Origin of the sequence: Nocardioides humi, from assembly GCF_006494775.1 — a bacterium.
Taxonomy (GTDB): Bacteria; Actinomycetota; Actinomycetes; order Propionibacteriales; family Nocardioidaceae; genus Nocardioides; species Nocardioides humi.
The window spans coordinates 2,638,825-2,696,060 of sequence record NZ_CP041146.1 but is presented as its reverse complement, the minus strand read 5'-3'; the positions used below and the strand labels follow the sequence as shown (position 1 = coordinate 2,696,060).

53 protein-coding genes and 1 pseudogene (2 of these 54 only partly in view) are annotated in these 57,236 nt (G+C 71.1%); 36 read left to right on the top strand and 18 right to left on the bottom strand.

Features of this window, described 5'->3' with window-relative positions:
- On the bottom strand, positions 1-645 hold the 5' portion of the coding sequence (locus tag FIV44_RS13130) for a M24 family metallopeptidase (protein ID WP_219996434.1). The gene continues 570 nt to the left of window position 1, outside the view; 645 of the gene's 1,215 nt are visible here — the first part of the coding sequence; it begins with the start codon at positions 643-645; its stop codon lies off the left edge, out of view.
- A gap of 131 nt (positions 646-776) precedes the next feature.
- Here FIV44_RS13130 and FIV44_RS13125 point away from each other — a divergent pair, with 131 nt between their 5' ends.
- From FIV44_RS13125 to FIV44_RS13065, 13 genes are all read left to right on the top strand, one after another.
- On the top strand, positions 777-1,700 hold the full coding sequence (locus FIV44_RS13125; RefSeq protein WP_141004829.1) for an FAD binding domain-containing protein: 924 nt from the start codon (positions 777-779) through the stop codon (positions 1,698-1,700).
- Positions 1,697-2,242 carry a (2Fe-2S)-binding protein gene (locus tag FIV44_RS13120; RefSeq protein WP_141004828.1) on the top strand — a complete coding sequence of 182 codons (546 nt, stop codon included), beginning with the start codon at positions 1,697-1,699 and terminating at the stop codon, positions 2,240-2,242. Before FIV44_RS13125 ends, FIV44_RS13120 begins: the two co-directional genes overlap by 4 nt.
- Positions 2,239-4,686 (top strand): xanthine dehydrogenase family protein molybdopterin-binding subunit, encoded by a 2,448-nt coding sequence (locus FIV44_RS13115; RefSeq protein WP_141004827.1) that lies wholly within the window; start codon positions 2,239-2,241, stop codon positions 4,684-4,686. Before FIV44_RS13120 ends, FIV44_RS13115 begins: the two co-directional genes overlap by 4 nt.
- A gap of 340 nt (positions 4,687-5,026) precedes the next feature.
- The gene (locus FIV44_RS13110; protein ID WP_141004826.1) at positions 5,027-6,190 is read left to right on the top strand and encodes a sugar ABC transporter substrate-binding protein; all 1,164 of its coding nucleotides are present in this window, start codon (positions 5,027-5,029) and stop codon (positions 6,188-6,190) included.
- Positions 6,191-6,198: 8 nt separating this feature from the next.
- Positions 6,199-7,227 (top strand): ABC transporter permease, encoded by a 1,029-nt coding sequence (locus tag FIV44_RS13105; protein ID WP_141004825.1) that lies wholly within the window; start codon positions 6,199-6,201, stop codon positions 7,225-7,227.
- Positions 7,228-7,308: 81 nt separating this feature from the next.
- The gene (locus FIV44_RS13100) at positions 7,309-8,760 is read left to right on the top strand and encodes a sugar ABC transporter ATP-binding protein (protein WP_141004824.1); all 1,452 of its coding nucleotides are present in this window, start codon (positions 7,309-7,311) and stop codon (positions 8,758-8,760) included.
- A gap of 1,082 nt (positions 8,761-9,842) precedes the next feature.
- A complete protein-coding gene (locus FIV44_RS13095; protein ID WP_141004823.1) occupies positions 9,843-10,649 on the top strand; it encodes a helix-turn-helix domain-containing protein in 807 nt (268 codons plus the stop codon).
- Between the two features lie 17 nt (positions 10,650-10,666).
- A complete protein-coding gene (locus FIV44_RS13090; RefSeq protein ID WP_281285846.1) occupies positions 10,667-11,701 on the top strand; it encodes an NADPH:quinone reductase in 1,035 nt (344 codons plus the stop codon).
- A 112-nt stretch (positions 11,702-11,813) separates the two neighbouring features.
- Entirely contained in the window at positions 11,814-12,725 is a 912-nt protein-coding gene (locus FIV44_RS13085; RefSeq protein WP_141004822.1) for a sugar phosphate isomerase/epimerase family protein, read from the top strand.
- A gap of 33 nt (positions 12,726-12,758) precedes the next feature.
- Complete coding sequence (locus FIV44_RS13080) at positions 12,759-13,634, top strand: LLM class F420-dependent oxidoreductase (protein WP_219996433.1); 876 nt, start codon at positions 12,759-12,761, stop codon at positions 13,632-13,634.
- Positions 13,635-13,878: 244 nt separating this feature from the next.
- Positions 13,879-14,280 (top strand): nuclear transport factor 2 family protein, encoded by a 402-nt coding sequence (locus FIV44_RS13075; protein ID WP_141004821.1) that lies wholly within the window; start codon positions 13,879-13,881, stop codon positions 14,278-14,280.
- Positions 14,281-14,286: 6 nt separating this feature from the next.
- Positions 14,287-15,120: a mycofactocin-coupled SDR family oxidoreductase gene (locus tag FIV44_RS13070; protein ID WP_141004820.1), complete on the top strand. Its 834-nt coding sequence runs from the start codon at positions 14,287-14,289 to the stop codon at positions 15,118-15,120.
- Between the two features lie 223 nt (positions 15,121-15,343).
- The gene (locus FIV44_RS13065) at positions 15,344-15,556 is read left to right on the top strand and encodes a hypothetical protein (RefSeq protein ID WP_141004819.1); all 213 of its coding nucleotides are present in this window, start codon (positions 15,344-15,346) and stop codon (positions 15,554-15,556) included.
- Between the two features lie 79 nt (positions 15,557-15,635).
- Here the strand turns inward: FIV44_RS13065 and FIV44_RS13060 are convergent, their stop codons facing one another.
- Positions 15,636-16,484, bottom strand: a complete 849-nt coding sequence (locus FIV44_RS13060) for a mycofactocin-coupled SDR family oxidoreductase (protein ID WP_141004818.1) — start codon at positions 16,482-16,484, stop codon at positions 15,636-15,638.
- Between the two features lie 108 nt (positions 16,485-16,592).
- On the bottom strand, positions 16,593-17,135 hold the full coding sequence (locus tag FIV44_RS13055) for a VOC family protein (protein ID WP_219996432.1): 543 nt from the start codon (positions 17,133-17,135) through the stop codon (positions 16,593-16,595).
- Positions 17,136-17,221: 86 nt separating this feature from the next.
- Between FIV44_RS13055 and FIV44_RS13050 the strand changes: the two genes are divergently transcribed.
- Entirely contained in the window at positions 17,222-18,376 is a 1,155-nt protein-coding gene (locus FIV44_RS13050; RefSeq protein WP_141004817.1) for an XdhC family protein, read from the top strand.
- 18 nt (positions 18,377-18,394) lie between these two features.
- Here the strand turns inward: FIV44_RS13050 and FIV44_RS13045 are convergent, their stop codons facing one another.
- Both FIV44_RS13045 and FIV44_RS13040 read right to left on the bottom strand, forming a co-directional pair.
- Positions 18,395-19,027 (bottom strand): 3-oxoacid CoA-transferase subunit B, encoded by a 633-nt coding sequence (locus tag FIV44_RS13045; protein ID WP_141004816.1) that lies wholly within the window; start codon positions 19,025-19,027, stop codon positions 18,395-18,397.
- On the bottom strand, positions 19,024-19,731 hold the full coding sequence (locus tag FIV44_RS13040) for a CoA transferase subunit A (RefSeq protein WP_141004815.1): 708 nt from the start codon (positions 19,729-19,731) through the stop codon (positions 19,024-19,026). The genes FIV44_RS13045 and FIV44_RS13040 overlap by 4 nt, the downstream gene beginning before the upstream one ends.
- A gap of 163 nt (positions 19,732-19,894) precedes the next feature.
- Here FIV44_RS13040 and FIV44_RS13035 point away from each other — a divergent pair, with 163 nt between their 5' ends.
- The 7 genes from FIV44_RS13035 to FIV44_RS30460 all read left to right on the top strand — a co-directional run bounded on the left by FIV44_RS13035 (position 19,895) and on the right by FIV44_RS30460 (position 27,713).
- Positions 19,895-21,010: a substrate-binding domain-containing protein gene (locus FIV44_RS13035; RefSeq protein ID WP_181411153.1), complete on the top strand. Its 1,116-nt coding sequence runs from the start codon at positions 19,895-19,897 to the stop codon at positions 21,008-21,010.
- Between the two features lie 39 nt (positions 21,011-21,049).
- Positions 21,050-23,527, top strand: coding sequence for an ATP-binding cassette domain-containing protein (locus FIV44_RS13030; protein WP_141004813.1), 2,478 nt, complete (start codon positions 21,050-21,052; stop codon positions 23,525-23,527).
- 13 nt (positions 23,528-23,540) lie between these two features.
- A complete protein-coding gene (locus FIV44_RS13025) occupies positions 23,541-24,596 on the top strand; it encodes an ABC transporter permease (RefSeq protein ID WP_181411152.1) in 1,056 nt (351 codons plus the stop codon).
- Positions 24,593-25,567 (top strand): AAA family ATPase, encoded by a 975-nt coding sequence (locus FIV44_RS13020; RefSeq protein WP_141004811.1) that lies wholly within the window; start codon positions 24,593-24,595, stop codon positions 25,565-25,567. Before FIV44_RS13025 ends, FIV44_RS13020 begins: the two co-directional genes overlap by 4 nt.
- Positions 25,568-25,795: 228 nt before the next feature.
- Positions 25,796-26,572, top strand: coding sequence for a vWA domain-containing protein (locus tag FIV44_RS13015; protein WP_219996431.1), 777 nt, complete (start codon positions 25,796-25,798; stop codon positions 26,570-26,572).
- 44 nt (positions 26,573-26,616) lie between these two features.
- Entirely contained in the window at positions 26,617-27,498 is an 882-nt protein-coding gene (locus FIV44_RS13010) for an FAD-dependent oxidoreductase (protein ID WP_181411151.1), read from the top strand.
- Positions 27,426-27,713 carry an FAD-dependent oxidoreductase gene (locus FIV44_RS30460; protein ID WP_181411150.1) on the top strand — a complete coding sequence of 96 codons (288 nt, stop codon included), beginning with the start codon at positions 27,426-27,428 and terminating at the stop codon, positions 27,711-27,713. Before FIV44_RS13010 ends, FIV44_RS30460 begins: the two co-directional genes overlap by 73 nt.
- 24 nt (positions 27,714-27,737) lie before the next feature.
- On the opposite strand, the gene FIV44_RS13005 is transcribed toward FIV44_RS30460, so the two are convergent.
- The 3 genes from FIV44_RS13005 to FIV44_RS12995 form a co-directional block, all read right to left on the bottom strand.
- The gene (locus tag FIV44_RS13005; protein WP_141004809.1) at positions 27,738-28,319 is read right to left on the bottom strand and encodes a hypothetical protein; all 582 of its coding nucleotides are present in this window, start codon (positions 28,317-28,319) and stop codon (positions 27,738-27,740) included.
- Positions 28,320-28,441: 122 nt separating this feature from the next.
- Positions 28,442-31,963, bottom strand: coding sequence for an indolepyruvate ferredoxin oxidoreductase family protein (locus tag FIV44_RS13000; RefSeq protein WP_141004808.1), 3,522 nt, complete (start codon positions 31,961-31,963; stop codon positions 28,442-28,444).
- The gene (locus tag FIV44_RS12995) at positions 31,960-33,060 is read right to left on the bottom strand and encodes a Glu/Leu/Phe/Val dehydrogenase dimerization domain-containing protein (RefSeq protein WP_141004807.1); all 1,101 of its coding nucleotides are present in this window, start codon (positions 33,058-33,060) and stop codon (positions 31,960-31,962) included. The genes FIV44_RS13000 and FIV44_RS12995 overlap by 4 nt, the downstream gene beginning before the upstream one ends.
- 132 nt (positions 33,061-33,192) lie before the next feature.
- Here FIV44_RS12995 and FIV44_RS12990 point away from each other — a divergent pair, with 132 nt between their 5' ends.
- The gene (locus FIV44_RS12990) at positions 33,193-33,642 is read left to right on the top strand and encodes an Lrp/AsnC family transcriptional regulator (protein WP_141004806.1); all 450 of its coding nucleotides are present in this window, start codon (positions 33,193-33,195) and stop codon (positions 33,640-33,642) included.
- Positions 33,643-33,822: 180 nt separating this feature from the next.
- Here the strand turns inward: FIV44_RS12990 and FIV44_RS12985 are convergent, their stop codons facing one another.
- The 6 genes from FIV44_RS12985 to FIV44_RS12960 are packed head-to-tail and all read right to left on the bottom strand — an operon-like array spanning position 33,823 to position 38,148.
- Positions 33,823-34,197 carry a TOBE domain-containing protein gene (locus FIV44_RS12985; protein ID WP_141004805.1) on the bottom strand — a complete coding sequence of 125 codons (375 nt, stop codon included), beginning with the start codon at positions 34,195-34,197 and terminating at the stop codon, positions 33,823-33,825.
- Positions 34,198-34,201: 4 nt separating this feature from the next.
- A complete protein-coding gene (locus tag FIV44_RS12980) occupies positions 34,202-35,065 on the bottom strand; it encodes an arylamine N-acetyltransferase family protein (protein ID WP_141004804.1) in 864 nt (287 codons plus the stop codon).
- 18 nt (positions 35,066-35,083) lie between these two features.
- Positions 35,084-35,539 carry a type II toxin-antitoxin system VapC family toxin gene (locus FIV44_RS12975; RefSeq protein ID WP_141004803.1) on the bottom strand — a complete coding sequence of 152 codons (456 nt, stop codon included), beginning with the start codon at positions 35,537-35,539 and terminating at the stop codon, positions 35,084-35,086.
- Positions 35,539-35,811, bottom strand: coding sequence for a type II toxin-antitoxin system Phd/YefM family antitoxin (locus FIV44_RS12970; protein WP_181411149.1), 273 nt, complete (start codon positions 35,809-35,811; stop codon positions 35,539-35,541). The genes FIV44_RS12975 and FIV44_RS12970 overlap by 1 nt, the downstream gene beginning before the upstream one ends.
- Before the next feature lie 46 nt (positions 35,812-35,857).
- The gene (locus FIV44_RS12965; protein WP_141004801.1) at positions 35,858-36,607 is read right to left on the bottom strand and encodes an SDR family NAD(P)-dependent oxidoreductase; all 750 of its coding nucleotides are present in this window, start codon (positions 36,605-36,607) and stop codon (positions 35,858-35,860) included.
- Positions 36,604-38,148, bottom strand: coding sequence for a FadD3 family acyl-CoA ligase (locus FIV44_RS12960; RefSeq protein WP_141004800.1), 1,545 nt, complete (start codon positions 38,146-38,148; stop codon positions 36,604-36,606). The genes FIV44_RS12965 and FIV44_RS12960 overlap by 4 nt, the downstream gene beginning before the upstream one ends.
- Between FIV44_RS12960 and FIV44_RS33565 the strand changes: the two are divergent.
- Positions 38,060-38,386, top strand: a pseudogene (locus FIV44_RS33565) (TetR/AcrR family transcriptional regulator); the annotation flags it as partial. The gene FIV44_RS12960 and the pseudogene FIV44_RS33565 overlap by 89 nt on opposite strands.
- Before the next feature lie 146 nt (positions 38,387-38,532).
- On the top strand, positions 38,533-38,859 hold the full coding sequence (locus FIV44_RS31345) for a TetR-type transcription factor C-terminal domain-containing protein (RefSeq protein WP_219996430.1): 327 nt from the start codon (positions 38,533-38,535) through the stop codon (positions 38,857-38,859).
- Here the strand turns inward: FIV44_RS31345 and FIV44_RS12950 are convergent.
- Together FIV44_RS12950 and FIV44_RS12945 are read right to left on the bottom strand one after the other, a co-directional pair.
- On the bottom strand, positions 38,849-41,461 hold the full coding sequence (locus tag FIV44_RS12950) for a bifunctional FO biosynthesis protein CofGH (RefSeq protein WP_141004799.1): 2,613 nt from the start codon (positions 41,459-41,461) through the stop codon (positions 38,849-38,851). The two genes, FIV44_RS31345 and FIV44_RS12950, sit on opposite strands and share 11 nt — an antisense overlap.
- A complete protein-coding gene (locus tag FIV44_RS12945; RefSeq protein ID WP_141004798.1) occupies positions 41,448-41,921 on the bottom strand; it encodes a nuclear transport factor 2 family protein in 474 nt (157 codons plus the stop codon). Before FIV44_RS12945 ends, FIV44_RS12950 begins: the two co-directional genes overlap by 14 nt.
- A 353-nt stretch (positions 41,922-42,274) precedes the next feature.
- On the opposite strand from FIV44_RS12945, the gene FIV44_RS12940 reads away from it, so the two are divergent.
- Positions 42,275-43,510, top strand: a complete 1,236-nt coding sequence (locus FIV44_RS12940) for an IS110 family RNA-guided transposase (RefSeq protein WP_219996110.1) — start codon at positions 42,275-42,277, stop codon at positions 43,508-43,510.
- 24 nt (positions 43,511-43,534) lie between these two features.
- On the opposite strand, the gene FIV44_RS12935 is transcribed toward FIV44_RS12940, so the two are convergent.
- Together FIV44_RS12935 and FIV44_RS12930 are read right to left on the bottom strand one after the other, a co-directional pair.
- Complete coding sequence (locus tag FIV44_RS12935) at positions 43,535-44,578, bottom strand: TIGR03617 family F420-dependent LLM class oxidoreductase (protein WP_141004797.1); 1,044 nt, start codon at positions 44,576-44,578, stop codon at positions 43,535-43,537.
- Entirely contained in the window at positions 44,575-45,759 is a 1,185-nt protein-coding gene (locus FIV44_RS12930) for an acyl-CoA dehydrogenase family protein (protein ID WP_181411148.1), read from the bottom strand. Before FIV44_RS12930 ends, FIV44_RS12935 begins: the two co-directional genes overlap by 4 nt.
- A gap of 129 nt (positions 45,760-45,888) precedes the next feature.
- Here FIV44_RS12930 and FIV44_RS12925 point away from each other — a divergent pair, with 129 nt between their 5' ends.
- From FIV44_RS12925 to FIV44_RS12875, 11 genes are all read left to right on the top strand, one after another.
- Entirely contained in the window at positions 45,889-47,271 is a 1,383-nt protein-coding gene (locus tag FIV44_RS12925; protein ID WP_141004795.1) for a hydroxymethylglutaryl-CoA synthase family protein, read from the top strand.
- Positions 47,271-48,458 (top strand): acetyl-CoA acetyltransferase, encoded by a 1,188-nt coding sequence (locus FIV44_RS12920; RefSeq protein WP_141004794.1) that lies wholly within the window; start codon positions 47,271-47,273, stop codon positions 48,456-48,458. Before FIV44_RS12925 ends, FIV44_RS12920 begins: the two co-directional genes overlap by 1 nt.
- A 100-nt stretch (positions 48,459-48,558) precedes the next feature.
- On the top strand, positions 48,559-49,164 hold the full coding sequence (locus tag FIV44_RS12915; protein WP_141004793.1) for a TetR/AcrR family transcriptional regulator: 606 nt from the start codon (positions 48,559-48,561) through the stop codon (positions 49,162-49,164).
- A gap of 83 nt (positions 49,165-49,247) precedes the next feature.
- The gene (locus FIV44_RS12910; protein ID WP_141004792.1) at positions 49,248-50,342 is read left to right on the top strand and encodes an acyl-CoA dehydrogenase family protein; all 1,095 of its coding nucleotides are present in this window, start codon (positions 49,248-49,250) and stop codon (positions 50,340-50,342) included.
- Complete coding sequence (locus FIV44_RS12905; protein ID WP_141004791.1) at positions 50,342-51,253, top strand: hydroxymethylglutaryl-CoA lyase; 912 nt, start codon at positions 50,342-50,344, stop codon at positions 51,251-51,253. The genes FIV44_RS12910 and FIV44_RS12905 overlap by 1 nt, the downstream gene beginning before the upstream one ends.
- Positions 51,254-51,297: 44 nt before the next feature.
- A complete protein-coding gene (locus FIV44_RS12900) occupies positions 51,298-52,176 on the top strand; it encodes a MaoC family dehydratase (protein ID WP_141004790.1) in 879 nt (292 codons plus the stop codon).
- 131 nt (positions 52,177-52,307) lie between these two features.
- Positions 52,308-53,480, top strand: coding sequence for an ABC transporter substrate-binding protein (locus FIV44_RS12895; protein WP_141004789.1), 1,173 nt, complete (start codon positions 52,308-52,310; stop codon positions 53,478-53,480).
- A gap of 28 nt (positions 53,481-53,508) precedes the next feature.
- A complete protein-coding gene (locus tag FIV44_RS12890) occupies positions 53,509-54,309 on the top strand; it encodes an LLM class flavin-dependent oxidoreductase (RefSeq protein WP_141004788.1) in 801 nt (266 codons plus the stop codon).
- A 52-nt stretch (positions 54,310-54,361) separates the two neighbouring features.
- On the top strand, positions 54,362-55,255 hold the full coding sequence (locus tag FIV44_RS12885) for an LLM class flavin-dependent oxidoreductase (protein WP_181411147.1): 894 nt from the start codon (positions 54,362-54,364) through the stop codon (positions 55,253-55,255).
- Complete coding sequence (locus tag FIV44_RS12880) at positions 55,252-56,457, top strand: acyl-CoA dehydrogenase family protein (protein WP_141004786.1); 1,206 nt, start codon at positions 55,252-55,254, stop codon at positions 56,455-56,457. The genes FIV44_RS12885 and FIV44_RS12880 overlap by 4 nt, the downstream gene beginning before the upstream one ends.
- A protein-coding gene (locus tag FIV44_RS12875; RefSeq protein ID WP_141004785.1) for an acyl-CoA dehydrogenase family protein crosses the window boundary here: on the top strand, positions 56,454-57,236 show its 5' portion. Its footprint extends 249 nt past the window's final position; only the first 783 of its 1,032 coding nucleotides appear in the window; it begins with the start codon at positions 56,454-56,456; the stop codon falls past the right edge of the window. The genes FIV44_RS12880 and FIV44_RS12875 overlap by 4 nt, the downstream gene beginning before the upstream one ends.

Here is a 57,236-nt window from a genome sequence, read left to right as displayed (position 1 = left end):
CCGGAGTGCCTCCACGAGCTCACGCTTGGTGGTGCCCTCGCCGTGCTTGCTGAAGACGGCGCGCATCGCGTCGACCACCTTCGCGGACGCCTGCTCCACGAGGCGGAGCTCAGTCTCCGACTTGCGGGCGCGTAGGCGCTCCAGCACGTACAGGCAGTCCTCGATCCGGTATCTGCCGGCCAAGGCCAGTCGGGTGAACGCGTCGGCCGGCATGAAGGAGGACTCGATCCCGATCGCCGCGCCGGTGGGGAGCACTCGCTCGAGGTGACCGAGCGCCTCCTCGATCGGATCGACCGAGCCCCAGCTCGTCAGCGACACCTCCGGCACCCACACCGGGTCGTTGTCGAGTTGCCAGGCTTCGTTGGAGTTCGCGATGTACCGGGTGAGGTCCAGCCGGCCGCGAACGTAGATGACGACGGGCAGGTACCGGCTGACACCGATCGCGTCCATGTAGTCGAAGAAGAAGAAGCGATGGCCGCCGAGGAGGTACTGCGCATTGTGCTTCGACGTCACGAGCACGGCATCGAGGCCGGCCGTGTCCATCAGCTCGTCGAGACGTCGATGGTCGAAGGGGGGCTCCATGGCACGCTCCTCTGTCATTGGCGACGGTCGCCTGTCGACAGAAAGGTAAGTCTGGGGCCACACTGTGTCAACGTCGGACGGCGTCGCCGTCTCGAGCGAGGAGGAACCGTGCGCCTGATCCCGCGTGCTGCCCGCTGTGGGTGTCCCAGAGTCGAACACTCGGTGCCGGCCCGGGTCGTCCTAGGTTCGCCGTCATGAAGCCCGCACCGTTCGCCTACCACCGGGCCACGTCCGCGGAGCACGCTGCAGCGTTGCTTGACGGGCTCGGCCCCGAAGCCCGCGTGCTCGCCGGGGGTCAGAGCCTCGTTCCGTCCATGAACCTGCGCCTGATGACTCCGCCGCACGTGATCGACATCGGGGGCGTGGGCACCCTCGCCTTCATCCGACGCGAGGGGGCGCGGCTCGTCATCGGCGCGATGACCCGCCAGTCGACGGTAGAGGAGTCGCCGCTCGTCTCGGAGGCCGTTCCGCTCCTTGCCGAGGCGGTGCGCCACGTCGCCCATCCGCCGATCCGGCACCGCGGCACTGTCGTGGGCAGCATCGCGCACGCCTCGGCGGTCGCAGAGCTCCCGGCGGTTGCCCTGGCTCTCGATGCCGACATCGTCGTCCAGGGTGTGGCGGGGTGCCGAACGGTGGCCGCCTCCGAGTTCTTCATCGGACCGTTCGCAACCTCCCGCGGCGCCGACGAGCTGGTCGTCGAGGTGCGCTTCCCGGTGGCGGGGCCCGGGCACGGGTGGGCGTGGCGTGAGCTGAGCCCCCGCAACGGCAACTTCCCCTTTGCCGGTGCGGGGGTGGCGCTCGCCTTCGCCGATGGGGTGATCGAGCGCGCCGCCGTCGCGTTGTGCGGGATCAGCGACCGCCCGGTCCGGGCCACGGCCGCCGAACAGGCGCTCGTGGGCGAACGCTGGACGCCGGACCTCCTGACCGATGCTGCCGCCCTCGTGGTCGAGGGCATCGCTCCGCGGCCGGACAACGACGTGGCCGCGCACATCGTGCCGGTCCGGGCCAATTCGGTCGCCTCGTGGTCCTACCGGACGAAGGTCGCCCGCACCCAAGCCCGCCTGGCCATGGCAGCAGCCGTGGACCGGGCGTTCCGAACCGAAGGAGACCCCCGATGACCGAACTCGTGGACCCCCTGACGCCTGTCGGTGCGGGGATGAGCACGCCAGACACGCAGTATCCCGTCACCCTCACGGTCAACGGTCAGCGGCGGCACGTGGCGGTCGAGGGCCGGCGGATGCTGGTCGACGTCCTGCGCCAGGATCTGCGGCTCACCGGCACGCACGCCGCCTGCGATCAAGGCGTCTGCGGCGCGTGCACAGTGCGGGTCGACGGCCAGACGCTCCGCTCGTGCATCACCCTGGCCGTCCAGGTCGACGGAGCCGAGATCCGCACCATCGAAGGGATGGCCACCTCGCCGGAGGAGCTCGGGCCGGTCCAGCAGGCGTTCTGGGAGAAGCAGGGCCTGCAGTGCGGGTTCTGCACCCCCGGCATGATGCTCAGGGTCGAGGAGATCCTCGACGAGAATCCGGCTCCGACCCGCGAAGAGGTGCGGGAGGGCATCTCCAGCAACCTCTGTCGTTGCACGGGCTACCAGTTCATCGTCGATGCCGCCATGCGTGCAGCGGAGATCCGCGCCGAGCGTGGGAGCGAGGCATGAGCGCCGCGAGAGTGTCGCCCGACGACCTCAAGGGCACTGCGGTCCCGCCCGACCAGCGCAAGGTGATCGGAACCTCGATCAAGCGGGTCGAGGATCCCAAGCTGCTGCGCGGGCGCGGCCGCTACATCGACGACGTCGTTCTCGACGGCATGCTCCATGCGGTCGTGCTGCGCAGTCCGTACCCGCACGCGCGGATCGTGGCGATCGATGCCGAGCGTGCCCGGCAGGCGCCCGGCGTCGTCGCCGTCATGACGGGGATCGAGGCAGCGTCGTACATCGCACCCATCCCGGAAGCCGGTCCGCACCCGGACAAACACGTGTGGCGGGTGCTCGCCGCCGACAAGGTCCGTTACGTGGGCGAGGGAGTCGCCGTCGTCGTCGCGGAGAATCGCTATCTGGCCGAGGATGCGCGCGATCTGATCGACGTCACCTACGAGGTGCTCGAACCGATCGTCGATCCGCTCGTCGCGGCCGAGGACACGGGCAACCTGGTGCACGATCTCCTCGAGACGAATGTCGCTCTCGAGCACACCTTCGAGTTCGGGGACCCGGATGCGGTCTTCGCCGATGCGGACCTCGTGGTGAAGGATCGGCTCCGGTGGCGTCGATCGGCCGGCACGCCGCTCGACACCTCGGGTGCCGTCGCCGAGTACGACGAGGGCACGGGCGAGCTGACGATCCACTCCAACAGCCTCAGCGGCACGACGGGCCACTTCGCGCTCGCCGCGACGCTGGGCATCCCCGGCAACAAGTTCGACATGAAGCCGTACTACGCCGGGGGCAGCTTCGGCGCGAAGCAGTTGTGCTGGCGCGCCGCATTGACCGCCGCGATGATGGCGAAGTACACCGGTCGCCCGGTGAAGTACGTCGAGGACCGTCTCGACCACACCTTCAACGGCGACCAGATCGGCTCCGACCGATACTACGAGGTCGAGCTCGCCGTGATGCGCACGGGTGAGCTCAAGGGGCTCAAGATCGACGTGGTCGATGACTACGGTGCCTATATCCAGTTCGGCGTGGCCTCCCACGGCAATGCGATGGCTCAGCCGACCGGTCCGTACCGGATGCGGGCGCTCAAATACCACGTGCGAGCCGTGCTGACCAACAAGACCCAGCAGGGCGCGTACCGTGGATTCGGCACCGACGCCGGCAACTGGGTGCTGGAACGGATGGTCGACAAGGCGGCGGCCGAGCTGGGCATGGATCCGACGGAGATGCGCCGGATGAACTTCATCCGGCCCGATCAGTTCCCGTATCGCGCACCCGGCGGCAACATGTACGACTCCGGCGACTACGAGCCGGTACTGGACCACGCGATGCGCCTGCTCGACTACGGCGGCTGGCGTGAGAAGCAGGCGCAGATGCGCGCGGCCGGACGGCACGTCGGGATCGGCGTGGCCACCTGCAACGAGCGCAGCGTCTACGGGCCCACCGAGTTCTGGTTCTGGAGCGACAAGGTCCTCGACGGCCCCACCTCCTCGCCGGAAGGCGTACGACTCAGCATCGATGCGCAGGCGAGCTTCACGGTCACGCTGTTCTCCAAGCCCTTCGAAGGCAACAGCCCCGACACGGTGGCTTCGATGCTTGTGGCCGAGGAGTTCGACATCGACCCCCATGACGTCGCCGTCCAGCACCACGGCAGCAAGGGTGGCCTGCCCTCGGCAGGCCCAGGCGGAAGTCGTCTCACCGTGATGCTCGCCGGAGCCGTGCAGGGCGCGTCGAGGGTGTTGAAGGACAAGATGCGCCTCATCGCCGCCCACCGGCTCGCGGTCAACAAGGACGAGCTCGAATGGGTCGATGGCGGGTTTCAGCTGATCGACCTGCCCGAGACCAGACTCAGCCTTGCCCAGCTGGCAGAGATCGCGCACTTCTACAAGATCGACCTCCCCGAGGGCATGGAGTCTGCTCTGGACGCCAGCTTCGTCTACGACCACCCGTTCCTCACCAAACCGGCCGCCGACCGCAGCGATCTGGGCATCTTCTATCCCTGCGTCGGGCACGCCTGCCACCTCGCCGTGGTCGAGGCGGATCCCGAGACGGGGCAGGTGACGATCCTCGACTACGCCGCGGTCCACGACTCCGGAGTTCTGGTCAACCCCCGCTCGTACGACGGTCAGATCGTCGGCGGGACCGCACAGGGCATCGCCACCACGTTGTCGGAGGAGTTCGCCTTCGACGACAGTGGCCAGCCGCTGACCACGACCTTCTGGGACTACCTGATGCCGACGGCGATGGACGTCCCGGAGATCAGGATCGGTCACGAGGAGACGCCGTCGCCGATCACGGCGAACGGCGTCAAGGGAGGCGGAGAGGCGGGCCGTCTGATGGCGCCGTCCGCGCTCTCCTCCGCGATCGACGACGCGCTGCGGGAGTTCGGCGTGCGAGTCCTGGACCTGCCGGCCACACCCGAGCGGCTCGTCACCATGATCGACCGGGGGGCGTGAGGCGCGTACGGGACAGGTCGGCCACCCCGGCCGCCGAGGGCCGGTGAGGTGGGTGTCGAGCCCTTCGGGCTCGCGGTCCCTGATGACGCCGGCGATGCTGTGCTGGCCGACCGAGAGGCCTGTCAGCTCCGCCGGCGCACGACGCCTGATCGTGCGCCCGCCGATGGGCGTGTCCTGTGTCACATTGCGACAGCCGATGCGGACGGGTGGCTCCTAGCCTGCTGCTGCGCGGGGCGGCAGCGACGTCGTCGCAGCCCCGCCTCTCTCGGGTCCAACTCCGCCGCTGACGGGCCGGCGCCCATGCCTTGGCGCCGCTGTCGACTCATCAAAGGACGACAACATGTTCAAACGTTCCAATCTGATCTCCGCGGTGGGGCTGGTGATCGGGATGGCTCTCGCCGCGTCGGCCTGCACGGCCACCCCCGCAGGCCAGACCTCCGACCAGGGGGAGCGCCTGACCGGGTCCGTCTCCTCCGACAAGGCCCCGGGCTCGCGGGCCGATGCGGACGCCGCCGCTCCCGCGGACTCGATCGAAGTGCCCAAGAAGAAGATCGGTCTGCTGATCTACGTCGGTGCCTCCTACATCCAGAAGCAGCTCGCCGACGAGTTCGTCCGTGCCGCCACCGCGCTCGGCTGGGATGTGATCGTTCAGGACGCCCAGGGCCAGCCCGGCCTACTCGCCTCGATCAGCCAGTCCTTCGTGCAGCAGAAGGTCGACGCGTTCGTCTCGATCGCGGCCCCGCCGAGCAGCATCCTCCCGGCGCTGCAGTCGTTCAAGAAGTCGGGCACGCCTGTGGTCGGTCTCAGCGGCTACGTGCCGGACGACGACAACCTGATCGCGGCCATCTTCCGTCCCAGCGAGGCGGTGCAGAGCGTGATGGCGGCCGACTGGGTGGGTGTGCACGTACCCCCGGGATCCGACGTGATCATGCAGAACTTCGACCCCCAGCAGGGAGTGCGGATGCGCAGCGACGTCTTCCGTCCGCTGATGGAGCTCTACGGCATGAATGTCGTCGCCGAGCACCAGATCGACCCGGCCAACCTTGTCTCGGACACGATCAACTCGGTGCGCGACCAGCTCGCGGCCAACCCTGACGTGAAGGTGATCTTCTCCAGCATCGACGCCCAGCTGGCGCCGATCTGCAACCTGCTCAAGGAGAGGGGGCGCAACGACATCGTCGTTCTGTCGCAGTTCACCTTCCCGGACACCGCCAAGGCCCTGGAGACCTGCGACACCGCGGTCGTTCTCGACGCGACCAACTGGTACACGGGATGGCATGCGGCCGATGCGCTGCTCCACCACTTCACCAAGGGCACGCCGATCTCCGCAGATGCCGAGGTCGCCAAGTACCCGCACATATTCAAGGTCGTGACGAGCGCCGACATGCCCGCCGGTGCGGCGAGCTACCCCTTCCCCGACGTCGGCAAGAAGATCTATGCCGACTGGAAGACCCAGGGCTACCGCCTGCAGGCCCTTCCTGAGCCCACCACGGCCACGGAGTAGGTGCGACGATGACCTCGCTCACCCAGGCCGACCCGTCCGCCACGGCGGATCGTGACACGCCCGACCACGAGACGGACTTCGCCGGCAGCCGCGGCCCGCGCGGCGCGGTGTTGCTGCGCTACGGCACCGCCATCGCCTGCCTCGCCGTCATCGCCTTCTTCGCCGTCAACCTGCCCGGCACGTTCCTCACCTGGGACAACGCCAAGGGCCTGCTCAGCATCGCGGCCCCTCTGCTGCTCATGGCGGCGGTGCTCACGGTGCCGCTCCGCATCGGGGACTTCGACCTCTCGGTCGGGTACCAGGCACAGTTCTCGTGCGCCCTGGTCGTCGTGCTCCTCGCTCATCAGCACCTGACCGTGTCGTCCGCGCTCTTCGTCACGGCGCTCGCCGGAATCCTGGTCGGCATCGTCCTCGGCGTGGTCATTGCGTGGTCGGGGGTGTCGGCGTTCGTCATCACCCTGGCCGCGGGCAGCATTCTGCTGGGACTGGAGGTCAAGATCTCCGACAACCAGCAGATCAGCCTCGGGATTCCCGAGGCGTTCACCGACCTCGCCAGGGTGGAGATCGGACCGGTGCCGCTGGTGATCCTCCTCGAGATCGTTGTCGTGGGCCTGCTCTGGCTCGCCCAGGACCGGACGCTGTGGGGCCGACAGATCTCAGCGGTCGGCGCGAACGTCGAAGCCGCGAGACTCTCCGGAATCCGGAACAGGATGATCCGGGCGTCCTCGTTCGCGCTGGTCGGTCTGGGTTGCTCGTTCGCCGGCATCCTGCTTGCGGCCCAGGCCCAGTCGTACTACCCGAACGCCGGTATCGGCCTGCTGCTGCCGGCGTACGCCGCCTGCTTCCTGGGCTCGACCTTCATGAGCAAGGGCTCATTCCACGTGCTCGGCTCGGCGGTGGGCGTTGTGTTCCTGGCAGCTCTGCAGAACGGCATCGTGCAGATGAACTACTCGCCCGCCGTCGCCAACCTGATCCAGGGTGCTGTCCTGGTGCTCGCTGTGATGTCGGCTCAGCTCGGCCGACGGTTGGCGGCCTGAGGTGACCGCGCAGGTGGCGCCCGTGCTCACCGCGTCGGGAATCCGGCGGTCCTTCGGGGGGTGCACGCGTTGAAGGATGCGATGCTGACGTTGCGGCCGGGGATCGCGACCGCGCTCATCGGCCCCAACGGAGCGGGCAAATCCACGCTGATCGGCATCCTGTCGGGACGGATCCGGCGGGACGCCGGCGACCTCGAGGTCGACTCGGTGCCCGTCGACTTCCACGCTCCTCGCGACGCGATCGGCCACGGGATCCAGGTGATACCGCAGGAGCTGGTGGTCGGCCATGGACTGTCGATCGCGGAGAACCTGCTGATGGGGCGCTACCGCAGGATCGGCGGCGTCTTCGTCGACCAGCGCGCGATGGTCCGCGACGCCCAGGCCATCGTCGAGCAGATCGGTCTGGCCGTCGACGTCCGCGACGATGTCGGCGGGCTGTCGCCGGCCCAGCTCCGGCTGATGATGATCGCCAAGGCGACCTCACAGCGGTGCCGGGTGCTGGTGATGGACGAGCCGACGGCCTCTCTCTCGCCTCGCGAGGTCGACGGCATCGCGCGCGCCATCGAGCGCTTGCGGAACGACGGCGTGGCCGTGTTGTACGTCTCCCACCGCCTGCAGGAGGTCGTCGACTTCTGCCAGGACGTGAGCGTCCTGCGCGACGGTCGTACGACGCACACCGGCGCGCTGGAGCAGAGCAGCGTTGCGGGACTGGTCCGGCTGATGGGCGATGTCTCCGCGGATGCCGACGCAGGGGCGCGGACGGACGCGCGGTCTCCGGCGGCTGATGCCGAAGTGCTGCTCAGGGCGGAGCGACTGGGGCGGGGCCGCGTCGGCGAGGTGGACCTCGAGCTCCGATCCGGCGAGATCGTGGGGCTCGCGGGCCTCGTTGGATCGGGGCGTACCGAACTGCTGCGGATGCTGGTGGGCGCAGATCGTCCGGCGAACGGTGCGCTGACGTGGAGGGGCCGCGCGGTCACCCGTCCCTCGGTGCGCTCGGCCGTCTCGGCCGGCATCGCCTTCCTCCCGGAGGACCGAAGGCACCAGGCAGGGTTCCAGGAGCTGACGGTCGCCGAGAACGTCGCGCTGCCGTCGCTGGCCCGGTTCAGGCGGCTGCGACTCGTTGTGCACCGAAGGCGCGAGCATCAGGCTGTTGCGAAGGCGATCACCGATGTCGCCGGACCTGCGGGCCGGCTCCGGGCACCCATGCGGGTGCTCTCCGGCGGCAACCAGCAGAAGGCGCTGCTGGCCAAGTGGATGATGACGGGACCCCGGGTCTTCGCCTTCGACGAGCCCACCGCCGGCATCGACGTGGGAGCCAAGGAGGCGATCCGCGTGCAGATCCGGGCGCTCGCGAACGCGGGCGCCGCCGTCATCGTCGCGTCGTCCGACAACGAGGAGCTGCCGGGTCTGTGCGACCGCGTGCTGGTGATGGCCGAAGGCCGCCTCGTCGGCGAGCTCCTGGGTGATGCCATCACCCAGTCGAGCCTGCTCGACCTGTCCTATCGTCGCGCGGCCCCGGCCGGTTCCGGCTGAGTGCGCGCCGTCCGTTCCGCTCGATGCCCCGCGTGACAAGTGCGGGGGCGTCGTGCTTGACAACCGGTGTGATCTGCGCCATTGTCGTCTGTCGACAGGCGACCGAAACCTGGAGGTGGGCATCCCATGCTCAATGCGGGCGAACGTGCCGACATGCGACAGCCGAGGGCGGAGCGGAGCTTCCGCGACGTCTCCGTCGCCGAGGCGCGTCGGGTCTTCACTCGTACCGGTGACCTGACGCCGGAACTGCGAGGCGCGGTGCGCCCCGAGATCGCCATGTCCTGGCTGCGATCGTGGGCGGCTGGAGTCGACCCCGACGGGCCGTCGCGGTCAGGCGAGCCGACCGCCTCCTCGAATCGACTGCTGGCCCTCGCCGAGCCGGTGGTCGCGCGTCTTCGCGAGGCGCTGGCCGGGTCGGGAGCGGAGTTGGTGTTCGCCGACGGCGGCGCCCGAGTGATCGGGGCATGGCGATCCGCCGACAACGACCAGACGATCGGTGCGTCGACGAAGGTGGGAACGTCGCTGCGCGAGGAGGACGCGGGAACCAACGCGGTGGGCACCGCGTTGGCGGACGGCTACCCGAAGGTGATCACGGGACATGAGCACTGGTCGCGAAGGTTCACCGGACGCACGTGCGTGGCGGTGCCGGTCCAGCATCCGGTGACCCGACGATCCGCCGCGATCATCGGCGTCGCGCTGCCTGAGGGGGATGACGCCCGCGTGATTCTCGCGCTTCTGAGGTGGGCCGGCATGGAGCTCCGCTCGGTCCTACAGTTCCAGGAGGGCGATCGGACCCGTGCGCTGGTCGACCAGTTCCTGCGTCGTCGGCGGCCCGACCGCGCCTCCCTGCTGCTCACGGACGACCTGTGCGTCGCCGACACCCGGTCGACGGCGCTGCTCTCCAGCCTCGACCTGGCCGTGCTGAGATCAGAGGTACGCCGGCAGGGTCGCTCGGAGAGCTCCCGACGGTCCATCACCTTGGGAGATGGCGTGCTGGTCGACGCGAGCGTGTCCCCCTCGGTGACGACGAGAGCCTGTTCGTCGAGCTCGAGGCACCGGCGCGTCGCGCTCGAGGTGCCTTCGTGCAGGACGTCGGCACGAGCACCCTGCACGCACAGGCGCTCCGCTCGCTGTCGGCGGGCATCGAGGAAGGAGTGCCGGTCCTGGTCACGGGAGAGCCGGGCACAGGCAAGCTGTCGGCTGCTCGCCGCGCCCTCGAGTCGTGCGGGAGCGTCGTCGCCATCGACGTCAGCGAAGACGTCGACGCCGCGGCGTGCGTTGCCGAGTTCCGAGCGGCCGTCGTCCGAGGGGACGGCGTGGTCCTCGGCCATGTGGACAGGAGCCGGCGCGAGGTGCTCGCGACCCTCCAGGAGGTCTGGAACGCGCCGACGCGGCCCGACAGCGCCCGCGTCGTGGCGACGGCCTTCGCTGCCCCGAGCCTGGTCGATGGCCACCACAGCAGCGCGGAGCTCACCTTCTACAGGCTCTTCGCCGAGCGGCATGTGGAGCTGCCCCCACTGCGAGAGCGGGTCAACGACGTTCCGCGACTCGTCGCTGCGGTGAGCGAGGCGCGGGGTCGGCGGGTCCGCTGGGCACCGGATGCACTGGACGCGCTCATGAAACTGCCGTGGCGGGGGAACCTGCGCGAGCTCGAACAGGTCGTCCTGCGGACGTTGGCCCGTCACCCGGGGGTGGTGACGAGAGCGGATCTTCCGGCGGATGTTCGCGCCCAGATCGAGCGCCACCGCCTGAGTTGGATGGAGCGCGTTGAACGTGACGCTCTGCTCGCCGCGCTCGACGCTTCGGGCGGCAACAAGGTCCAGGCCGCCCTGGAACTCGGCATCTCCAGGTCGAGCCTCTACCGGAAGATCAGTCAGTTCGGCCTGTAGGGCCGACCAACCGAGGAGTGATCCACATCAGAGCAGCAGGCTATGCCGTCACCGGTGGGCGAGACGTCCTGACGATCGTCGATCTCCCCACGCGTGACCCGGGCCCGGGCGAGGTTCGCGTCCGCATCCATGTCTCCGGCGTGAACCCTACCGACTGGAAGTCGCGCAACGGGGCCATCCACATGCCGATTCCCGACGGAGCGGTGCAGGTCCCCCACCTCGACGGAGCCGGCGTCGTGGACGCGGTCGGAGCGGACGTCTCGCACGTCAGGCCCGGCGACCGCGTGTGGCTCTGGCTGATCGCCTTCAAGAGGCTCGAGGGCACCGCCCAGGAGTTCGCCACCGTCCCCGCCGACCTCGTCCGCCGGCTGCCGGATTCCGCGTCCTTCGAGCTGGGGGCGAGTCTCGGAGTCCCCTTCATCACCGCCCACCACGCCCTCACCCTGCGTCGCGGTGGTCCCCGGCGACTGGCTCCGGGAGTGCTCGACGGCGTGACTGTCCTGGTCGCCGGAGGAGCCGGAGCCGTGGGCAATGCGGCGATCCAGCTCGCGATCTGGGCGGGCGCGCGGGTGATCACGACGGTGAGCACCGAGGCCAAGGTGCGATTGGCGAGGGCGGCAGGCGCACGACACGTCGTCGGCTACCGTGACCAGGACGCGGCCGAGCAGATCCGCCGTATCGCGCCCGGTGGGGTCGACATCGTCGTCGAGGTCGCGCCGGCGGTCAACGTCGAGCTCGACCTCGCCGTGATCGCTCAGCACGGCGAGATCGTGGTCTACGCGAACAACGGAGGGGACGCGGTCACGATGCCCGTGCGCTCCCAGATGGCCCAGGCGGTGACGTGGCGCTTCGTGCTGCTCTACTCGATGACGGCCGACGACCTCGACGACGCGGTGAGCTCCATCGACCACGCTCTCGGTGACCGAGCGCTACGGGTCGGCGAGGAGTTCGGCCTTCCCTTGCACCACTACCCACTGGACCGGATCGCCGACGCGCATGCAGCCGTCGAGGACGCCGTAGTCGGCAAGGTGCTCGTAGACGTCGGCCGATGACCTCAGCCCCGTCGACCAGACCAGGTGCACCCGAACCACCACGACGACTGGTTCTCCCGCGCGATCGTGCTCCGAGCGACCGCGCATCCCTACTGACGAGAGGTGAGCGGCGATGGCCGAGTACCCCGAATTCATCCTGGCCCACGGCTGTCTCGGACCTGTCTCCTTCGAGGAGAGGATCAGAGCTGCGGCCGAGGCGGGCTTCACCGCGATCGGCTACTCGGTCCTCGAGTTCAATGCCCTTGCAGCCGAGGGGGTGACCCTCGACGATCTCACCGGCACCTTGAAGGCTCACGGCGTGCGGGTGTCCGAGCTCGAGATCGCGCTCGGCTTCGATGCCGGCTTCAACGAGCCAGGCGCCGGAGCGCCGCCCCGATGGGGTCCTCCCTCGTTCCCGTTCGACGTGCCCTGCTTCGACGGCGCGACTCAGGTCGCCCTGCTGGAGATGGTCGAACGGCTCGGCCCGGATCATGTGAACGTCTTGGGGACCTATGGTCCAGGCGGCAGCCGGGCCGGCGAGCGCATGGCTGCGCTCTGCGACAGAGTGTCCGCCCACGGCGCCACCGTCGCCGTGGAGTTCATGGCGGGGACGAGCGTGCCCGATGTTCCGACGGCGGTGGGCCTGCTCGCCGACGTCGACCGGGCCAACGCCGGTGTCTGCCTTGACACGTGGCACTACGAGCGAGGGGCGCACGCGCCCGGCGCACTGGATGCGCTCGCGAGCGACCGCGTGACGGTCGTCCAGATCTCCGACGGACCTCGTCGGCCGGCGAACCCCGACGATTACTTCGCGGAGACGATGCACCTGCGGCGGTTCCCGGGTGACGGGGAGTGGGATCTCGTCGGCATGCTCCGGGGACTCGTGGCCCGTGGGGTGCGGGCGCCCTGGTCGATCGAGGTGCTCTCCGACGAGGTCCAGGCCATGGATCCCGGTGCGGCGGCGCGCGCTCTCCGCGCTTCCCTCGACCAGCTGGCCCGGGAGGTCTTCGCCGACCTGCCGAACGCCGGACCTGTCGGCATTTGAGACACCTCGGAGGAGCCCGACGCTCCTAGCGTCGTGGTGATCCGGGCCACCCCGGGACCACAAGATCTGGAGAATCCCATGAAGCTGGGTATCGGTGCGTTCGTGACCGACCTGGGCATGCGCCCCGTCGCACTGGCCCGGGCCGTCGAGGAGCGTGGGTTCGAGTGCCTGCTCGTCACCGAGCACTCGCACATTCCGGTTCACTACGAATCGGTGTATCCCAATGGCGGCGAGATGCCGGACTACTACCGTCACTGCCTCGATCCGTTCGTCGTCCTGTCGGCGGCAGCCGCGGTGACGACCACGCTGACGCTGGGTACCAGCATCTCGTTGATCATCCAGCGCGATGTCGTCCAGCTCGCGAAGGAGGTGGCGTCCGTCGATCACATCTCCGACGGTCGGTTCTTCTTCGGCGTCGGCGCCGGTTGGCTCCTGGAGGAGATGAGCACGCACGGCACCGATCCGGCGATCCGAGGTGCGCTGATGGACGAGCAGTTGCAGGCGCTGAAGGAGATCTGGACCCAGGAGAAGGCGGAGTTCCACGGGGAGCACGTCGACTTCGGCCCCATCTACGCGTGGCCGAAGCCGGTGCAGAAGCCGCACCCTCCCATCTACGTCGGCGGGCAGTCCAAGGCCGGCTTCCGGCGCATCGCACGCCACGGTGACGGGTGGGTTGCCGGCGCGGCCGCGGATCCGGCTGACGTACCCGGTCAGATCGGACTCGCGGCGGCCGCCGGGCTCGACGTGCCGATCACCGTCTTCGGCGCCGACCATCGCACTCCCGACGTTGTCAGTGCCTACCGTGACCACGGCGTCGAGCGGGTCGGACTCCTCCTCGAGCCGGCCTCGGAGTCAGAGACGCTGGTCCGGCTCGACGAGATGGCCAAGCTGGTCGACCGGATGTCCTAGCCAGCGGGCACAGGTCCCGAACCGGCCCGAACTCCGGGCGGAACAACCTTCCATCGAGCCGTCCGCGCCGTCGCGGGCGGTTCGATGCATGTGCACCCAGCGATGTAACCCGTGTCACAAACTGGCACACCTCCGGGAGGGGCGCCCGACCTAGTTTCGCGGTGGGCCGGCGACGTCGGCCTGCATCCCGACGGGGGACTCGGCAAGTCGGCCGACCACCTCCACGCAAGCGAAAGAGACAACCATGAGTGAAGAGAATGTCGCTGTCGTCCAGGCCTTCGCGGACGCGTTCAACCGGGGAGACCTCCCCGGCGCCCTGGCTCTGCTGGCCGACGACGGAGTCGTCGACGAGGCGGGGGGCATGCAGCACTCCGGCGTGTTCACGGGTGGGGCCAAGGGCTTCGCGTCGCTGGTCGAGATCATGACGACGAATCTCGACGCCACCATCGACGAGTGCGAGCTGCTCGATGCCGGTGACACCGTCGTGTCGAAGATGGTGCTCACGTTCAGCTCGAAGCACACCAGCCGTTCGACCCGCCAGCGGGTGACCGAGCTGTACACGGTCAAGAACGGGAAGATCACCTTCCTCGACTCGTACTACAAGAACCCGGCCGCCGTCCTCGCGGTCCAGACCGAGGCCGAGTAGGCCGCCATGACCAGGAGACTGGATGGTCAGGTCGCACTCGTCACCGGCGCGGCGAGGGGGCAGGGCAGGTCCCACGCCCTCAGGCTCGCTCGGGAGGGCGCGGACATCATCGCAGTGGACATCTGCGACCAGATCGGCACCACCCCGTACGCGATGTCGACGAAGGAGGACCTTGCCGAGACCGCGCGTCTCGTCGAGGAGCTCGACCGACGGATCGTCCCTCACGTCGCGGACGTCCGGGACTTCGCCGCGCTGGAGGCCGCGGTGAACGACGGCGTGGCGCAGCTGGGGCGGCTCGACATCGTCCTGGCCAACGCAGGCGTCGTCAGTCTCGCGATGGTGAACGACCTGTCGGCCCAGCAGTGGGACGACATGATCGGCGTGAACCTGACGGGCGTCTTCCACACCATGAAGGTCGGAGCCGCTCATCTGGTCGCGGGTGGTCGCGGCGGGTCGATCATCGCCACCAGCTCGATCGTCGCGGTGCGTCCCGTGGCGGCCGCCTCCCACTACATCGCCGCGAAGGCCGGAGTCATCGGCCTGGTGAAGGCGCTCGCGCTCGAGCTGGCTGAGCACCGTATCCGGGTGAACTCGATCCACCCCACCAACTGTGACACCGACATGATCCAGAACCCGGCGCTGAGGAAAGCCTTCCTACCGGACTCGCCGAACCCCACCCGCGAGGAGAGCGAGCCGGTCTACCAGAGCCTCAACGCTCTCCCGCTGCCGTGGATCGAGCCACGCGACATCTCCGACGCCATCGCGTTCCTCGTCTCGGAGGAGGGGCGCTACATCACCGGAATCCAGCTGCCCGTCGACGCCGGCTTCCAGCTCAAGTAGGTCCCACCCTTCGTGCCCGACGCCCGGTCCGGCACGGATCCCGACAGAAAGGCATCATCATGGCCATCGATCCGCAAGAAGCCGAGATCAACAAGCTGCTCGACCTTCCGGAGGACGAGCCGATCATCCTGCTCAACCTGCTGCGTTTCGCCGAGGGCGACGCGGGGAGCCGCAGTTCAAGAAGTACGTCGCGCACTGCCTCGAGCACGGCCCCCGGTTCGGGGTGGAGTTCCTCTACCTCGGCAAGGGCGGCCACGTCATGGTGGCCGAGGATGGACAGGCCTGGGACGCCGTCTGGCTGGTCCGCTACCCCAACTCCAAGCAGTTCTTCGCCCTGTTGCACGACGCCGACTTCAAGTCGGGGTTCCACCTGCGTGGCGGCTCGCTCGTGGAGGCGGTTCTCCAGGTCACGACCCCATGGGATGTCGCTGCCTGACGTGACACCTCCTGGACCATGACAGCCCGGTCACCCTTTCGGGGTGACCGGGCTGTCGCTTGCCGTGGCGGTTTCTGCGTCAGGCGGGTTCGTGGTTGAAGCCGGGAAGGATGAGGTGCCCCGCATCGACGGGGAGCGCCACGCCGGTGACATCCGCGGCCTCGTCGGAGACGAGGAAGAGGACGGCATTGCTCTGGGACTGGGGGTCGAGCATCCGTCGGCCCTTCAGGGCAGTCCAGTTGCGGGACGCGTCCATCAGCATCTCCCCGGTCGCACCCTCGCCGAGGAATCGATCGTAGAGCCCTTGCCAGTTGGCAATGCGGGTGTTGGTGGCGCCGGGGCAGATGCAGTTGCACCGGATGTTGTATCCGCCGAGCTCGAGGGCCACGTTCTTCATGAGCATCAGCACCCCCGCCTTGGCGACGTTGTAGTGCGTGTAGCCGGGACCGGTCTCGATCGCGTTGATCGACGACGTCAGGCAGATCGCCCCCTGCTGGCGTTCGATCATGTGGGGGGTGACGGCCTTGACGGCCCGCCACATGCCGTTGAGGCAGACGTCGATCATCTCGGTCCACCTCTCCTCACTCATCGTCCAGAACTCCTCGATGCTGAGCACACCATGGTTGCCCACGAGAATGTCGATCTGGCCGAATTCGGCGAGCCCGTCCGCGACCGCGGCATCCAGGGCTTCCTGGGAGCGGGCGTCGGCTTGGCATGCGATCGCTCGCCGGTCGAGCGCCTCGACCTGCTTCACGGTGTCGGCCAGGTCGGCCGCGCTGGCGAGCTCGTACTCGATCGACCCGAGTGGCTCCGGGGCGTCCACTGCGATGATGCTCGCGCCCTCGCGCGCGAGGGTCAGCGCATGCGAGCGTCCCTGTCCTCTGCCCGCGCCGGTGATGAGAGCGACCTTGCCGTCCAACCTGCCCATGGTGAGTTCCTTCCTCTGGTGCCGGCGGAGGCTGGAGCCTCCGCCTGACGCGAAGTTACGGACGTCACACCGGTCGCGACTGCGTCATCCTGGGACAAGGGACGGCGCTCAGCTCGGTGCGGGGCGCCAGCGTCGAAGCGGCGTGGTCGTCTCGTACGCCTGGGGTGAGGGGGCCGTGACGAGCTCGATCAGCCCTCCCCAGGGCAGCTCGGCGTACATCCACCGGTTGCCTGCCCCTGCCTCCATCCCCGGCAGCTCCTCCGGTGGTGCCAGGGGCCGCGCACCCGCCGCGACCGTGGCCTCGAGAGCGACGTCGAGGTCGTCGACGTAGAGCGCGAAGTGCTGGATCCCGTAGTCGCAGGCCCGCGACGGCGCCCGCTGATCGACGTCGCCGTACTCGAAGAGCTCCAGGGAGGGACCGTTGGCCAGGCGAAGCATGCGGACCCGCTGGACGGTTGCCCCCGCGGGAATGCCGAGCGACTGCTCGAGGAGTGCGCCGGCAGCAGGTCCCGCCAGCGTGTCGTACAGCGGCTGGGCGCCGAAGGCGGAGGCGAAGAAGTCGGTGGCCGCCTCGATGTCCGGGACGGTCAGACCGAGGTGGTCGATGCCGCGCGTGGTCACGGCCGGTCGGGATGTGCCTGTGGAGGTCATGGCGTCCATGATCGGCAGCGGTCGAGCTGCGGTGGTGTGCCAAGGTGCCACACCGCCGACGGCCGCCTTCGACCCACACTGAGGGGATGTTCGAGCACATGCAGACCTTGCGGCAGGCGATGATTGCGGGGCTCCCGGTCGGCATCGCAAGCGTGGTCTCCGCCTACCGGTCGGCTCCGCGAGCAGTGGGCGCGTCGATGCTGGTTGATGCTGGTGGCCGGGTTCACGGCTCGGTGTCGGGCGGCTGCGTCGAGGCGGCGGTCTTCGCGTCGCTCCAGGAGGTTCTCGATGGCGCGCCGCCACGTGTCGACCGCTACGGCATCAGCGACGACGACGCGTTCGCCGTGGGACTGACCTGTGGTGGCGTGATCGACGTGCTGGTGGACGTCCTCGTGCCGGCCGACCGTGCCTTCGTGGAGGAGGTCGGCATCGCGGTGGCGTCCGAGCAGGCGGTGGCGACGCTCACCCTCCTCGACGGCACGTCGGACGGCCGCAGGCGGGGGATGCCGCGGCGCGCGGTGGTGACCGCCGACGATGTGCGGCTCTCCGCACCCTGGCTGGCGCCGTCGGTGTTGGAGCGTGCGCGCGGCCTACTGGCGCGTGGAGTCGGTGGACTCATCGGCCTGGGCGGGGTCGAGGGCGCCTCCGTCGGCGAGGCGTTCGTCGACATCTGGCGTCCCCGTCCACGCCTCGTCATCCTGGGTTCCACGCAGATCGCGGCGGAGCTCGCTCGGCAGGGGAGGGGGCTCGGCTACCGCGTCACCGTCTGCGATGCACGGGCGACGTTCGCGACAGCTGACCGGTTCCCCGATGCGGACGAGGTCGTCGTCGACTGGCCGCACCGCTACCTGCGCTCCGAGAGCGAGGCGGGACGCACGGGAGCCGACACCGTCGTCTGCGTCCTGACGCACGACGCCAAGTTCGAGGTCCCCCTCCTCCGCTACCTGCTCGTCGAGTGCCCGCGCCGCGCAGCGCCCGGCTTCATCGGTGTGATGGGCTCACGCAGGGCGCATCGCGATCGGCAGAAGCGCTTGACCGCCGAGGGCGTGCCGGTCGGGCGCCAGGCCGATCTGGCGAGCCCGTTCGGCCTTGACCTCGGCGGTGCCACGCCGGCCGAGACTGCTCTCTCCATGGCCGCCGAGGTCGTGGCGTGGAGGTACGGCAGGACCGGACGGCGTCTGACCACCACGACGGGCGACATCCACGGCGTGCCGCGGGCCCCGTCAACGGCCCGGCCTTGAGATCCGGGCGGCTCGGCGTCAGGCTGCGCGGACCTCGAAGCCGAGCAGCGCCTCGAGCTCTTCGCGCGTGTGGCCCGGGGCCAGCTCGACCAGCACCAGGTCGCCGTCGACGACGTCGACGACGGCGTAGTCGGTGACGACACGATCGACGACCCGGGTGCCGGTCAGCGGCAGCGTGCAGGTGGGCACGAGCTTGGCGCTGCCGTCCCGCGCGACGAGATCCATCACCACCACTACCCGGCGACTGCCGGCGACGAGATCCATCGCGCCGCCCATGCCGCGCACGAAGCTGCCGGGGACCGCCCAGTTGGCGAGGTCACCGTTGCGGGCGACCTGCAGCCCACCCAGCACGGCGAGATCCACCTTGCCGGCTCGGATCATCGCGAAGGAGGCGGCCGAGTCGAACACGCTGGCGCCCGGCGTCGCCGTCACCGTCTGCTTGCCCGCGTTGATCAGGTCCGGGTCCTGTTCGCCCTCGAACGGGAAAGGCCCTATCCCGAGTAGCCCGTTCTCGCTGTGCAAGGTCACGCGGACGCCGGGCGGCACGTGGTTGGCGACCAGGGTCGGGATGCCGATCCCGAGGTTGACGTAGGCGCCGTCGATCAGGTCGCGCGCCACCAGCGCGGCCATCTCGTCGCGCGACCACGTCATCGGACCGCTCCCGTGGACGCGCGGACCGTGAGCTTCTCGATCTCCTTGCGGCCCTCGGTGCACCGCGCGAAGCGGTCGACGTGGATGCTTGGCGTCACGACGTCGTCGGGGTCGAGGGCTTCGACGAGGTGCTCGACCTCCGCGACCGTCACCCGGCCGGCCGCCGCCACCAACGGGTTGAAGTTGCGTGCGGTCAGGCGGTAGCGCAGGTTTCCGTGCTCGTCACCGGTGTGCGCGTGAACCAAGGCGAGATCGGCGATGATGGCGGACTCCCGCAGGTAGGTGACTCCGTCGAAGACCTCCAGGGGCTTGCCGTCCGCCACGATGGTGCCGACGCCCGTGCGCGTGAAGAAGGCAGGGATCCCGGCGCCCCCTGCACGCAGCCGCTCGGCGAGCGTGCCCTGCGGTGTGAACTCCACCTCGACCCGGCCACGCAGGTGGAGGTCGGCGAAGGCGCGGTTCTCCCCGGCGTACGACGCGATGACCTTGCGCACCTGACCGGACTCGAGGAGCAGCCCGAGCCCCTTCCCGTCGATGCCCATGTTGTTGGCGACGACCGTGAGGTCCTTGACCCCCGATCGATGAACGCCATCGATGAGATCGGCCGGGATGCCGCACAGGCCGAACCCTCCCGCGGCGATGATCATGCCGTCGGTGAGAAGCCCGTCGAGTGCTTCGGAGACGTCGTGGATGCGGACGGCCATGACTGCCTTTCAGTCGCCTGTCGACCGGACGGCCGACGCGCCCATGGTGGCAGAGCGGTCGACGCGGCGGCAGGCGTGCAGGTGTCGCAATTCGAGACACTTATCAGTCGCCTGTCGACAATACGTTTCCGGCCAGATGGTCCCACGACACCTGGAGGAACCCGTGCTCACAGCGCGCACCCGCTCAGACCGAGCCACCCTGCTCCTCGCCGCCGCCGCGCTGCTCGGGTCGGCCGCGGTCGCCTGCTCCAGCACCGACCAGGGCGATGCTCGCAGGGCCGGAGCCGAGCTCTCGGAGGTGGAAGGTGCCCAGGCGGGCGACATCGGCGTCTTCTGTCCCGACGAGCCGACCAAGGTGCAGTTCATCAAGTCCCGTGGCGGGGACGTGTACTCGACGATCTCGGGTGCCGAGTTCGAGGCCGAGGCCGCCAAGTGCGACACCCTCGACGCAAGCTGGGTGAACGTCACCTCCGGGGTGCAGGGCGCGATCTCCGCGACGAACGCCGCGATCGCCCAGGGCGTGCAGGTGCTCGTCGTGCAGCCGGACTTCGGCGCATCGCAGCTGCCCGCCATGCGCGCCGCGATGGACGCGGGGGTGAGCGTGGTCAGCGTGCTTGCGGGCACCGACGGGGTGAAGGGGCAGGACTTCGTCGAGCAGGTCGTCTGGAGTGACGAGTCGATCGTCGAGAAGCAGGCGCGGTGGCTCGCCGACAACATCGGTTCGGGCCGGATCGCCTACCTCGGCGGACCGGGCGGCGTGGTGTCGAGCGAGCGCCTCTTCGCCGCCCTCGAGCACGAGATGGCGGAGGTGGCCCCCGACATCGAGATCGCGTCAGGTGACTGGATCGCGACGGACTGGGACCCGGGCAAGAAGCGTCAGATCACCTCCGGTCTCGTCGCGAAGTACGGTCGCATCGACGCGGTCGTCAGTGACTACGCCGCGACGGACACCGGCGCCGTGCAGGGCTTCCTCGACGCGGGTGGCCCTATGCCCGCCTTCCTCAACATCGCGTCGTCCCAGGCCTTCGTCTGCCTGGCCCGTGACAACGACGTGCGCTGGTTCGGCCAGGACGGCACCACCGGCATGGCCGCGGTGGCACTGCGCGTCGGACTCGCGGCCCACGAGGGGCACCGCTCGCCCGAGGAGCTGCCCGTGCGGCTGTCGGTCTACGCCGACACGGTCGCCGGCATCGACCCGGTGTGCGACACCTCCCTGCCGCCCGACGCGGATCTCTCCTCCGCGCTCTCGGTCGCCGAGCTCCAGGAGCTCCTGAAGTAGTCGGATGCGCGCCATCACCACCGCGAGCCAGGAGACGAGATGACCCACGAGGACACGCACAACGACCACGACAGGAACACGGTCGCGCTCCGGCTCGACGGCGTCACCAAGGTCTTCCCCGGGGTCCGCGCGCTGGACGACGTCGAGCTCGAGGTGGTCCACGGCGAGGTGCACGGCATCGTCGGGGAGAACGGCGCTGGCAAGTCGACGCTCATGGCGGTCGCATCGGGTGCGCTCGTCCCCGACGCCGGCTCGGTGCTGGTCGACGGCCACCCCCTCGAGCCGGGCTCGACCCGCGAGGCCCACGACCTCGGCATCGCCATCGTGCGACAGGAGCCTGCGCTGGTGCCGGACCTGTCGGTGGCGGAGAACATGTACCTGTCCATGCCGCATCGGCTGCGGCCTCAGGTCGCGACGCTCACGGAGTGGTGCCGAGATCTGCTGGAGGCATGGAACGTCCAGCACGGAATCGATCCCGACGCCCGGGCGGAGACGCTGCGTCCCGACGACCGGTTCGTGGTGGACATCGTCAGAGCCGTCGCCCAGCGGCCCGCGGTCCTCGTCCTCGACGAGCCGACCGAGCACCTCGGCGCGCCCGAGGTCGAGAGGCTGTTCGCGGCCATCCGCCGCCAAGTCGATGACGGCGGCGCGGTCGTGTACATCTCGCACCGCGTCGTCGAGGTCAAGCAGATCGCTGACCGCGTGAGCGTGTTGCGCGACGGGCGGCTGGTCGGGACCCATGACGCGACCGCGCTCGAGGAAGGGCAGATCGTCGATCTCATCGTCGGTCGCCGTCTGGGTGCGGTGTTCCCCGCGAAGCGCGTCGCCTCGGAGGTCGGACACGGATCGGTGCTGGGCGTGGAGAAGCTCGGCCTCGAGGTGCTCCCGGGAGAGATCGTCGGATTCGCCGGTATCGAGGGCAACGGGCAGCGTGAGGCCCTCCGCGCCATCGCGGGCCTGGAGCAGGGCGATAGCCCGATCGCGGTCGACGGGCGTCCGGCCGAGCGCCGGGACCGCCGCATCGTCTTCCTGACCGGTGATCGGCACCGGGAGGGGACCTTCCCGGGCCTGTCCGTGCGAGACACGGTCGCCCTGCGCAATCTGCCGCAGCTGTCGCGCGCCGGCTTCGTGAGCGAGGCCCGCGAGCGCGAGTTCGCGGAGCGGGCCGTCGGTGACTTCGACGTCAGGACCCCGGATGTGGACACCCTCGTCGAATCGCTCTCCGGCGGCAATCAGCAGAAGGTGCTGATCGCCGGCGCCCTACGACGACGTCCGCGGGTCCTCGCGGTCCACGAGCCGACCCAGGGCGTCGACGTCGGAGCCAAGGTCGGCATCTACGAGCTGCTTCGCGCCGAGGCGACGGAGCAGGACATGGCCGTGGTCGTCGCGTCGTCGGATGTTCGCGAGCTGGTGGGCCTGTGCGACCGAGTGCTGGTCTTCTCACGGGGTCAGGTGACGACCGAGCTGAAGGGCGACGACCTGACCGAGGTGGCGGTGACGGCCGCGATGCTGACGGCGACGACCGAGCGCCCGGCCCGGTCCGGGGGGTCATCTCGCCTGCTCGGCTGGCTGGCGGGCGACTCGGCTCCGTTGGTGACCGTCGGCGTCGCGATCGTGGCCCTCGGGATGCTGGCAGCCAGATCCAGCGACTTCTACCTGAGCTCGATCAACCTCTCGCTGACGCTTGCCTTGGCGGCGGTGCTCGGATTCGCTGCACTCGGCCAGACGGTCGCTCTCGTGGCCGGGGTCGTCGACCTGTCCGTCGGCCCGCTCATGGGCTTCCTGATCGTGGTGCAGTCCTTCTTCCTCGTGTACGGCGCCTCAGGCGGCTCCCAACTGGTCGGATGGCTCCTGCTGCTGGCGGTGCCGTCAGCCGTCGGCTGGGTCAACTGGGCCCTGGTGGACCTTGTACGACTGAACGCGATCGTCGCCACACTGGTGACCTTCATCGCCCTCCAGGCGCTGTCGCTCCTCCTCCGGCCGCAACCCGGCGGGGTCTTCATGCCTGCGCTGCTCGAAGGACTCGGAGCTCAGATCGGACCCGTGCCGATCGCCTTCATCGTGATGGTCGCGACCGCCGGTGCACTGCAGCTCCTGCTGCGACGAAGCCGACTCGGCATCTGCTTGAGGGCCGTCGGCTCCGACGCCGGCGCCGCCCAGGTCAACGGCGTCCGGGTCCGACGGGTGCGGATGGCCGCCTTCGTAGGGTGCAGCTGGCTGGGCGCCGTCGCCGGCCTGCTGATGATGGCGCAGGTCGGGACGGGCAATCCCACCTCGGGTGAGGAGTACACGTTGATCAGCATCGCGGCGGCCGTGATCGGCGGTGCGAGCCTCAGCGGTGGCCGGGGCTCGTTCGTGGCGGCTGCCGCTGCAGCGGTGCTGGTGACCCAGGTGGTCGCCGCGGTGCCGTTCCTCGACCTCGGTCCCGCCTGGGCCTCGCTACTGCCGGGTGTGATGACCCTGGCGGCGGTCGCCCTGTACGCGAAGAGCCGCCATGTCGTGGCCCACGCCGAGTGAAGGAGAGCCTCTCGTGACCAACTCCTCCCTGGTGGTGCGCCGCCCTGCGGAGCCGCAGCCCGCCGGTCGCCGCAGCGATCCGTCTGCGACCCGGGCACGACGCCTGGGCGCCGGCCCGCACACCGGGATCTGGGTGGCAACCGTCGTGCTGTTCCTTGTGAGTGCGGTGATCGCACCGAGCTCGCTCGCCAGCTCGTCACTCACGGCGATGCTGCCCTTCTGGGCCGTCCTCGCGGTGGTCTCCCTGGGGCAGACGCTCGTGGTGCAGCAGCGGGGGATCGACATGTCCGTGCCCGGCACCGTGACCCTGTGCGCCATGGTGCTGCCCATCCTGTCCAGCCGCCACGACCTCCCCGTCGGGGTGGCCGTCTTCGTCGTCCTGGTTGCGGGAGCCGGCATCGGTCTCGTCAACGGACTGGTGATCATCTGGTTCCGGATCACGCCGCTGATCGCGACGCTGGCCGTCAACGCCCTCTCGCTCGGGGTGATGTTCGCGATCACCCAGTCCATCGGGGCCGCGGCGCCGGCGGGCCTGCAGCAGTTCGCGAACGCGCGGCCCGCGGGCGTCCCCATGCTCGCGCTGGCGGCCGTCGCGATCGTCCTGGGCACCGCAGGCGTCTCCAGCCATACGGCGTTCGGACGGCGCTTCGTCGCGGTCGGGGCGAACCCGGTGGCCGCGACGGCGCTGGGGATCAGACCGGGGCCGTACGTGGTCGGTGCCTACGTCGCGAGCGCGGTCCTCGCGGCGGCGAGTGCGGTGCTCCTCGTCGGCTACGTCCAGAACCCGAACGCCAACATCGGCGAGCCCTACCTGTTCCAGTCGATCACCGCGGTCGTCATCGGCGGAACCAGCCTGGCCGGCGGCCGCGGGAGCCTCCTCGCGACGGCCGTGGCCGCGCTGTTCCTCGCTCAGCTCGCTCAAGTGGTGTTGTCACTCGGTGCCGCGCCCTCGACGCAGCTCCTGGTCCAGGCCGTGGCCCTCGTGCTGGCCCTGAGTGGGTCGAGCCTTCTCCGCGCGTGGTCGCGCCGGCGCGGACGCGAGGCTCCGGCCGGAAGGAGGCGGCGATGAGCACACGTCAGGTCGGAGAGTCGATCGACGTCCTCACGGACGTGCGCCAGCGGGTGGCGGCTCGCGTCGTCGGTCGCGAGCGCGAGCTCGATCTCGTGCTCGCGGCGATCGCGGCAGGACGGGATCTGATCCTCGAGGGGCCGCCCGGTACATCGAAGACGACATTGCTGCGCGCCATCACCGCCGAGTGGCACGTGCCGTTCCTGCTCGTCGAGGGCAATGCGGACCTCACGCCGTCGAGGCTCGTCGGTCACCACAACCCGGCCCGCGTGCTGGCGGAGGACTTCCAGGCCGACAACTTCGTCGACGGTCCCCTGCTGACTGCGATGCGGGAAGGCGGCTTCCTCTACGTCGAGGAGTTCAACCGGGCACCGGACGACACCTTGAACACGCTCCTCGCCGCGATGGCCGATCGCGAGATCGTGGTGCCACGGGTCGGGCGGGTCGTGGCGCAGCCGACCTTCCGCGTCATCGCCTCCATGAATCCCTACGACAACGTGGGGACCACGAGGCTCTCGTCGAGCGTGCACGACCGGATGTGCCGGCTCGCGGTCGACTACCAGGACGCGGAGGCGGAGGCGGGAATCGTCGCCGTTCGAGCGCCCAACGCCCACCCGTCCCTGTCGGTCGGGCTGGTGCGCTCGGTCCGCCTGGATGCTGTGGCGCTGACGCGCGCGACGCGCTCCCATCCGGATGTGAGACAGGGCAGCAGCGTCCGCGGCGCGATCGACCTCGCCCTCGTCGCCGGGGAACTCCTCGCTCTGCGGGGCGTGACGGTCGCCGGTTCGGAGCAGAGCGCGACGGAGCCGGCGCGGGCAGCGTACATCGACACCGTGTGGGACGCTCTTCTCGTCTCGTTGTCGGGACGGATCCATGTCGACCAAGCGGTGGAGACCAGTCCGGAGGCGGTCCTCCGTGAGATCTGGGAGGACCACTTCGTCCTTCAGGCCGCCGCGGCGTCGCCAGGTTGAAGGGCGGTGGCGACGGACTCCGTCGTCGCCCGGCGCCCGCGCTCGCGGCCCCTGTCCGCCTCGCGCGGAACGCGGGCGCCTCTTGCACGGCGCCCGAAGGCGCTGACCGAGGCGCCGGTCATTCACGAGCCCCCGTCGCGCGCCGGTGGCGCTGGTGGGAGCAGCTCACCCTTACGTCGCGGCGGTCGACGCGGACCAGCCACGCAGGAGGGCGGGGGCACGGGTGGGGTGACGACGGACGACGTCGGTGAGCTGCGCTCCGCCGACGTCGAGGCGGCCGTCGACACCGAGGTGGTCCGTCGCGCACGCGAGATCGCGGCCCGACTGTCACTGTCCAGGCCGACGCACGGACGCACCGAGCTCAGGGGCGCGGGGCTCCTGCGGAGCGTGCGCTACTCCGGGTCGTCCGACGAGATCGACATCGAGGCCACCCTCGATCGTCTGGTGGAGTCCGCCCGGATGAGCGACCGCGACATCATCGTCCGCGAGCGGCGCCAGAACCGGCGCTCGATCGTACTGGCCGTCGACGTCTCCGGATCGATGAGCGGCGAACGTGCCCAGACCGCCGCGGCGACGATCGGGGCGACCGTCGGCCGACTCAGCGACGATGCAGTGGGCGTCCTGGCCTTCTGGTCCGATGCGTCGGTGCTCGTCCCTCTCGGCGACCCATCCTCCCCCGAGGTCGTGCTGGACCTACTCCTGCAGCTGCCGTCCCGCGGCTTGACGAACATCGAGTTCCCGCTCCGTGCGGCCTTGTCCCAGCTGGAGCGAGTACCGGCACGGGACGCGCGAGTGCTGCTGCTCTCCGACTGCGTGCACAACGCCGGACCGGATCCGCGAAGCGTGGCGAGCCGGCTCCCTCGTCTCGACGTCCTCCTCGACACGTCGGGTGAGCACGACGTCGACCTGGCCCGGGACCTCGCGGAGCTCGGCCGCGGACGATTCGCGTCCGCCGCGACCTATCGCGACGTCGCTCCCGCCATGTCGCGGCTCTTCGGACCGTGACCCGTCGCCTCAGACGCATCAGGCCGATCGACGACGAGACTGCAGTGAGCGCTGCGGAAGTCCCGGTCACGGGAGCAGAAGGTTCGCGACAGGGACATCGTGCTCCTCGAGCGGAACGATGTCCTGGGGGACGCCTGAAGTCCGCGCGGCGCGGCGACTACTGGCTCAACTTCGGCGCGCACCTGTTCCCCGCCGACGGTGCGCCGTCCCAGGCCCGCCGGCTCATCGAGGAGCTCGGCCTCGAGACCGTCGACGTACCCGGCTCGAAGACGGCGATGGCGATGGGCGGCAGGGTCCACACGAACCGCCGGGCGGAGACCTACCCCTTCACGCTGCCGTTGTCGGCCCGCGAGCGGATCCAGCTCGTCCGGGCCGGGCTGATCGTGCGCACCAAGGTGATGTCGTTCCTGGCGGAGGGCCGCCGGCGGCCGGGGGAGCCGGAGGCCGCCCGCCGTGCGCGGATGGCGCGCTTCGAGAGGCACCGCACGTTCGCCGAGCTGCTCGGCCCCCTCCCGCAGCCGGTCGACGCCATCTTCCGTACGGCGTCGCGGCGCGTCCCCGCCGAGATGGAGGAGCTGTCCGCGGCGGCCGGGATCTCGATCTTCGCCGGCAACTGGGCAGGCAAGGCCAGCGGGTCGCCGGTCAACCTCCTGGGTGGCTCGGGCGGGCTGGGCGAGGCCGTGCTCCGGCGCCTGGGCGAGCGGGTGACGCTCGGCGCGACCGTCTCGTCCGTCGAATCCGCCGGCGAGGGCGTCGTCGTCCACTACGAGACGGCCGACGGCGCGTCGAGCATGACGGCCCGCCACGTGATCGTCGCGACTCCGGCGCCTCGCTCGCGCGCGAGCTGCTGCCGTTGCCCGAGGAGGAGATCGAGCGACGGTTCCGGGCGGACCTGTGCCGGCTCTATCCGCAGCTGGCGTCCCTGATCGCGGAGACGGCGGTCCAGAAGTGGGAGCACGGGAACTGGTACCAGACGCCGAGCAGCGACTTCGACGCCGTCCTGAGGTACGCCGAGTCGCCGGCGAGCACGGTGCACCTCGCCGGCGACTACTTCGCCCCCGTCAGCGGCTCCGTCGAGGACGCTGCCACCTCGGGCGTCACGACGGCCCGCCGGGTCGCAGCCGCCCTCCAGGGGCGCTGACCCGACGGGCCGGTCGTCGTACTCTCACCGCAGGATCGGGAACCTGCGGACGAGCTCCGTGCGGGCCCAGACCCGGCCGAGGCCCCAGGTGTCACCGGCGAGGGTGAGGGCGAGGACGACCAGGGTGACGGCGCCGAGGACGTGGTCGTCGAGGACCGGGTTGTTCTCGAGGGGCCACGAGGCGACCCACATCAGGCCGTACAGCGCGGCGCCGGTGATCGCGGCGAGCCGGATGCCGCCGCCGAGGGTCAGGGCGAGGCCGATGCCGAGCAGGCCGAGCATGAAGAGCCAGTCGGCCCAGGCGTCCCCGGCGATCGAGGTGAACGCCCCGTGGAACGGGTTGTCGGGGGAGACGCCGAAGTTCAGGAACCCGAAGGTGGGGCTGCCGCCGTTGATCCAGGCGGCGTCTCCGAAGCGGTCGACGACGCCGGTCTCGGCGTTGGTGCCGGTGGCGTAGCCGAGGGCCAGCAGCTTGTCGAAGAAGGCCCACAGGAAGGTGAGGCCGAAGCCGATGCGCAGGACGGCGAGGCCCTGGCGGGCGGCGGAGTGGGTGACGACGTCCTGTTCGACGAGGACGGCGCCGCGAGTGGTCGAGGTGGCGGACATCGATTCTCCTGGCTGGATGGGGTCTTGCTCTGTGCCTCCAGCCTCGTCCCGGCGCCCGCTGACCACTACGGTCCAAAGTCCCGGGCGGGGTGGGACGCTGTTCCCCTCAGCGCCGACCAGGCTCAGCGCACCGTCGCCGGTGGCGTGACGCCGAGCTCGCGGAGCGCGGCGGCGTACTGCTCGACGTTGCGCAGCTTGACCGTCTCGTAGCCGCGGATCAGGTCCGGCAGCTCGGCGAGCCGCACCGCGCGGTCGTACGTCGAGGGGTCGAGGTCGGCGGCCAGGTCGGTCACCATCGCGCGGTAGTGGTCGCGCAGGTCCCGCTCCACCTTGCGCAGGTGGGCGTAGCCGAACACGTCGGCGCGGGTGCCGCGCAGCGACTTCATCCGGGCCAGGGCGCGCAGCGTGCCGTGCGACCGCGGGCCGAACGAGATCTTCTTGGTCCGGCCCATCGCGCGCAGGACGGGCGGGTGCAGGTTGAAGGAGATCGTGCCGCCGGGGAAGGACTCGCCGGCGGAGGCGAGGAACGCCGGGTCGGTGAGGAGGCGGGCGACCTCGTACTCGTCCTTGTACGCCGTCAGCTTGAACAGGTTGCGGGCGACGGCCTCGCTGAGCCGGGTCTCGGTGACAACCGCGCGCTCGGCCGCCGCGACCCGCGCGACGACGTCGACGTACGCGTCGGCGAGCCGCTCGTCCTGGTAGCCGACGAGGTCGGTCGCTCGCTGTTCGACCAGGCGCCGCACCTCACCCTCGAGACCGGACGCGGCGACCGAGGCGGGCACGGGGATCGCGCGGACGGGAGCGGCCGAGGCCGTCGGGGCGGACGCCGCGCCGGCGGCCCGGAAGGCGGCCGGATCGGCGACGGCGACGCGCCCCCAGCGGAAGGCGGCGACATTGGCCGCGACGGCGGTGCCGTTGATGCCGATCGCCTCCTCGACGGCGGCGGCCGGCAGCCGGAGCGCGCCCGTCTGGTACGCCGCGCCGACGAGCAGGAAGTTCGCGGCGACGGTGTTGCCGAAGATCCGGTCCGCGGCCTCGAGCGCGTCGAAGTCGAACAGCTCGACGCTGGCCGTGCGGACCCGGTCGAGCAGGTCGGCCTCGTCGGGGTGCTGGACGGTGAGGTCGTGGACCATCGCGCCCGTGGGGGTGCGGCTGGTCGAGACCACGGTCCGGGTGGCGTCGGCGCTGCCGTAGGCGAGGTTGCGGTCCTCGGCGAGGGTGAGCAGGTCGAAGCCGAGGAAGCAGTCCGCGGACCCGGGGGTGAGCCGGTTGGCCGGCTCGAGGTCGCCGTCGGCGAAGCGCAGGTGGCCGGTGACCGGCCCCGCCTTCTGGCTCAGCCCGGTCTGGTCGAGCGACTCGACGGCGTACCCCGCCCGCAGCGCGGCGGTCGCGAGGACCTGGTTGACGGTCACGATGCCGGTGCCGCCGATGCCGGTCATGAAGACGTTCTGCGTGGCGGTGACCCGCTCCTCGGCACTGCTCGGAGCGACCGTCGGCGGCGCCGGGAAGGACGCACGCTTGCGGGCGGTCCTGCGCTTGGTACGACGCGAATCCCTCTTCGTCGTGGCCGGCTCCACGGTCACGAACGACGGGCAGTCGCCGTCGAGGCAGCTGTAGTCGGTGTTGCAGGAGGTCTGCTCGATCCGGGTCTTGCGGCCGTACTCGGTCTCCACCGGCTGCACCGACAGGCAGTTGCTCTTCACGCCGCAGTCGCCGCAGCCCTCGCAGACGGCCTCGTTGATGAGGACCCGCTTGGTCCGGGCGGGGAGGGTGCCGCGCTTGCGCTGGCGGCGGGCGTCGGCGGCGCAGTGCTGGTCGTAGATCAGCACGGTCACGCCGGGGATCTCGCGCAGCATCCGCTGCGCCTCGTCGAGCCGGTCGCGGTCCCAGAGCAGGGTGCCGGGTGCGAGATCGCGGCGGCGGTGCCGCTTCGGGTCGTCGGCGCAGACCACGATCCGCTGCACGCCCTCGGTGTGGAGCTTGCGGGTCAGCTGGGGCACGGAGAGCGCGCCCTCGGCGTCCTGGGCCCCGGTCATCGCGACGACGTCGTTGTAGAGCACCTTGTAGGTGATGTTCACGCCGGCCGCGATGCACGCCTGCACCGCGAGCTGCGCGGAGTGGAAGAAGGTGCCGTCGCCGACGTTCTGGAAGATGTGGCCGGCGTCGGTGAACCAGGCCTGGCCGATCCACTGCGCGCCCTCGCCGCCCATCTGGGTGACGCCGGTGACGGTGTCCTCGGGGCGGTCGGAGATGGTGACCATGGCGTGACAGCCGATGCCGCCGCCGCCCATCGAGCCCTCGGGGAGCACCGTGGACCGGTTGTGGGGGCATCCCGAGCAGAAGTACGCCGACCGGTTGACCGGCAGCAGCGGCAGCGAGGTGCGCGGGCGCTGGGGCGGCGCCACCGTCAGCCAGCCCTCCAGGGCGTGGCGCAGCGGCGCGAGCAGGCGGCCCGCGGTGAGCTCGCCGTCGGCCGGGATGAGCCGGAGCCCGGCGGCGTCCAGCTTGCCGAGGATCCGCGGCGCGCCCTCGGTGCCGTAGAGGAGGTCGCGGACCTGCATCTCCATGAAGGACGTCTTGTCCTCCACGACGAGGATCTCGTCGAGCCCCTCGGCGAACCGCCGGACGGCGGCGGGCTCGACCGGGCTCATCATCCCCATCCGCATCAGCCGGACGCCCGCCGCGGCCAGGGCGTCGTCGGTGACGCCGAGGTCGGTGAGCGCCTGGCGCAGGGAGTCGAAGCAGCTGCCGGACGCCATCAGGCCGAGCCGGGCGCCGGGAGCGTCGACCTCGACGACGTTGAGGCCGTTGCGGGCGGAGTAGTCGTGGACCAGGGCGGTGCGCGGTCCCACCAGCTCGGCCTCCGCGCCGACGATCATCGGCGGGCGCAGCACGATCGGGCTCTGCGTGTAGGCGTAGGAGTGGCCGTTCCAGTCGATCTCCGGCGCCACGGGCGCGACGTCGATGTCGGCGCCGTCGACCACCCACGCGCCGTCGGCCACGTCGGCGACGATCTTGAGCGCGACGACGCAGCCGGAGGTGCGCGACATCTCGATCGCGTGCAGCCCGAGCGTGACGATCTCGGTGGCGTTGCGGGGGAACAGCACGGGGATCCCGAGCGCGGCCAGGGAGCGCTCGCTCACGGCCGGCACCGTCGACGACTTCGACGCCGGGTCGTCGCCGACGAGCAGCACCGCGCCGCCGCGGCGGTTGACGCCGTACATGTTGGCGTGCCGCAGCGCGTCGGTCGCCCGGTCCACACCGGGGCCCTTGCCGTACCAGAAGCCGGTCACGCCGTCGTACGCGCTCGTGCCGAGCGGCAGGTCGATCTGGCTGCCCCACACGGCGGTGGCCGCGAGCTCCTCGTTGAGGCCGGGGACGAACCGGATGTCGTTCTCGTCCAGCACGTCCCGCATGTCGGCGAGCATCCGGTCGAGGCCGCCGAGCGGACTGCCCTGGTAGCCGGAGACGAAGGACGCGGTGCGCAGCCCGCGGCGGCGGTCGAGCGCGCGGTGCTCCACCAGCAGCCGCGCGATCGCCTGCACGCCGGTGAGCAGGGTCGGCGGTGCGGCCACACGGAAGCGGTCGTCGAGGTCGTACGGCGCCGGCGTGGTCTCGGTGGGGCGGTCGATCAGCTCGGTCATGCGCGGACCCCTTCGGCGTGGCGGGACGGGGCGGCGGCGAGCCGCTCCGCGACGATCTCCGCCGCCACCTCGCTCGGCAGCCGGTCGTCCTCGTCGGACCGGGCGAGGATCGCCCGGACGGTGGCGGCGATGCCGGCGACGTCGGCGCGGACCTCGTCGGCGGTGCGGTCCCCGATCTCGCCGGCCACCTGGATCAGGCCGCCGGCGTTGGCGACGTAGTCGGGCACCCAGGTGATGCCGCGGCGGTGCAGCAGCGGGGCGACGGAGGAGTCGAGCAGCTGGTTGTTGGCGGCGCCGCACACGATGCTCGCGCGGATCGCGTCCACCGAGCCCGGGCCGAGGGTCGCGCCGAGCGCGCACGGCGCGTAGACGTCGACCGGCGCGTCGAGCACGGAGTGCCGGATGGTCACCCGTGGGCGCTGCTCGAGCAGCCGCGCGAGCGCGTCGCCCGACGCGTCAGACACGACGACCTCGGCTCCCTCCTCCAGCAGCAGCGCCACCAGGTGCGAGCCGACCTTGCCGACCCCCTCGACGCCGACCCGCCGGCCGCGCAGGCCCTCGCCGCCCCACCGGTGCTCGGCGGTGGCCCGCATCGCGCTGAACACGCCGTACGCCGTCGAGAACCCGCTGTCGCCCGAGCCGCCGGTGCTGCCGACGACGTACCGGGTCGCGGTGGCGACGACGTCGAGGTCCTGCGCGGTGGTGCCCACGTCGGCGGCGGTGAGGTAGCGCCCGGAGAGCGAGTCGACGAAGCGGCCGTACGCCGCCAGCAGCGCCGGGGTCTTCACGGTCGCGGGGTCCCCGATGATGACCGCCTTGCCGCCGCCGAGCGCGATGCCGGCCGCGGCGGCCTTGTGCGTCATGCCCTGCGAGAGCCGGAGCACGTCGGTCAGCGCCTCCGCCTCGGAGGCGTAGGGGTGGAACCGGGTGCCGCCGAGAGCCGGGCCGAGCCGGGTGTCGTGGATCGCGATGATCGCGCGCAGGCCGGTGGCCTCGTCGCGGCAGAAGACGACCTGCTCGTGTCCCGCGGTCCCCAGCTCGTCGGTGCGGTCGAAGACCAGGTCGGCGGAGGCGACGGGCGCGGCGGTGAGGGTCATGCGCACGAGCCTGCGGCCCGGGTGCGCCGGGTCACAACCTCCGTCGTCGAGTTTGGCGACGATTCGCAATCGTCGTCGTGCTCGGGGCCGCTCCAGCGCAACAGAGAGGGAGTGCGGCATAGACTTCGTTGCGTGACCGATCAGGCGATCCTCGACGACACCGACCGCGCGATCCTCGACCTGCTGCGCGAGAACGCCCGGCGCCCGCTGCGCGAGATCGCTACCGCGGTCGGGCTCACCGTCGCGCCCGTCCAGCGGCGGATCGCGCGACTGGAGCGGGTCGGCGTGATCGAGCGCTACACCGTCCAGATCAACCACGGCCGGATCGCCACCGGCATCGAGGCGATGACCGAGCTGCAGTTCACCGACGACCTCGACCTCGCGCAGATCATGGAGTTCGTCGCCCAGATCCCCGAGGTCGAGGAGGTCCTCACCCTCGCCGGGGACCCCGACGCGCTGGTCCGGATCCGGGTCGAGGGCGTGGAGGACCTGCGCCGCGTCGTCAGCTCGCTGCGCTCCGGCGGCGCCGTCGCCAGCACGAAGACGCTCGTCGTGCTGGAGCAGTGGACCCGGTTCGGCTAGGGGCGTGTCTGGCAAATGCTGTCCGTCGCGAGCGTCGTCCGACGCGTGCGATGGCAAGGCGCCGATGCGAAGGCATACCGGGCGTCTGTCGGGCGTCGGCAACGCCGCCAGCGTGCGTGTCGGGCGGCGCGCAGCAGGACATGATTTGTCAGACGCGCCCTAGGACGTCGGCCGGGCGGGTCAGGCCTCGACGATGACGGTCGTGGACTTGATGACGGCGGTCGCGGGCTTGCCGATCTCGAGGCCGAGGTCGTCGGCGGCCTCGCGGCTCATCAGCGAGACGATCCGGTAGTCGCCGCAGGCCAGCTCGACCTTCGCCATCACGCCGTCGCGCTCGACGGACACGACGACGCCGGCCAGCCGGTTCCGGGCGCTGGAGGTGGTGGTGCGCCCGGCCAGTCGCGCGGTGAGTGCGGGCAGCTGGTCGGAGCGCAGCACGCGCTGGTTGTTCACGCGCTCGAACGCGATCCGGCCCTCGGCCTCCCAGCGGCGCAGGGTGTCGACACTGACGCCGACGGCCTGGGCGACCTCACCGATGCGTAGGTACTCCGGCACGCGCTCATCCTAGTGAGGCAGGACGGTCGAGCTCGGCCAACCGTGCGAGCAGGCGCCGCTCCTCCTCCGGCGTCAGGGGTACGGCGAGCGCGTGCAGCCAGTCGCGCAGCTCCCCGTCGGCGAGGTCGCGGTGCTCGGTCGGCGCGCCCGGTCGTCGTACCGTCAGCGTGGAGCCGGTGACCGTGACGTGGCGGCCGTCCTGGTGGCGGGTGAGCATCAGGCCGGTGCGGAAGTGCGAGGTCGGGAAGGTGCTCGTGTAGTGGTGCCCCATCACCACGTCGACCGGCAGCACGGGCAGCTCGTCGACGGTGTGGGTGTGCTCCCAGCCGCGCTCGCGCAGCCGCTGCAGGCCCCAGCCGTCGTCGGCGGTGCGGACCACCCGGTACGGCCAGCCGCGCTGGTCGCTCTCCGCACCGTCCGCGAGGGCCACCGGCCGGACCAGGCTCATCCCGAAGCCCGGGTCGCACAGCAGGCGCTCGCCGTCGAGGTGCACCTCGACCGTCATGTGGGTGCGGCCCTGCACGGTCCCCTCAGCGGGATCCCCGACCCGGCCGAGATGCCGGCGCACGTCGTACCCGAGGCGGTCGAGGGCGGCCGCGAACACGGTCGCGTGCTCGAAGCAGTAGCCGCCGCGCCCGCGGCCGACGAACTTCTCGTTGAGCGCGTCCAGGCCGACGCCGGGGTGCTGGTCGAGCAGGACGTCGATGTTGTCGAAGGTGAAGGCCCGCACGTGCGCCTCGTGCAGAGCGTCCAGCGCCGCGCGGCTCGGCGGGGCGGTCGGCGGGCCGGCGAGGTCGGGCAGGCCGAGGCGGTCGAGGTAGCCGGCCAGATCGAGCAGGTCGGTCCGCCAGACGTCGTCGTCCGTCATGGCTCGATCGTAGGCGGGTCAGCGGCTGCAGTACTTGACGTCCAGCGTGCGCTCGCGCTCGGCGAGCCAGTCGGCGAGATGCCCGTCGCCTTCGACCGCCGCCCGCAGCTGGTCGGCGAGGCGCTCGTCCATCGTGACCACGGTGTCGTCCGCGTCCAGCGCGGCCGCCGTGATCCAGCAGTCGTTGTGCGACACCTTGCGGCTCACGGCAGCACTCACGACGCCGAAGAGATGCGCCTGCTCGGAGGTCGCGGACAGCGGGACCACGGTCAGCTCTTCCGCGCCGAATCTCAGCGTGGCGCGCCGGCGCGTTCTCGTCGTCTCGTCGGGGGCCTCCAGGACGCCGCGTCCGAGCTCGCCCAGCGTCGCGGCGTGGATCGCGGGCACGGTGTCGCCGGCGGCGTCGAGCAGCCACTGCACCAGCTCCTCGCTCTGCAGCTCGACCCAGCCGATGACGGCCGAGGTGTCGAGCATCAACCCCACAACGCGTCGTCCTTCGCCTGCTGGGCCTCGAGGTCGGCCTGCTTGGAGTCGATCAGCTCCTCGAACGCGCCCGTGTCGCCGGTCGACAGGGCTGCGGCCTTCGCGACCAGGGCCTCGATCGGTCGCGCATCGTGCGTCGCGCGGATCTCTGCCACACGGCTCCCGCGGTTGGTCAGGTAGACCACGTCACCTGCACGCACCGCCTCGAGAACCCTCGAGGTGTGGTTCCTCAGCTCTCTGATGCCGAATTCGCGGACGGCCACGAGACGAATGTAGCACCTTGTTTCAAAAATGTGCTACGACCTGTCGTCAGATGCCGTAGCCGCCGTCGACGTCCAGCTTCTGGCCGGTGACGAACCCGGCTCGGTCGCTGGCGAGGAAGCCCACCGCCTCGGCGATGTCGGCCGCCGAGCCGAACCGCCGCAGGGGGATGTTGCCGCGCGCGACGTCGAGCGCGCGCTCGTCGAGGTCGCCGGAGCCGATCAGCCGCTCGGCCATGCCGTCGGTCAGCATCCCGGGGCCGACGCAGTTGACCCGGACCCCGAAGCGCCCCTCCTCCGCGGCCAGGCCGCGGGCCAGCGCCTCGACGGCGCCCTTGGGTCCGGCCGAGAGCCCGTCGCGGAGCGGGTAGCGGCTGGTGGCGGCGGTGGTGACGACCGTCAGCGAGCCGGAGGTACGACGCAGCGCGGGCAGCACCGCATGGACGAGGTTGAAGAACGCCACCACGTCCTGGTCGACCTGCTCGGCGAACTGCCGCGGCGAGACCCGGGAGAGGTGCACCATCGGCACGTGCGGCCCGGCCGCGTGCACGACCGTGCGGACGTCGCCGTGCTCGGCCGTCAGCGCATCCACGAGGGCCGCGACCGCGTCGGCGTCGGCGAGGTCGCAGGCGGCGGTGGCCCGCACCGCGGCGCCGAGCTCGGCGACCAGGGCGTCGGGCGGTGTACGACGGTGCAGCAGGAGGAGCCGGGCGCCGTCGCCGGCGAGGCGGCGGGCGACCGCCTGCCCGATGCCGCCGCTCGCGCCGGTGACCAGCGCGAGTCCCAGCCCCGCGCTCACCCGGCGGTCCGCAGGTCGGTCTTGAGCACCTTGCCGCTGGCGTTGCGGGGCAGCTCGGTGGCGAACACGACCTCTCGCGGGACCTTGAAGTTCGCGAGCCGCTCGCGCGCCCAGCCGATCAGCTCGTCGGCCGTCGCCGTCGTACCGGGACGCAGGACGACGTGGGCCCGGCCCACCGAGCCCATCCGCTCGTCGGGTACGCCGACCACGGCGCTCTCCATCACCGCCGGGTGGGCGGCCAGGGCGTTCTCGACCTCGGCCGGGTAGACGTTGAACCCGCCGACGATGAACATGTCCTTGATCCGGTCGGTGATCTTCAGGCAGCCGTGCTCGTCGAGCCGGCCCACGTCGCCGGTGTGCAGCCAGCCGTCGGGGTCGATCGCGGCGGCGGTGGCCTCGGGGTCCTCGAAGTAGCCGAGCATGACGTTGGCGCCGCGCAGCCAGACCTCGCCGTCCTCGCCGACGGGCCGGTCCGCGCCCGTCTCGTCGACGACGCGGACCTCGATCCCCGGGACCCCGGGGCCGGTGGTCTCGGCGATGTGGCGGGGGTCCTCGTTCGCGCGCGAACGGGTGGCGACGACGCACTCCGTCAGTCCGTAGGCCTGGGCGACCTCGTCGAACCCGAGCACGTCCTGCATCTGCTCGAACAGCGTCTCCGGCACGGTCGCCGCGCCCGCGATCGAGAAGCGCAGCGAGGACAGGTCGAACTCGGTGCGCCGCGGGTGGTTGATCAGGGTCGTGAAGATCGTGGGCGCGCCCGGCAGCACGGTGATCCCGGCGTCCTGGATGAGCCGCATCAGGCCCTCGGGGTCGAAGGTCAGCACCGGGTGGATCGTCGTACCGGCGGTCAGCGAGGCGATCGCACCGGCCTTGTAGCCGAAGCTGTGGAAGAACGGGTTCACGATCGCGTACCGGTCGGCCTCGCTCAGCCCCGCCCCCTCCGCCCACACCTCGGCGACCCCGATCGTCTGGGCGTGCGAGCTCATCACGCCCTTCGGGACTCCCGTCGTGCCGGAGGTGAAGAGGATGTCGGCGACCGTGTCGGGCGTGACCTCCGCGGCCAGCCGCTCGACCTCGGCGACGGGTACCTGCTCACCTCCGGCGAGGAAGTCCGCCCAGCCGCTGTCCAGGTCGACGATCTCGCGCAGGTGCGGCAGCTCGTCCGCGGGGGCCGCCTCGCGCAGCAGCGCCACGTAGTCGGTGCCGAGGAAGCCGTTCGCCACCACCAGCACCACCGCGCGCGAGCGCTCGAGCACGACCCTGGCCTCGTGTCCGCGGTACCTCGTGTTGAGGGGTACGACGGACGCGCCGATCTGCTGGGCGCCGAGCAGCGCGATGACGTACTCCACCCGGTTGGGCGCCCAGATCGCCACCCGGTCGCCCGGCTCGACCCCGAGCGCCCGGTAGCCGCGCGCGGCGGCCACGACGGCGTCGCGCAGCCCGGCGTAGGTGATGATGGTGGGCCCGTCGACGATCGCCGGGTGCTGCCCGTGGGTCGCCGCCGCCTGCTCCAGCAGGGCCGGCATGGTGGTGGATGTCATCGGGCGCCTTCCGATCGTCGCTCTACGAACCAAGTGCTTGTTAGGTATCGTAGGCCCGACAGCGGGAGAGGACCGAGGCATGGCCACCACCACGAAGGGCGACGCGGGCGCGGCGCGCAAGCGCGGCAACGCCACCGGGTCGGCCCGGCGCGCCCAGCTGCTCGCCATCGCCGCCGAGATGTTCGCCTCCCGCGGCTACACCCAGACCACGGTCCGCGACATCGCCGACGAGGCGGGCATCCTCTCGGGCAGCCTCTACCACCACTTCTCGTCCAAGGACGAGATGCTGACCGAGATCCTGCAGGAGTTCATGGGCAGCCTGCTCCGGGAGTTCCGGTCCATCGCGGAGGGGCCGACAGCCCGCGTACGGCGCTCGACGGCCTCGTGCGCAGCTCCTTCGAGATCATCCACCGCACCCCCCACGCCGTCGCGCTCTACCAGAACGAGGCCAACTTCCTCGGCAGCACCCCCGAGTTCGCCTTCGTCACCAAGGCCAGCCGCGAGGTCGAGCGGATCTGGCTCGACGTCCTCCGCGCCGGCGCGGAGTCCGGCGACTTCCGTCCCGAGCTCGACCCGACGACGACGTACCGCTTCATCCGCGACGGCGTCTGGTCCACCGTGCGCTGGTACAACCCGCGCGGCCGTCTCCAGCACGGCTCCCTCGCCGACCAGTACCTCGCGATGCTGGACGGCGGCCTGCTCAGCCGCTGAGCGGTCGGACCGGCGGCTCGCCGTAGAGGGTGGTGCGTTCGCGGACGGGTCGGTTGATGGCGTTGCCGATGTCGGTGAGCTCGGCGACGGTCTTGGCCGAGCCGTGCTGGGAGCCGGCCATGCGGGAGATGGTTTCTTCCATGAGGGTGCCGCCGAGGTCGTTGGCGCCGGCCTGCAGCATGGCTTGGGTGCCGTGGATGCCGAGTTTGACCCAGCTGGTCTGGATGTTGTCGATCCGCCCGTGGAGCAGGATCCGGGCGAGGGCGTGGACGGCGAGGTTGTCGCGGTGGGTGGGGCCGGGGCGGGCGACGCCGGCGAGGTAGATGGGTGCGGAGGTGTGCACGAACGGCAGCGGCACGAACTCGGTGAACCCGCTCGAGCCGTTCTCGCGTGCGGTGTCCTGGACGTGTTTGAGGACGCCCAGGTGTGCGACCCAGTGGCGGGGGTTGTCGACGTGGCCGTACATCATCGTGGACGTGGTGGGGATGCCGAGGCGGTGGGCGGTGGTGATGATCTCGATCCAGGTGCGGGCGGGGAGCTTGCCTTTGGTGAGGACCCAGCGGACTTCGTCGTCGAGGATCTCCGCGGCGGTGCCGGGCAGGGATCCGAGCCCGGCTTCGCGGGCTTTGATGAGGAAGTCCTCGATCGACAGGCCGGTGCGGGCGGTGCCGTTGACGATCTCCATGGGGGAGAAGGCGTGGACGTGGATGTCGGGGACGCGTTGTTTGACGGCGGCGGTGATGTCGAAGTACGCGGTCGCGGGGAGTTCGGGGTCGATGCCGCCTTGCATGCAGACCTCGGTGGCGCCCAGCTCCCAGGCCTCGTGGGCGCGGTCGGCGACCTCGGTGTAGGACAGGGTGTAGGCATCCGCATCGGTCTTGCGTTGCGCGAACGCGCAGAAGCGGCAGCCGACGTAGCAGACGTTGGTGAAGTTGATGTTGCGGTTGACGACGTAGGTGACCTGGTCGCCGACGGTCTCGCGGCGCAGGTCGTCGGCCAGGCGGACCACTTGGCGGAGTAGGTCGCCGTCGGCGGTCATCAACCTCAGCGCGTGCTCGTCGGAGAGGTTCCCGGGGTCGTGCTCGGCCGCCCGGAGCGCGTCGCGGCCCTCGGCGTGCAGCACCGCCGGAGCGCCCGTGACGGCAGCCGCCTCGCCGACGGCCGCCCAGTCGCCGTACACGGAGCCGAAGTCGCTGCGGCGGTCCTCGGTGCGTCCCCCGCCTGGTCCCTCGTCGTCGACCGCGGTGTGCAGGTCGGTCCGACCCCAGCTGTGACCGGACTCGAAGCCGCCGTCCGGTTCCTGCCAGGGCAGCCCGGTGGGCCGGACCTCGGGGATGGCGAGCCCGGCCATCGGTCCGTCCAGCCCGGCCAGTGCACGGACGTGGGCGTGCAGGCGGGGGTCGATCCAGGCCTCGCCGCGTTGGAGCGATCCGAGGACGTACTCGGGGTGCACGGTCAGCCGGGCGCGCAGCTCGAACCCGCATTGTTCGCTGATGGAGCGGAGCCGGTCGAGTGAGGGCCAGGGGCGTTCGGGGTTGACGTGGTCCGGGGTCAGCGGGGAGACGCCGCCCCAGTCGTCGACGCCGGCGTCGAGCAGGGCCCGGCATTCGGCTGCGCCCTCGGAGTGGTCCACGAGGTTGGGGGGTGCCTGGATCCGGGCCTTGGGGCCGAGGACGAGGCGGGTGACCGCGATCGCGGCCCGATACTGCGCGAGGTCCAGGTCGTCGACGTGGCGCATGGCGGTGTCGGGCTTGGCGCGGAAGTTCTGCACGATCACCTCTTGGACCGACCCGTAGGCCCGCGAGACCTTCCGGAGCGCGAAGATGGTCTCCGCGCGCTCGGTGAGGCTCTCGCCGATCCCGACCAGCAGCCCGGTGGTGAACGGGATGGAGTGCCGGCCGGCGTCCTCCAGGGTCCGCAGCCGCACCGCGGGGTCCTTGTCCGGGGACCCGTAGTGCGCCAGGCCCTTCGTCTCCCAGAGCCGGGTGGAGGTGGTCTCCAGCATCATCCCCATCGAGGCCGAGACCGGTTTGAGCCGGTTCAGCTCCTCCCACGACATCACCCCGGGGTTGAGGTGGGGCAGCAGCCCGGTCTCCTCCAGCACCCGGATCGCCATCGCGCGGACATAGGCCAGGGTGGAGTCGTAGCCCTGCTCGTCCAGCCACGCCCGCGCCTGCGGCCAGCGGTCCTCGGGCCGGTCGCCCAACGTGAACAAGGCCTCCAGACAGCCCAGCTCGGCGCCCTGGCGGGCGATGTCGAGGATCTCGTCCGGCGACAGGTACGGCGCCCGCCCCTCGCGTGCGGCCTGGGTAGGGGTTTCCACGAACGTGCAGTAATGACACCGGTCCCGACACAACCGGGTGATGGGGATGAACACCTTCGGCGAATAGGTCACCACACCCCGGCCATCCACCACCCGCCCGGCCGCGACCAGGCCCGCGTCACGCACCCGCGCCGCGGCCGCACACAACCGGTCCAACGACTCACCCGACGCGGCCAGCAACGCCGTCGCCTCGGCCACGTCCAACACCGCACCCCGCTCGGCGCGCGCAAGCGCCCGGCGAACCTGCTGAGGCGTGGGAAGGTCCCTAGCGTCCGGCACGGTCGTAGCGCTGGAACCGCTCGGGGATCTGCTCCGAGTCCGTCGTCTTGGTGCCGGCGACCCGGACCTTGCGGGCCCGGATCCGCCAGCGGTCGCCCTCGTCGACGAGCTCGTCCTCGTAGCAGCCCCACACGTGCAGGTGGAGGCCCTGGTCGGCGTTGTCGTGGAAGGCGTACACGTAGGCGATGGTCTGCGCGGTGCCGTCGCCCACCTGCAGGAAGCTGACCGTCGAGACGTGGTGGCTGGTCGCCGTGTAGCGGCCGGTCGCCGCCTCGAACAGGCCGCGCAGGCGCTCGCGCCCGGCGGTGACGTTGCCGTGGCCGTAGTCGAACGTCGCGTCCTCGGTGAACAGGTCGGCCAGCAGGTCGATGTCGCACCGGTCGACGCCGCGGCTGTAGGCGTGCAGCGTGTCGCTGATCTCGGCGCGGGCGACCAGGTCCTCGGCGGTCAGTCGGCTCACTGGACTACCTTCCTGACGTCATCGCTTCCAGATGAGGCGGTGATGCACCCCGGGTGCCGCCAGGTCACTGCCCTGCTCGCTTGACGCCAAGGACGTCCACGATGAGATCTGCAGGATCTGGTGGTTGCCCGGGACGTGTGGACCGTCGATAGGGCTGTGCGCCAAGACCGCTGCTGAGCATCAGCGTGGTCGCGAGCGCCGATCAGTGAGCGAACCGGCAGACACGTCCCGGCACCGTGAGATATCGCGACACCCGAAGAAATGGGTGCCTCCCCACTGATTGGAGCAGCGAGGAGGCTGACGTGAAGTCTGCCAGCAAAACCCCGACCGAATCCATGAGTAGCCAACGTTCTGTGACCCTGCCCGAGACCGCGCCCAACGACGTGACCGCGGGCATCGACTGGGCCCGTGACGACCACGCCGCCTGCATCGTCAACGGACGCGGCCGCAAGGTCGCCACCACGACGGTCGAGCACACCGCAAGCGGCCTGCGTGAACTGGTCGGCTTCCTGCGCCGTCACGGCGTCGACGAGGTCGCGATCGAACGACCCGACGGACCCGTCATCGACACACTGCTGGCCGCCGGGCTGAGCGTGGTGGTGATCTCCCCGAACCAGGTCAAGAACCTGCGCGGCCGCTACGGATCGGCCGGCAACAAGGACGACCGTTTCGACGCCTACGTCCTGGCCGACACCCTGCGCACCGACCGGACCCGACTGCGCCCACTGATCCCCGACCGCGACGACACGGTCGCGCTGCGACGCGCCTGCCGTGCCCGCAAAGACCTCGTCAAACACCGCGTCGCGGTCGCCAACCAGCTCCGTGCCCACCTGCGCAACGTCTTCCCAGGCGCCATCGGCCTCTTCCGCGACATCGACTCCGAGATCTCCTTGACGTTCCTGACCCGGTTCGACACCCAAGACCGCGCCGACTGGCTCACCCCCCAACGCCTCGGCGGCTGGCTGACCAAACAGGGCTACTCCGGACGCACCGACCCTGCCGTGCTGCACGCCCGGCTCCTGGACGCGCCCAGGGGCGCCACCGGCATCCACGCCACCACCCAGGCTGCGATCACCGCGAGCTACGTGACGCTGCTGCTGACTCTGGTCGAGCAGATCAAGATCCTCTCGACCCAGATCGACCGGCAGCTCGACGCACACACCGACGCGCACATCTTCACCAGCCTCCCCAAAGCCGGACGCGTCCGCGCCGCACGCCTCCTGGCCGAGATCGGCGACTGCCGAGCCAGATTCCCCACCCCCGAATCGCTGACCTGCCTGGCCGGCGCCGCACCCTCGACCCGCCAGTCCGGCAAACACCGAGCCGTCGGGTTCCGCTGGTCCTGCGACAAACAACTCCGCGACGCCGTGGTCGACTTCGCCGCCGACAGCAGACACGCCAACCCCTGGGCCGCCGACTACTACAACCGCGCCAGGGCACGAGGCCACGACCACGCCCACGCCGTACGCATCCTCGCCCGAGCCTGGCTCCACATCATCTGGCACTGCTGGCAAGACAACCTCGCCTACAACCCCGAAACCCACCGCGCACTCCAACGCGTCATCACCCAACAGAACAAAGCGGCTTGACATAGGGCTTCTCATCGGTCCACCTCAGGCGCCCGCGGCGCTGGTCGCAGGGACGGGGTCGTCGGCGAAGGCGGCGAGGATGGAGCGCAGCCGGTCGGGGTCCCCGGTGGGCCACCCGAAGTACGACGACACCCGGTCGACGCGGCCTCCGAACCGCTGCTTGCACAGGCCGGGCATCTCCTCGGGCGTGCCGACCAGCGCGATCTCGCCGAGGAGCCGCTCGTCGATCAGGTCGCCCATCTCGGCCCACTTGCCCTCGCGGGACAGGGTCTGCAGCTCGGGCTGGAGGTTCTCGTAGCCGACGCTCTCCAGGACCTTCGCGTAGGCGGGGGTCGAGGCGTAGAACGCGATCTGCTCCCGGGTGCGCCGCGCGACGTCGGCGATCTCCTCCTCGGTGTCGCCCATGACCAGGAAGAGCGGCACGTAGAGCTCGAGGGCGTCGCGCTCGCGACCGGAGGCGGCGAGACCGCGGTCGACGGCGGGCAGCGTCACCTGGTCGAGGTACGCCGTCGTGGTCATGCCGTGCAGCAGCAGGCCGTCGCACAGCTCCCCGCCGAGCTCGGTCATCCTGGCGCCGACAGCGGCGATCATCGTGGGGATCCGGTGCGTGTGGTGGTGCGGCGTGAACACCGGCGTCATCAGGGTGTGCTGGTAGTGCTCGCCGCGGTAGTCGAGGCGGGTGCCGTCGCGCCAGGAGGCGAAGATGGCGTCGAGGGCCAGGAGGAAGTCGCGCATCCGGTCCACCGGCGGGCTCCACTCCATGGAGAAGCGGCGCTCGATGTGGGCCTGGATCTGGCTCCCCAGACCGAGCACGAAGCGCCCGCCGGACATGGCGGCGAGGTCCCAGGAGAGATAGGCGACCGACATCGGGTTGCGGGCGAAGGCCACGGCGATCGCCGTGCCGACGGAGAGCCGCTCGGTGGTGAGCAGCGCGGCCTGGGACTGGAGGAAGGCGTCGGTGACGCTCTCGCTCGCCCAGACGCCGTCGAAGCCCTGGCTCTCGGCGTCCGCCGCGATCGGTCCGCAGCCGGCGGCGGAGGAGCCGATCATGCCCATGTCGATCTTCATCGTGCGTCCTTCGGTAGGTGGAGGACCCGTTCGCCGACGGCGTTCTTGAGGATCTCGTCGGTGCCTCCGCCGACGCGGAGGCCGGGCAGTCCGAGGGTGAGCTCGGACCAGGCGTAGGTGCCCCACGCCCCGGTGTCGGCGACGTGCCCGGCGCCGAGCACGTCGGCGGCGACGTCGCTCATCTGGCGCAGCAGGTCCGTCGTCAGCAGCTTGGTCATCGCCAGCTCGGGACCGGGGGTCCCGCCCCCGTCGAGGAAGCGGGCCGTGGTCAGCTGCGCGGCCCAGGCCCGCACCACCACGTCGGCGAGCTGGTCGCGGGTGCGGTCGTCGACCGGCTGCTGCACGTGGCGCGCGAGGTCGACGAGCCGGTCGACGAGGGCCGCGTCGACCCCGACCTCCCGGCCGATGGCGGAGCGCTCGTTGAGGAGCGAGGTCACCACGACGCTCCAGCCGCCGTCGACCTCGCCGACCCGGGCGCTGTCGGGGACGTGGACGTCGGTGAGGAACACCTCGTCGAACGACGCCCCGCCGGTCAGCTGGCGGATCGGCCGGATCTCGACGCCCGGCGCGCGCAGGTCGACCAGGAAGGTCGTCAGGCCGGCGTGCTTGGGCTTGTCGGCATCGGTGCGCGCGATGCAGAGGCCGAGGTCGCTGTAGTGCGCGCCCGAGCTCCACACCTTCTGGCCGTTGAGCCGCCAGCCCTCGCCGTCGCGCTCGGCGCGGGTGGACAGCCCGGCGAGGTCGGAGCCGGCGCCGGGCTCGCTGTAGAGCTGGCAGGCGATGATCTCGGCCGTGCGCAGGCGCCGGAGCAGGCGGGCGCGCTGCTCGTCGGTGCCGTGCTCGAGCAGGGTCGGGCACAGGGTGGAGGCGCTGAAGCGGAGATAGGCGTCGTCGGGGAGGTCGTGCTCCGCCTCGACCTCGCGCAGGACGTCCGCGTGCCGCGTGGTCAGGCCCGCGCCGCCGTACGCCGCCGGGCCCTCGACCCAGGCGAGCCCGTGGGCGTCGAGGTGGGCCCGGTAGCGCCGCAGCTCGGCGATCTCCTCGGCCTCGCCCTCGGAGCGCTCGGCGACGACCGAGACCCGGTCCTCGCCCTCGCCCCAGGCGTTCCCGGCGTCGGCCCGGCGGGGGGCGAAGGCGCCGATCACGTCGGTGGCGCGCTGCCGGAGATCCTGCTCACTCACGGTCGACATCGTCCTCCGATCGGGCTCCTCGGCGCGACGCACGGTTGCGTCGGTGGGGCGGCGTCCCTAAACTATCAAAGCAAGTGCTTGATTGAAAGTGTCTCCGGAGACGGGGCAGAAGGAGGTGCCGTGGCCGGCATCGAGTCATATGCCGTGTACCTGCCCGTGCCGCGCCTGGACCGCGCCGACGTGGCGCGTGTCATCGGGGGGCGGGGCAAGGGGGAGCGCCCCGTCGCGTCGTACGACGAGGACGCCACCACCATGGGCGTGGAGGCGGCCCGGGCCGCACTGCGCGGGACCGGCGGTGCCGACAGCCTGTGGTTCGCCACGACCCGCCCCGCCTACCTGGAGAAGTCCAACGCCGCGACCGTCGCCGCCGCGTCGGGGCTGCCGGCCGAGATCGCCGCGTACGACGTGTCCGGCGCGCTGCGCGGTGGCGCCGGCGCCCTGCGCGCGGGCCTGTCCGCCGGGACGTCCGTGGTCGTCGCGAGCGATGTCCGCTACGGGCTGCCCGGCTCCGCGGACGAGGCCGACGGCGCCGACGCCGCGGCCGCCCTCGTCGTCGGTCCCGACCCGGTCGCCGAGCTGGTCGGCACGGCCTCGCTGACGAGCGAGTTCCTGGACCGGTGGCGGATCCCCGGCGACGTCCGCACCCGGACCTGGGAGGAGCGCTTCGGTGTCGAGGAGTACGTCCCCCTCGTCGAGCGGGTCGTCGACGACGTCCTCGGCCGGTGCGAGCTCAAGCGCGAGCAGGTCGACCACGTCGTCATCAGCACCCCGCACTCCCGGGCCCGCGCCACCGCCCGGCGCGGGTTCGAGGCGGCGCAGCTCGCCGCCGTCGACACGGCCGGTCTCGGCTACGCGGGAGCGGCCGATCTCGCCGTCGGCCTGGCGCTCGCGCTGGACGCCGCCTCTCCCGGCGACCTGGTCCTGGCGGTGTCGGCGACCGACGGTGCCGACGCCTTCGTCTTCAGGGTCACCGAGAAGCACGCGACCGGCCGCCGCAGCGGCCTCGCGGACGCGGCCCCCGGACAGCCGGTGTCCTACGGCGACTTCCTCAACTGGCGCGGTCTGCTGCCGCGCGAGCCCGCCCGGCGCCCCGACGTCAAGCCGCCCGTGCCGCCTGCGTCCCGCCGTACTGCCGCCTGGAAGTTCGGCTTCGTGGCCGCGCAGTGCGGCTCCTGCGGGTACCGCAACCTGCCGCCGCGCCGGGTCTGCCTGCGCTGCTCGGCCACGGAGGGCTTCGAGCCGGTCTCGATGGTCGACGTGCCCGGACGGATCGCCACGTTCACCGACGACTGGCTCTCGGAGTCCGTCCAGCTGCCGGCGCGCGTCGTCGCCGTCGACTTCGACGGCGGCGGCCGCTTCGAGTGCGAGATGACCGACGCCGTCGGTCGCGAGATCGCGATCGGCGACCGGGTGACTCCGGCCTTCCGGCTGGCCAGCGTCGCCGGCAACGGGGTCAGGAACTACGTGTGGAAGGTGCGCCCGCACCTCGAGGAGGAGGACTGATGGGATCTCACGCCCTGACGACGCCGGTCGCCGTGGTCGGCATGGCCTGCACGAGCTTCGGCGAGCACTGGGACCGCAATGTCGACGACCTTCTCGTCGAGGCGACCCACGGGGCCCTCGGGTCGGCCGGCGGGCTCGGCGTGGGCGATGTCGACGCGTTCTGGCTCGGCTCGATGATCTCCGGCGTCTCCGGCCTGACCCTCACCCGGCCGCTCAATATCGCGCACAAGCCCGTCACCCGGGTCGAGAACATGTGCGCCACGGGCTCCGAGGCCTTCCGCAACGCCTGCTACGCCGTCTCGTCCGGCGCCTACGACGTCGTCATGGCGGTCGGCGGCGAGAAGCTCAAGGACGCGGGCTACTCCGGACTCGAGATGCCCAGCGTGCCCAACGACGGCACCCCGCCGGTGCTCAGCGCGCCCGCGATGTACTCGATGATCGTGCCCGCCTACGCGCGCCGCTACGGCGTGCCGGAGGAGCAGATCAAGGAGGCGATGACGCACATCGCCTGGAAGAACCACAGCAACGGTGCCCGGAACCCGCGTGCGCAGTTCCGCAAGGAGGTGCCGAAGGAGACCATCGCGGCCGCCCCCACGCTCGCGGGCCGGCTCAGCGTCTTCGACTGCTCCGGCGTCGCCGACGGCGCGGCCGCGGCCGTGATCGTCCGCGCCGAGGACGCGCTGAAGTACACCGACACGCCGCTCTACGTGCACGCGCTGGCGCTCGACGCCGGCTCGGGCACCGGGCGCAACGACAGCGACTACGACTACTCGGACCTCGCCGAGGCGGCGACGTCGGCGCGCACGGCGTACGCCCAGGCCGGGATCACCGACCCGGCCACCCAGATCTCGCTGGCCGAGGTGCACGACTGCTTCACCCCGACCGAGCTGGTCCTGATGGAGGAGCTCGGCTTCTCGGAGCGCGGCAAGGCGTGGCAGGACGTCCTCGACGGCCGCTACGACCGCGACGGGGCGCTCCCGGTCAACATCGACGGCGGCCTGAAGAGCTTCGGGCACCCCATCGGCGCGAGCGGGCTGCGGATGATCTACGAGATGTGGCTGCAGTTCCGGGGCGAGGCCGGCGACCGTCAGGTCGCGGACCCGCGGTTCGGCCTGGTGCAGAACCAGGGCGGCAGCCCGGGCGATCTCGTCAGCGCGGTCACCATCGTCTCCGACCGCCGACCGTGAGCCGGGCCGGCGTGGGCCGTCCGCGCGTGAGACGGTCGCCGGGGACGCCTTCCGTTAAGGTGTCCGAGCACGTGGACCGGTTGCAGAAAGGTAGCGCAGCGTGAGTACTACCCGTCGCCGCTCGACCGGCTCTCCCACGGGCGTGGCCCGCAAGGAGCTGATCATGCGGGCCGCGGCCAAGGTGTTCTCGGAGAAGGGCTTCTCCGCCGCGACCGTGCGTGACATCGCCGACGAGGCCGACATGCTCTCGGGGAGCCTCTACTACTACTTCGACTCCAAGGAGGCGATGGTCGAGGAGGTGCTCGTGGAGTACCTCGACGCCATGATCCGGGGGTACGACGTGGCCGTCTCCGAGGCGGAGGGCCCCGTCGACGCGCTGGAGCAGCTCGTGGCGCGCGCCCTGCGCGGACTGGTCGAGAACCGGCAGCACGTCACGATCCTGCAGAACGACTGGCACTACGTCGGCCCGATGAAGGGCATCGTCGAGCGCCAGCACCAGGTGGAGAAGGTGTGGCTGGAGACCATCCAGCAGGGCATCGACGCCGGGGCCATCCGCGGCGACATCGACGCCCGGATGATCTACCGGACCATCATGGGCGCGATCCAGGCGGTCATCCGCTGGTTCAACCCGCGCGGCCGGGTCGGCATCGACCGGGTCATCGAGGTGCAGACCGCGATCCTGCTCGACGGGATCCGCACGACCTGACGAGGGGCGCCGCCCGCCGGCGCTTCCTCGTCGGCATTGAATAGCAAGCGCTTGCTCTACATCGCGAGCGGGAGGAGAGGGTCATGGCAGGTCTGGTTCTCAGTGCCGAGCTGTCGCCGGTGTTCGCGCGGTTCCTGGACCAGCGCAGCCCGGTCGAGGTCAGTCGCCTGGGCGGTGCCGAGCTGCCCGAGCTGTGGGCCGGCCTGGTCGAGGAGGTCGGGGCGGCCGGCCTCCTCGTCGAGGACGAGCACGGCGGCCAGGGGGCCACGCTCACCGAGCTGGCCGCCGCGGTGGCCGAGACGTCGCGCTGCGGCTGGTCGGGTCCGCTCGTGGCCGCGTCGGGCGTCGCCGTGACCCTGCTGCGGCGGATCGACCCCGCCGACGCGACCGGCCTGCGTCGCGCGCTGGCCGAGGAGGGCCGGGTCGTCGTACCCGCCCTGCACGAGGACGGCGCCGGCGCCGCCCTGGACGCGGCCGCCGCCCTCGACGGCGACGGCGCCACGCTCGCGGTCAGCGGGCGCAAGACCTTCGTGGACAGCGGGACCCACGCCGACGCCTTCCTGGTCACGGCCGTCCGTGCCGAGGGCGCCGTCGAGGTGGTGCTCGTGGATGCCGCCGCGCCGGGCGTCCGGGTCACCGCGATGGAGGCGGTCGACCCCGGTCGCGGACTGGCCGTCCTCGACCTCGACGGGGCGCGCGCGACCACGGTGTCCTCGGGGCCGCAGGTCTCCGCGGCGGTGCGCGACGCCTGGCTGGTCGGCGCCGTCCTCACCGCGGTGGACGCCCTCGCCGCGGCGGACCGTGCGTTCCGGCTCGCGCGCGACTACGCGGTCGACCGCCATCAGTTCGGCCGGCCGGTCGCGTCCTTCCAGAGCATCAAGCACAAGCTCGTCGACATGTACGCCGAGCTCGAGACCGCGACCAGCGCCGTGCTGGCGGCTGTGGCCGCGGCGGCCGAGGAGTCCGACGACTGGCGGTTCGCCGCCTCCGCGGCCAAGGCCAGGGCGGGGGATGCGGCGATGTTCGTGCTGCGCGAGGCGGTGCAGGTCCACGGCGGCATCGGCTTCACCTGGGAGCACGAGATCTCGCACCACTTCCGGCGGGTGACGGCCACCCGCGCCCTCTACGGGACGCCGACCGCCCACCGCGCCCTGGTGGCGGCGGAGCGGGGCTTCTGATGAGCGACGTCCCCGCCCGCGTCGTGCTGCGCGAGGTCGGTCCCCGCGACGGCCTGCAGAACGAGCCGCCCGTCGCCACGGCGGGCAAGGTCGAGCTCGTCGATGCCCTCGGGACGACCGGGCTGACCGAGATCGAGACCGTGTCCTATGTGCACCCGCGCGCCATCCCGCAGATGGCCGACGCCGCGGAGGTGTGGTCCGCGGTGCAGCGACGCCCGGGCGTGCGGTACTCGGCGCTCGTCCCCAACCTGGTCGGTGCCCGCCGCGCGCTCGACGCCGGTTTCCGCGGCATCGAGGTCGTCGTGTCGGCGTCCACCACCCACAACCTGCGCAATGTCAACCGCACGCCGGAGGAGTCCCTCGACGCCATCGCCGAGGTCATCGACCTGGCCCACCTGGCCGGCGCCCAGTGCCAGGTGATCGTCGCGACGGCGTTCGGCTGCCCCTACGAGGGGGAGGTCGCGGAGGGCGTCGTGGCGTCGTACGCCGCCCGGGCGCGTCGCGACGGCGCGGACAGCATCTGCTTCGGCGACACCACGGGCATGGGCTCGCCGCCCCGGGTCCGGCGACTCGTCGGCCGGCTCCGCGACCTGGACGCCGAGGCGCCGCTCGCCCTCCACCTGCACGACACCCGGGGGACCGGCATGGCGAACCTCGTCGCCGGCCTGGAGATGGGGGTGTGGCAGTTCGACGCCAGCGTCGGCGGCCTCGGGGGCTGCCCCTACGCGCCGGGCGCGAGCGGGAACATCGCGACCGAGGAGGCGGTGTACCTGCTCGAGGAGCTCGGCGTCGAGACCGGCGTCGACCTGGAGCGACTCCTCGACGTCGCGGAGCTCGCGCAGCGCCTCGTCGGCCGCGAGCTGCCGTCCCGGGTGCTCAAGGCCGGGCCCCGCACCCGCCTCTCCGCCTGATCCCTCACAGTGCCCACCCACCCCGACGTCCCAGGAGGAACCTGATGCCCCTCGACCCGACCCGCGTCGGCACGGTCACCGGACCGCACGCCGTGCGCTGGACCGACAAGGACTCGCTGCTCTACGCCCTGGCCATCGGTGCCGGCCAGGACGACCCGCTCGCCGAGCTCGCCTTCACCACGGAGAACAGCGGGGGCGTGACCCAGCAGGTCATCCCGACGTTCGGGGTGGTCCTCGGCCTGGTCCACGGACTGCCGGACGTCGGCGACTTCGACCCGACCCGGGCGGTCCATGCCGAGCAGGAGTTCGAGGTGGACGGGCCGCTCCCTGCCGCCGGCGAGGCGCACGTCGTCACGACCGTGACGGAGATCTGGGACAAGGATCCGCACGCGGTCATGTGGACCGAGTCGGAGCTGGTCGACGCGGCGACCGGTCGTCGCCTCATGCGCAGCCGCCTGGGCGCCTTCTTCGGCGGGGCCGGGGGCTTCGGCGGCGAGCGTGGCCCCAGTCCCACCTGGACGGCACCGGAGCGGACCCCGGACCTCGAGGTCGGCTTCGCCAGCCGGCCGGACCAGGCCCTGCTGTACCGGCTGACCGGCGACCGCAACCCGCTGCACGCCGACCCCGCGTTCGCGGCACGTGGCGGCTTCGAGCGCCCGATCCTGCACGGCATGTGCAGCTACGGGTACGCCGCGCGGCTGCTGATCAACCGGCTCGCCGGCGGCGACGCGAGCGCGCTGCGGTCCATGGCGGGCCGCTTCACCCGGCCCGTGCTGCCCGGCGACGCGCTGCGCCTGGTCGTGTGGCGGGAGGCCGGCGACGAGGGGCTCTTCCAGGTGCTGACCGCCGGCGGCGACGCGGTCATCGACCGCGGCCGGTTCGCGCTGGCCAGCCCGGCCGCCAGTCGGGCCGACCGCGCCTGAGCCCGCCCCGAAATACGTCCGGAAATGCGACCTCGTGCCATTGCGTGACCGGCGTCACTGTGCTTAAGATCAAGCACTTGCTTCACATTAATCAAGCATTTGCTTGAACCGCCCGCAAGAAAGGGACGCACGTGTCTCGACTCATCACCCACCGGCGCCGGCTCCGTACCGTCGCCGCGGCCATCACCACGGCGGCAGTGGTCGCCCTCTCGGGATGCAGTTCCTCCGCTGAGGGAGGCGACACCGAGTACCTCGTCGGCTTCCCCGCCCTCACCTCCGGTCCGGCCGCCTTCGCCGGCGTGCCGATCACCGAAGGCGCCGAGCTCGCCGTCGAGGAGATCAACGACAGCGGCTATCTCGGCGACGGGAAGACGATCAAGCTCAAGATCGACGACATCAAGGGCGACCCGGCCCAGGCCATCGCGCTGTACAAGCAGTACGCCGCGGACGGCGCGTCCGGCGTGCTGTGCTGCGGGCTCTCCTCCGAGGCCGGCGCGCTCGCCCCGATGATCAAGCAGAGCAAGGTCCCGGCGATCGTGACCTCCGCGATCCTCGCCGGCCTCGCCGAGCCGCCGTACGTCTACCGGCCCGTCGTGCTGCCGGCCGACTCGGGCGGCATCTACGACCAGTTCGTCGACACCGTGGTCCCGGCCGAGGGCATCAAGACCGTCGTGCTCGTGGTCACCTCGGACAACGACGGCATGGTCGGCGACGCCGAGGTCTGGAAGGCCGCGCTCGAGCGCAACGGCGTGGACGTCGTGAAGACCATCAACACCGGGTCGGCCGACACCAACTACACCCAGGCCGCGACGGAGATCCAGTCGCTGGACCCCGACGCCGTCGTCGCCAGCATGCTCGGCACCCCCGCCGCCCTGCTCGCGAAGTCGCTGCGCGAGCGCGACTACGACAAGCGGATCCTGACCAGCTACGGCGTCGACAGCGCCGAGCTGTTCGAGTCCTCGGGCGGCGGCCTCGCCGGCTCGCTGTTCGCCGTGCCCTTCCAGGCCGGCTTCACCGACAACGAGCTCGCCACGGCGTTCACCGAGGCCTACAACAAGGAGTACGGCAAGGACCCCGACATGTACGGCGCCCAGGGCTACACCGCCATGTGGCTGCTCGCCGAGGCCATCAAGGAGGCCGGTGACAAGGATCCCGCCAAGGTGGCCAAGGCCCTCGAGGGGATCACGTCGCAGGACACCGTCTACGGCGAGCTCGTCTACAAGGACGGCCAGGCCAGCCTGAACGCGCCGGGCTCCTACCTGGAGTGGGGCGAGGACGGCACGCTCGTGGAGTGGGCCGGCTGACGACGGCCACGTGAGGGAGAGGACGTCGATGGACCTGGGAATCGCCTGCAGCTTCCGGACGACCGGAGGGGAGTCGCTGGGCACCGCGATCGCGCGGGCCGGCGCAGCCGCCGAACAGGCGGGGCTCGCCTCCTGGTGGGCCGGCGGCGACCGCGAGGCCGCCGCGGACCGGGCGCACGACCCCAACCTGGGCCTGCAGCGCGTGGCCCGGGCGACCGGCCGGATCCGGCTCGGCCTGTCCGGAGACCTCCTCTCCCTCCACAGCGCGGCGGTCCGCGCCAAGCAGATCGCCAGCATCGACTGGTTCGGCGGCGGGCGGCTGGAGCTGGGGCTCGACCTCGCCGCCCCGCCCGCCGTCCTGGCCGACCCGTTCCGGGACGTCGACGACCACGTCGGCCGAGCCCTGGACAACCTCGGCGCCATGTGCGCCCTGTGGACCCAGCAGCGCGCGTCGTACGCCGGCGAGCACGTGTCGTTCGCCGGGGCCATCGCGCTCCCCAAGCCGGTGGGCGACCGGGTGCCGGCCACGCACCTGCGGGCCACGACGAGCGACGTCCTGGACCGGTACACCGCCGCGCACGGCGCCCCGGCCGGGTGGCTCGCCTGGCAGGCCGGCCGCGACGACCTGGTCGCCTCGGTCGACGTGCTCGTCAAGGTCCTGGGCGACGATGCCGACGGCGTACGACGCACCTGGTGCGTCCCCGTGGCCGACCTGCCCGCCGCGCGGGAGGCGGTCGCCGACCTGCCGGTCCGGGTCGACGAGCTGGTCGCCGACCTGGACCACCTGCCGACGGACGAGGAGATCGCCGCCATCGCGGCGTTCGGCTGAGCCTCGGCGCCAACGCGTCCAACGACAACGCACGACCACGAGAGGAGCCTCGGTGGAGATCGGTCTGGTCGACCTGTTCGATGGCAGCGCCGAGCGGGATCCCGCCTTCATGGCACAGTTCGGGAGGACGGCCGAGGAGCTGGGGTTCACCGGCATCTGGCTGCCGGAGCACATCGTGTTCTTCGACGAGTACACCTCGGAGTACCCCTACCCCGAGGCGCCGTCCGCCGCCGACCCCGAGAAGGTCGAGCGGCACAACAAGACCGTCGACGGCAGGGCACGCGTGGAGGCGGCCGCCGACCAGGGCCTGCTCGACGTGCTCCAGGCCGCGGCCGAGGTCTGCGCGGCCACCACCCGGCTGCGGATCGGGAGCTCGGTGATGCTGCTGCCGCTGCGCAACCCGCGGCTGCTCGCCCGCGACCTGATGACGGCCGCCGCCCTCACCGACGGCCGGGTCGACCTCGGTGTCGGCGTCGGCTGGTCGGCCGAGGAGTTCGCCGCCTGCCAGACCGAGTTCACGACCCGCGGTCGCCGCTGCGGCGAGGGGATCGCCGAGCTGACCCGGCTGTGGGACGACCCCGACGGCATCTTCCCGGAGGACCCGGCGCCGATGCCCCGGGTGCTGGTCGGCGGCCACTCGCCCGCCGCGCTGCGCCGCGCCGCCGGGGTCGCGACCGGGTGGTACCCCTGGAACCTCACTCCCTCCCAGTTCGCGGACCACCACGCGACGTACTGCGCGCAGCTCGAGGAGGCCGGCCGCGACCGGTCCGGCCAGCACGTCATCGCCGGCCTCCGCTTCACGGGCGAGATGGACGCACTGCCCGCCGTCGTCGAGCGCTATCTCGAGCTCGGAGCCGACGGGGTCAACATCTCGCTGCGGATGGAGGCGCACGACTACGCCGAGACCATGCAGGCCGTCTCCGCCGCGCTGGGACTCGCCGCATGACCGCGCCCGTCACCGAGGGGGACGTCGAGGAGTTCCGCGCAGAGGTCCGCGCCTGGCTCGCCGAGAACGTCCCCGCCGAGCCACTGCCGCCGTGGACCGAGCGGGAGGGCTTCGACCTGCACCGCGCCTGGGAGGGCCGGCTCTTCGAGGGCGGGTACGCCGCCGTCGACTGGCCCACCGAGTACGGCGGGCGCGACGCCGGCCTGCGCCGGTCGATCGCCTTCGCCGAGGAGTACTACCGCGCCGGTGCCCCGGAGCGGATCAACATGGGCGGCCTCTACCTGCTCGGCCCGGTGCTGATGCAGTACGGCACGCCCGAGCAGTGCGCCCGCTGGATCCCTGACCTGCTGGCGTGCCGCACCATCTGGTGCCAGGGCTTCAGCGAGCCCGGCTCCGGCTCCGACCTCGCCTCGCTGCGCACCCGCGCCGAGCGCGACGGCGACCACTTCGTCGTCAACGGCCAGAAGATCTGGACCTCGATGGGCGGCTTCGCCGACTGGATCTTCGCGCTGGTGCGTACCGATCCCGAGGCGGGCCGCAGGCGCAAGCACGACGGCATCACCTTCCTGTGCATCGACCTGCGCTCGCCCGGCGTCGAGGTGCGGCCGCTGGCGATGGTCGACGGCACCCGCGGCTTCGCGGAGGTCTTCTTCACCGACGTCCGGGTCCCTGTCGAGAACGTCGTCGGCGAGATCGACCGGGGCTGGGCGGTCGCGATGTCGACCCTCGGCTTCGAGCGCGGCGCGGTCTTCGGCGACCACGCCAAGTTCTCCAACGACGTCGCGGACCTGGCCGGGCTGGTGAGCGCCCGTGGACTCGCCGACGACACGCACGCGCTCGACGAGCTGGGCCGGGTCCTGGTGCAGACCGAGGTCTACCGGGCCAACGTCTATCGCCTCGCGGCCCGGGCCGAGGCCGGCGGCGAGCTCGACAGCACCGCCAGCATCAACAAGGTCTTCTGGACCCAGATGCAGCACGACATCTTCGACACCGGCATCCGCCTGCTCGAGGGCGACGGAGCCGTCGTCGGCGACCCGGGCTCGCTGCCGGACGCCGACCCCGCCACGCTGCGCGCGTGGTCCCGGTGGCACCACCGCTACTGGTACGCCCGCGCCGCCATGATCTTCGGCGGCACCAACGAGATCCAGCGCAACATCATCAGCGAGCGCGTGCTGGGCCTGCCGACGGAGCCGCGCCGATGACCGTCCCCGACACCCTCGACCAGGACCGCCGCGAGCTGGTCGAGCTCACCGACGACCTGCTCGGCCGGCACTGCGACCTCGACTTCCTCCGCGCCCGGATCGACGACGGCACCGCCCACACCCCCGGACTCTGGGGCCGACTGGCGGAGACCGGCCTGGTCTCCGCGCTCGTCGCCGAGGAGCACGGCGGCGCCGGACTCACCCCCGCCCACCTGTCGGGCGTGCTGCACAGCCTCGGCCGGCACGCGGTGCCCGAGCCCTACCTGGAGACGGCGGTGCTCGCCGTGTCCGTGCTCGGCGCGCTGCCGGGGCCGGTCGCCGACACCTGGCTGCCGCGGATCGCCGCCGGCGAGGCGATCGCCGTCGTCCGCCTCGAGGACCTGACGCCGCTCGTCCCGTACGCCGTCGACGCCGACCTCGTCCTCGACCTGGCTGCCGACGGCTCGATCCGTGCGTTCGCCCGCGAGGAGACCGAGGTCGCCCCGGTCGCCGCGCTCGATCCCCTGCGCCCCCTGGCGCGGGTCACGCCCGTCGGCGAGGGCGCGCTCATGGGCCACGACGGCGCCGTCGTCGCCCGGACGCGGTCCCTCGCCCTCGCCGGCGCCGCCTGCCTGCTCGCGGGCGCCTCCCAGCGGCTGCTCGAGCTCACCGTCGAGTACGTCGCCGTCCGCGAGCAGTTCGGCCGCCCGGTCGGCTCCTTCCAGGCCGTCAAGCACAAGGCGGCCGACCTGGCCGTCCTGGTCGACATGGCCACCGCAGCGGCGCTCTCCGCGTTCGAC

Coding starts and splice junctions, on each gene's coding strand:
- FIV44_RS13125 (WP_141004829.1), top strand. CDS start 777: ATGAAGCCCGCACCGTTCGCCTACCACCGGGCCACGTCCGCGGAGCAC.
- FIV44_RS13120 (WP_141004828.1), top strand. CDS start 1,697: ATGACCGAACTCGTGGACCCCCTGACGCCTGTCGGTGCGGGGATGAGC.
- FIV44_RS13115 (WP_141004827.1), top strand. CDS start 2,239: ATGAGCGCCGCGAGAGTGTCGCCCGACGACCTCAAGGGCACTGCGGTC.
- FIV44_RS13110 (WP_141004826.1), top strand. CDS start 5,027: ATGTTCAAACGTTCCAATCTGATCTCCGCGGTGGGGCTGGTGATCGGG.
- FIV44_RS13105 (WP_141004825.1), top strand. CDS start 6,199: ATGACCTCGCTCACCCAGGCCGACCCGTCCGCCACGGCGGATCGTGAC.
- FIV44_RS13100 (WP_141004824.1), top strand. CDS start 7,309: ATGCTGACGTTGCGGCCGGGGATCGCGACCGCGCTCATCGGCCCCAAC.
- FIV44_RS13085 (WP_141004822.1), top strand. CDS start 11,814: ATGGCCGAGTACCCCGAATTCATCCTGGCCCACGGCTGTCTCGGACCT.
- FIV44_RS13075 (WP_141004821.1), top strand. CDS start 13,879: ATGAGTGAAGAGAATGTCGCTGTCGTCCAGGCCTTCGCGGACGCGTTC.
- FIV44_RS13070 (WP_141004820.1), top strand. CDS start 14,287: ATGACCAGGAGACTGGATGGTCAGGTCGCACTCGTCACCGGCGCGGCG.
- FIV44_RS13060 (WP_141004818.1), bottom strand. CDS start 16,484: ATGGGCAGGTTGGACGGCAAGGTCGCTCTCATCACCGGCGCGGGCAGA.
- FIV44_RS13055 (WP_219996432.1), bottom strand. CDS start 17,135: ATGACCTCCACAGGCACATCCCGACCGGCCGTGACCACGCGCGGCATC.
- FIV44_RS13050 (WP_141004817.1), top strand. CDS start 17,222: ATGTTCGAGCACATGCAGACCTTGCGGCAGGCGATGATTGCGGGGCTC.
- FIV44_RS13045 (WP_141004816.1), bottom strand. CDS start 19,027: ATGACGTGGTCGCGCGACGAGATGGCCGCGCTGGTGGCGCGCGACCTG.
- FIV44_RS13040 (WP_141004815.1), bottom strand. CDS start 19,731: ATGGCCGTCCGCATCCACGACGTCTCCGAAGCACTCGACGGGCTTCTC.
- FIV44_RS13030 (WP_141004813.1), top strand. CDS start 21,050: ATGACCCACGAGGACACGCACAACGACCACGACAGGAACACGGTCGCG.
- FIV44_RS13020 (WP_141004811.1), top strand. CDS start 24,593: ATGAGCACACGTCAGGTCGGAGAGTCGATCGACGTCCTCACGGACGTG.
- FIV44_RS13005 (WP_141004809.1), bottom strand. CDS start 28,319: ATGTCCGCCACCTCGACCACTCGCGGCGCCGTCCTCGTCGAACAGGAC.
- FIV44_RS13000 (WP_141004808.1), bottom strand. CDS start 31,963: ATGACCGAGCTGATCGACCGCCCCACCGAGACCACGCCGGCGCCGTAC.
- FIV44_RS12995 (WP_141004807.1), bottom strand. CDS start 33,060: ATGACCCTCACCGCCGCGCCCGTCGCCTCCGCCGACCTGGTCTTCGAC.
- FIV44_RS12980 (WP_141004804.1), bottom strand. CDS start 35,065: ATGACGGACGACGACGTCTGGCGGACCGACCTGCTCGATCTGGCCGGC.
- FIV44_RS12975 (WP_141004803.1), bottom strand. CDS start 35,539: ATGCTCGACACCTCGGCCGTCATCGGCTGGGTCGAGCTGCAGAGCGAG.
- FIV44_RS12960 (WP_141004800.1), bottom strand. CDS start 38,148: ATGACATCCACCACCATGCCGGCCCTGCTGGAGCAGGCGGCGGCGACC.
- FIV44_RS12935 (WP_141004797.1), bottom strand. CDS start 44,578: ATGAAGATCGACATGGGCATGATCGGCTCCTCCGCCGCCGGCTGCGGA.
- FIV44_RS12920 (WP_141004794.1), top strand. CDS start 47,271: ATGGGATCTCACGCCCTGACGACGCCGGTCGCCGTGGTCGGCATGGCC.
- FIV44_RS12910 (WP_141004792.1), top strand. CDS start 49,248: ATGGCAGGTCTGGTTCTCAGTGCCGAGCTGTCGCCGGTGTTCGCGCGG.
- FIV44_RS12905 (WP_141004791.1), top strand. CDS start 50,342: ATGAGCGACGTCCCCGCCCGCGTCGTGCTGCGCGAGGTCGGTCCCCGC.
- FIV44_RS12900 (WP_141004790.1), top strand. CDS start 51,298: ATGCCCCTCGACCCGACCCGCGTCGGCACGGTCACCGGACCGCACGCC.
- FIV44_RS12890 (WP_141004788.1), top strand. CDS start 53,509: ATGGACCTGGGAATCGCCTGCAGCTTCCGGACGACCGGAGGGGAGTCG.
- FIV44_RS12880 (WP_141004786.1), top strand. CDS start 55,252: ATGACCGCGCCCGTCACCGAGGGGGACGTCGAGGAGTTCCGCGCAGAG.